This window comes from Brachybacterium sp. EE-P12, assembly GCF_003711805.1.
Taxonomy (GTDB): domain Bacteria; phylum Actinomycetota; class Actinomycetes; order Actinomycetales; family Dermabacteraceae; genus Brachybacterium.
Map to the genome: position 1 here is coordinate 57672 of NZ_QXCP01000012.1, position 57372 is coordinate 115043.

Genomic DNA, 57372 nt, shown 5'->3' on the forward strand with positions numbered 1-57372 from the left:
CCCGCGCCCGCGAGACGATCACCCGCGCCCGCCGGCTGCTGCAGCAGCTCGGCGAGAGCAGCGGCATCCGGATCGAGACCGACGAGCTGCGCCTGCTGTGCGACCTCGCCGAGCAGCACGGCACCGCGGGCAAGCCCTCCGGCGCCGGCGGCGGCGACTGCGGCATCGTGCTCGCCCCCGTCGACACCGAGCTCGAGACGCTGCTGACGGCCTGGGAGGGGCGCGGCATCCGCCGGCTGGACATCTCGGTGCACCACCCCGAGGCTCCCGCCCCCGCCGACGCGGCGACCGCGCGCGCCGCGGGGGATGAGCGCGCCACGCAGGGCGAGAGCGCCGCAGAGGCGGAGCGATGAGCGCGCCGAGCGGCAGCGGGCAGCGCAAGGACGACCACCTGCGCCTCGCCCACGGCCAGCAGACCTCCGCCCCCGCCCCCAACGACTTCGACGACGTGCAGATCGTCCACCACGCCCTCGCCGGCATCGACCCTGAGCGGGTGCGGCCGGGCGTGGACGTGCTCGGGCATCGCTGGAGCGCGCCGCTGTACATCAACGGCATGACCGGCGGCACCGACCGGACCGCGCGCGTGAACCGCGCCCTGGCGATCGCCGCCCGCGAGACCGGCATCGCGATGGCCTCCGGCTCCGTGGCCATCGCCCTGGACGATCCCTCGACCGCGCCCGGCTTCCGGGTGATCCGCGATGAGAACCCCGACGGCTTCGTGATGGCCAATCTCGGCATCGGCCGCAGCGGCGAGGAGGCCCGACGCGCCGTCGACCTGCTCGAGGCGGACGCCCTGCAGATCCACCTCAACGCCGTGCAGGAGACGGTGATGCCGGAGGGGACCTGCGACTTCTCCCGCTGGCCCCAGGCCCTCGAGGAGGTCGTCGCCGCCTCCCCGGTGCCGGTGCTCGTCAAGGAGGTCGGCTTCGGGCTCAGCCGCCGCACCCTGCGCCTCCTGCACGACATGGGCGTGCAGATCGCCGACGTCAGCGGCGTCGGCGGCACCGACTTCGCCCGGATCGAGAACGCGCGCCGCCCCGGCGAGGACTTCTCCTTCCTCTCCGGCCACGGGCAGTCCGCGGTGTGCTGCCTGCTGGACGCCCCGCAGGACGCTCCGCTGCTGCTGGCCAGCGGCGGGGTGCGCTCCCCGCTGGACGTGGTGCGCTCGCTCGCGCTCGGGGCGCGGGCCGCCGGCGTCGCCGGCGCCTTCCTCAAGGCCGCCTACGAGGGCGACGCCGAGCACACGACGCAGGTCATACGCGGCTGGCTGACCCAGCTCACCGAGCTGATGGGCCTCTTCGGGGCCGAGACCCCGGAAGCGCTGGGCCGCACGGACCTGCTGCTGCGCGGCCGGGTCCGCGAGTTCTGCGAGCTCTCCGGGATCGACGCCGCCTCCTTCGCCCGCCGCGGCGACCTCCTCCCCGCCGCCGGCACCACCGCTGCCTCCGCCGGCCCATCCCCCACCCCCGTTCCCCCGGCGACGCCCGCCCCGCATCCCAGGACCACGCCATGAGCTCACGCCCCGCCCCGTACTCCACGCCGGTGCCCACCCGCTGGGTGGGCCCGATCCGCCTCTCCGGCAACGCCGCCACCGGCGAGATCGAGGTGCCGCTGGCCACCTACGAGAGCCCGCTGTGGCCCTCCGTCGGCCGCGGCGCCAAGGTCTCCCGTCTGATCGAGGGCGGCATCACCGCCACCCTGGTCGACGCGCGGATGGCGCGCTCGAGCCTGTTCGTCGCCCCCGACGCCGCCGCCGCGCACGCCGCCGACCGGGTCCTGCACGAGCGCCGCGACGAGCTCGCCGCGACCGTGGAGTCGACCAGCCGCTTCGCCCGCCTGGTCGACCTGCACACCGAGATCGTCGGGAACCTGCTGTTCACCCGCTTCGCCCTGGCCACGGGCGACGCCTCCGGCCACAACATGGTCACCAAGGCGGCCGAGGCCCTCATGGAGACCATCCTCTCCTGGGACCTGGGGCTCGAGTATGGCTCCGTCTCCGGCAACTACTGCACCGACAAGAAGCCCAGCGCCGTCAACGGCGACCTGGGCCGCGGGCGCCGGGTCGTGGCGGACCTCCTCATCCCCCACGAGGTGCTGGAGAAGACCCTGCGCACCACCGCGACGCGCATGGTGGACCTGGTGGTGCGCAAGAACCTGGTGGGCGGCACGGTCGCCGGCTCCCTGCGCTCGGCCAACGCCCACTACGCGAACATGCTGCTGGCGATCTACCTGGCCACCGGGCAGGACGCGGCGAACATCGTCGAGGGGTCGCAGGGCATCACCTTCGCCGAGGAGCGCGAGGAGGGGCTGTACTTCTCCTGCACCCTGCCGCATCTGATCGTCGGCACCGTGGGCAACGGCAAGGACCTCCCCCAGGTGGAGGAGGCGCTCGAGCGACTCGGCTGCCGAGAGGAGCGCGGCGAGGGCGAGAACGCGAACCGACTGGCGGCCATCGTGGCCGCGACCGTCCTGTGCGGGGAGCTGTCCCTGCTGGCGGCCCAGACCAATCCCGGTGAGCTGATGGCGGCGCACGTCGCCATGGAGCGTCGGGCAGCAAGGGGTGAGGCATGATGTCGATCGGAATCCACGACCTGTCCCTGGCGACGACGCACCGCGTCCTCGACCTCGACACGCTCGCCGAGGCGAACGGCGTCGACCCGGCGAAGTACCACATCGGCCTCGGCCAGGACCGCATGAGCATCCCCGCCGCCGACGAGGACATCGTCACCATGGGCGCGCAGGCCGCTCTGCCCCTGCTCGAGCGCCACGGCGCCGAGGGGATCCGCACGATCCTGTTCGCGACCGAGTCGGGCGTGGACCAGTCGAAGTCCGCCGGGCTGTTCCTCCACGAGCTGCTCGAGCTGCCCCGCACGATGCGAGTGGTCGAGTTCAAGCAGGCCTGCTACAGCGCGACCGCGGCGCTGCAGTCCGCGCTCGGGATCGTGGCGCGCAACCCGCGCGAGCGGGTGCTGGTGATCGCCAGCGACGTGGCCCGCTACGAGCTCGACTCCTCCGGGGAGCCGACCCAGGGCGCCGGAGCCGCCGCGATGCTGGTCAGCGCCGACCCCGCGCTGCTCGCGATCGAGCCGATCTCCGGGGTGGTCTCCCGGGACGTCGACGACTTCTGGCGCCCGAACGACTCCACCACCGCCGTGGTCGACGGCCGGCTGTCCGTGACGGCGTACATGGACGCGATGACCTCCGCGTGGGACGACTTCGCCGCCGCGGGCGGCGTGGGCGCGGAGGAGATCGACCGCTTCTGCTTCCATCAGCCGTTCACGAAGCTGGCCCGCAAGGCGCTGGCCCGCCTCTCCCAGCACACCGGGGTCGAGCTCCCGGACACGCTGCAGGAGGCGTCCTTCGCCTACAACCGCGAGCTCGGCAACTCCTACACCGCCTCGCTGTACGCGGGTCTCGCCGCGCTGCTGGACCACGACGACGACCTGGCCGGTCGTCGCATCGGCCTGTTCAGCTACGGCTCCGGCGCGGTGGGCGAGTTCTTCACCGGCATCGTCCAGCCCGGCTACCGGCAGCTGCGCCGCGCGGAGTCGATCCGCGACCAGCTCGCCGGGCGGGTGCCGCTCACGCTGGAGGAGTACCGCGCCCTGCACAGCGCGGCGCACCCCAGCGACGTCGACTGGGAGACGCCGCGGGTCACCGAGGGCCCGTTCCGCTTCGCCGGCATCCGGGACCGTGCCCGCCGCTACGAGGCCACGCAGACCGCGCCCGCGGGGCCGACGCAGGAGTGAGGCGGCGGGGTCCGGGCGGACGCCTGCAGCCTCGCACGCTGCTCCGATGTCGAGAGGCTGCGACCGCTCAGCCGAAGGGCGCGGTGTAGGTCGTGATCGACCGCGGGGCGAGCGCGACCGTGCCGCGCAGCAGCCCGTCGGCGGCGCGCACGAGCGGGAGGCGCCGGCCCTGCGCGAGGGCCTCGCCCTCGGCGGTGCGGTAGGGGGTCAGCAGCAGGCTCCTGGACTCGTGGGGGATCGCGAGCTCGACGACCTGCTCCTGCGCGGACTCGTTGAGCGCGACGACGACGAGGCTGTCGGTCTCCTCGTCGACGAAGGCCGAGGCGTGGACCTCGATGCGGCTCGCCGGGGTCCAGGCGAGAGCCTCCGCCTGCGTCATGCCCGACGGGACCAGCAGGTCGAGCACGTTCGGGTCCTCGCCCCCGTCGGAGCCGCCGCCGAAGTTCCACTCCGACGCCTCGGCGCGCACCTCCCGCACACGCAGTGAGTCCTCCTCCATCGAGCCGTCGGAGCCGGTCACCACCACCTGGATCGCCCATCCGGGGCGCATCTGCCCCAGGAACGACGTCGGCACGCGCAGCGTGAGCACGTCGCCGTCGATGCTCTGACGGTCCTCGAGGGGGACGAAGAGCGCCTCGCGCATGTCGGCGGGGACCTTCTGGGCGACGTCCTGCTCGGCGACGTCGGTCCGGCCGGTCGCGAAGACCGCCCGGTCCCAGGCGAAGCCGTCGGCGACCAGCGCCCGGCGGCCGGGCAGCAGTTCCGTGAAGCCGCCCTCGGCGCGCGTGTCGACGTAGATGTCGATGTTCTGCAGGTCGTAGCCGACCGGGGAGTCGCCCCACGGGTCCACGAGGTCCGCGCCGAGGCGGATCGAGAACAGGACGTCCTCGCCGCCGTCGACCGCCTCGACGGACAGGAGGTCGAAGCTGCCCGGGGTGAAGACTGCGCTGCCGGGGTACGTGTAGCTGCCGGGGCCGTGGTCGTCGCCCGCGTCGTCCTCGATCCGGAACAGTCGCTCGCCGGGCACGATGTCGGAGGCGATCTCCGGCTCGACGAAGGGGATGCGCGCCATCTCGCCCTCCGACTGATCGCTCGGTGCGACCTCGAGGCCGATGCGGCGAGCGCCGGGGCGGAGGAAGCGGCTGTAGTTGCCGAGCGCCCACAGCCGCTGCGTCTGCTGGATCGTCTCCTCGTCCCCGGGGGCGACGTAGTCGGTGTAGAGCAGGCCGTCGTGGTAGTCGTAGCGGCTCACCGCGATCCAGTACTGCCAGGCGGAGACGTTCGCGATGGTCAGGTCCGAGTGCACGGTGCGGGCGAGCACGAGGGCGGAGTCCATCCCGGCGTCGCGCCCGCCGACCATCTCGCACCACTCGGTCATGCTGAAGGTGACCTCGGGGAACTCCGCCATGCGGGCGGCGGCGAGCTCGCGCTGGGCGTCGGTGGACCAGTAGGAGTGGGTCGCGAGCTCGCCGAGGCCCTCGCGGATGCCCTCGTCCTCCAGCAGGTGGGAGAGGTAGTCCTGCTCGGAGTAGAGGGAGCGGTACTCGCCGGCCTCGGGGGCGGAGACGAGGGTGTCCAGGTCGCTGTCCGCGAAGGCCTGCACCGCGAGCGCGGTGAGCTCGCGGACCTGCTCCGGCTCGTAGTGGCAGCCCTCCTGCCCGGGGCCGTCCCAGGTCCACTGCGGCTCGTTGATCGGGCTGATGAAGCGGAAGTCGATCCCCTCGTGGTCGCGGAAGCGCCGGACCACGTCGAGCAGATACTGCACGAACTCCTCGTGATGCTCGGGCGGGAGGTTCGAGGTGCCGGGGTCGCCGTAGGTGCGGCCGTTGGCGGTGAGGCGGCGGGGCGGGGAGTTCACGAAGGCGACGAAGTCGTCGACGCCGTGCTCCTTCGCAGCACGGAGGAACCAACGGGCCGCGGCGTCGCGGTCCCAGTCGTAGCGGCCGGGCCCCGTCTCGAAGGTCTCGGCGGTGCGCCAGGGGTCGGTGATCGTCTCGTCGATGCCGCCGCCGATGTTGTACCGGTACTGGGACAGTCCGATGCCGTGGGTTCGCGAGAACAGCAGGCTCGCCACCTCGCGCCGCCGTGCGTCCTGCCAGGTGCCCAGGTTCTGCGACCACCAGGCGCCGGAGGCGCCGAAGCCGTCGATCCGCTGGTGGACGGCGCCCGGGTCGATCGTGATCCGGTAGGCGGGCGCGGCATCCGTCCGGCCCGACGGTGCGGCATCCGTCCGGCCCGACGGCGCGGCGCGGTCAGTCTCCGACAGCGCGGCGCCGCCCCGCCCGGCCGGGGCTGCGGCAGCCGGGGCGCCGGCCCCTGCCGCGAGGCCGACGGCGAGACCGGTGCCGAGCAGGGTTCGGCGGCTGAGGGGCGCGGACGGTCGGGGCGCTGCGGTCATCAGGTGCTCGTCTCCTCGGGCGGATCATCGTCGAACCCGCTTTTCGTGACCCTTAGCGTAAGTGGCGATGTTCGAGGCGTCCAGCGATCCGGGAAAGTCGCCCGACCCCCTTCCGCATCCCTGTGACTTTGTCCGCTAATTGGCGGGGTTTTTCAGACGCTCAGTGGCGGCCTCCACTCCCTCGCACGCGAGGGGGTGGTAGCGATGCCCTGCGTGTCCGTAAGGCCATCCCCATACGACTACCGGGGTTGGCGACCCTCACCCCTGTCGACCCACCCGGATCGATACGTGCTGTGAGTCCCTCGGGCGCAGTTCCGATGCCCACTGCGCCGCTGACACTTTCGTGTCAGTAGGTCGAGGCGGAACGTTCCAGCTGTGCGGCTGGGGCTCGGTCGACCACCACCCCTCGATGGCGTGTCCGTGCGGCGTCGGGCTTGGCTACAGGTACCGGCAGACCTGGTCGGAGCTGCACGTGTCGGGCTCAACGTGCTCGGCCTGGTCGCGTAGCCCGGCGAGGGTGTCGCGCAGGTCGTGGAGCTGTCTGAGTTTCAGGTCAATGTCGGTCAGGCGTGCGTCGAGCAGGTCGCGTACGTGATCGCAGGGAGCTTGGCCGTGGTCGCGGATGTCGAGGACCTGCCGGATCTGGGCGAGGGAGAGTCCGGCGGCTTGGCCGCGGTGGATGAAGTCGATCCGGGTGAGGCTCTCGGTCGTGTAGTCGCGGTAGCCGCCGGGCGTGCGCTCGGCCGGGGGCAAGAGCCCCTGGTCTTCATAGAACCGCAGAGTCTTCGTGGTCGTGCCGGCCGCTTCAGCGAGCTCCCCGATCCGCATCCTCACCCCTCGTGTGTCACAGGTCTCACCCTTGACCTTCCCCTGTACTGGAAGCTTTAGTATCGCCGCATCAGGAGGATTTCTCAACAGTCCGGGGAGGGTTCGGGATGCAGTCGAAGATTGATCTGGCCGTGATCGGGTCGGGTGGCGCGGCGTTCGCCGCAGCGATCCGCGCCACCACGCTGGGCAAGTCGGTGGTGATGGTCGAGCGCGGTACGTTCGGCGGCACCTGCGTGAACACCGGGTGCGTGCCGTCCAAGGCGCTGATAGCGGCCGCCGAGGCCCGCCACGTGGCCGCGGACGCGGGCTCCCGGTTCCCGGGGATCGCCGCCACCGCGGGCGCGGTCGACATGCCCGGGCTGGTGGGTGGCAAGCAGGACCTGGTCGAGGCGATGCGGTGGTAACGGCGCAGTGGCGGTTTTCATGGCTTGTTATGACTGTTTTTTTGTACAGTCTATGCCTCGGGCATCCAAGCAGCAAGCGCGTTACGCCGTGGGTCGATGTTTGATGTTATGGAGCAGCAACGATGTTACGCAGCAGGGCAGTCGCCCTAAAACAAAGTTAACCCCTAAGGAAGTATCGTGAAACTATCACTAATGGCAGCAATTTCGAAGAATGGAGTTATCGGAAATGGCCCAGATATTCCATGGAGTGCCAAAGGGGAACAATTACTCTTCAAAGCGATTACCTATAATCAGTGGCTTTTGGTAGGCCGAAAGACTTTCGAGTCAATGGGGGCTTTACCCAACCGAAAATATGCCGTTGTAACTCGTTCAAGCTTCACTTCCAGTGATGAGAATGTATTGGTATTTCCATCTATCGATGAAGCGCTAAATCATCTGAAGACGATAACGGATCATGTGATTGTGTCTGGTGGTGGTGAAATATACAAAAGCCTGATCGATAAAGTTGATACTTTACATATTTCAACAATCGACATTGAGCCAGAAGGTGATGTCTATTTTCCAGAAATCCCCAGTAGTTTTAGGCCAGTTTTTAGCCAAGACTTCGTGTCTAACATAAATTATAGTTACCAAATCTGGCAAAAGGGTTAACAAGTGGCAGCAACTGACCGCCAAAAGTGTCACTTGTTTTGCCAAAAAGCCGGCAAAACAAGCGCCAATTTTGTCGGCAGCTGTGCCAGACGTTAGACATCATGAGGGTAGCGGTGACCATCGAAATTTCGAACCAACTATCAGAGGTGCTAAGCGTCATTGAGCGCCATCTGGAATCAACGTTGCTGGCCGTGCATTTGTACGGCTCCGCAGTGGATGGCGGCCTGAAGCCATACAGCGATATTGATTTGTTGGTTACTGTGGCCGTAAAGCTTGATGAAACGACGCGGCGAGCATTGCTCAATGACCTTATGGAGGCTTCGGCTTTCCCTGGCGAGAGCGAGACGCTCCGCGCTATAGAAGTCACCCTTGTCGTGCATGACGACATCATCCCGTGGCGTTATCCGGCTAAGCGCGAGCTGCAATTTGGAGAATGGCAGCGCAATGACATTCTTGCGGGTATCTTCGAGCCAGCCATGATCGACATTGATCTAGCTATCCTGCTTACAAAAGCAAGAGAACATAGCGTTGCCTTGGTAGGTCCGGCAGCGGAGGAATTCTTTGACCCGGTTCCTGAACAGGATCTATTCGAGGCGCTGAGGGAAACCTTGAAGCTATGGAACTCGCAGCCCGACTGGGCCGGCGATGAGCGAAATGTAGTGCTTACGTTGTCCCGCATTTGGTACAGCGCAATAACCGGCAAAATCGCGCCGAAGGATGTCGCTGCCGACTGGGCAATAAAACGCCTACCTGCCCAGTATCAGCCCGTCTTACTTGAAGCTAAGCAAGCTTATCTGGGACAAAAAGAAGATCACTTGGCCTCACGCGCAGATCACTTGGAAGAATTTATTCGCTTTGTGAAAGGCGAGATCATCAAGTCAGTTGGTAAATGATGTCTAACAATTCGTTCAAGCCGACCGCGCTACGCGCGGCGGCTTAACTCCGGCGTTAGATGCACTAAGCACATAATTGCTCACAGCCAAACTATCAGGTCAAGTCTGCTTTTATTATTTTTAAGCGTGCATAATAAGCCCTACACAAATTGGGAGATACATCATGAAAGGCTGGCTTTTTCTTGTTATCGCAATAGTTGGCGAAGTAATCGCAACATCCGCATTAAAATCTAGCGAGGGCTTTACTAAGCTTGCCCCTTCCGCCGTTGTCATAATCGGTTATGGCATCGCATTTTATTTTCTTTCTCTGGTTCTGAAATCCATCCCTGTCGGTGTTGCTTATGCAGTCTGGTCGGGACTCGGCGTCGTCATAATTACAGCCATTGCCTGGTTGCTTCATGGGCAAAAGCTTGATGCGTGGGGCTTTGTAGGTATGGGGCTCATAATTGCTGCCTTTTTGCTCGCCCGATCCCCATCGTGGAAGTCGCTGCGGAGGCCGACGCCATGGTGACGGTGTTCGGCATTCTGAATCTCACCGAGGACTCCTTCTTCGATGAGAGCCGGCGGCTAGACCCCGCCGGCGCTGTCACCGCGGCGATCGAAATGCTGCGAGTCGGATCAGACGTCGTGGATGTCGGACCGGCCGCCAGCCATCCGGACGCGAGGCCTGTATCGCCGGCCGATGAGATCAGACGTATTGCGCCGCTCTTAGACGCCCTGTCCGATCAGATGCACCGTGTTTCAATCGACAGCTTCCAACCGGAAACCCAGCGCTATGCGCTCAAGCGCGGCGTGGGCTACCTGAACGATATCCAAGGATTTCCTGACCCTGCGCTCTATCCCGATATTGCTGAGGCGGACTGCAGGCTGGTGGTTATGCACTCAGCGCAGCGGGATGGCATCGCCACCCGCACCGGTCACCTTCGACCCGAAGACGCGCTCGACGAGATTGTGCGGTTCTTCGAGGCGCGGGTTTCCGCCTTGCGACGGAGCGGGGTCGCTGCCGACCGGCTCATCCTCGATCCGGGGATGGGATTTTTCTTGAGCCCCGCACCGGAAACATCGCTGCACGTGCTGTCGAACCTTCAAAAGCTGAAGTCGGCGTTGGGGCTTCCGCTATTGGTCTCGGTGTCGCGGAAATCCTTCTTGGGCGCCACCGTTGGCCTTCCTGTAAAGGATCTGGGTCCAGCGAGCCTTGCGGCGGAACTTCACGCGATCGGCAATGGCGCTGACTACGTCCGCACCCACGCGCCTGGAGATCTGCGAAGCGCAATCACCTTCTCGGAAACCCTCGCGAAATTTCGCAGTCGCGACGCCAGAGACCGAGGGTTAGATCATGCCTAGCATTCACCTTCCGGCCGCCCGCTAGCGGACCCTGGTCAGGTTCCGCGAAGGTGGGCGCAGACATGCTGGGCTCGTCAGGATCAAACTGCACTATGAGGCGGCGGTTCATACCGCGCCAGGGGAGCGAATGGACAGCGAGGAGCCTCCGAACGTTCGGGTCGCCTGCTCGGGTGATATCGACGAGGTTGTGCGGCTGATGCACGACGCTGCGGCGTGGATGTCCGCCAAGGGAACGCCCGCCTGGGACGTCGCGCGGATCGACCGGACATTCGCGGAGACCTTCGTCCTGAGATCCGAGCTCCTAGTCGCGAGTTGCAGCGACGGCATCGTCGGCTGTTGCACCTTGTCGGCCGAGGATCCCGAGTTCTGGCCCGACGCCCTCAAGGGGGAGGCCGCATATCTGCACAAGCTCGCGGTGCGACGGACACATGCGGGCCGGGGTGTCAGCTCCGCGCTGATCGAGGCTTGCCGCCATGCCGCGCGAACGCAGGGGTGCGCCAAGCTGCGGCTCGACTGCCACCCGAACCTGCGTGGCCTATACGAGCGGCTCGGATTCACCCACGTCGACACTTTCAATCCCGGCTGGGATCCAACCTTCATCGCAGAACGCCTAGAACTCGAAATCTAACGTCCGTTCGGGCATCGAGGTCCATGTCGGGGTGGGACGGGCCCGTGGCTTCAAGATCACTTGCAGTCCGACCGCGATGTCTTGGTTGCGCGAGAGGTTGTCGATATCCTCCACTTCCATCATCAACCCTGGATAATGCCGCCGCCGTCATCGCCGCCGACGCCCGTGCCGGGCTTTTCGGGCCTGTCAGGCTTGCTCGGCCTTCAGCCTGCCTGGGCGAGATCTCCGGCGGACGGATTAACGGCGGAGCTTCGCCGCCTTTCGTGCGTGTGAAGGCCGAAGATAGTTCTCTCAAAAACATCCGTTTATGAGAGATACCAAAGCCGACAGTCTGCTGTGGCTTACGCCGTTATGTGGCGGGGTTCTGTCGATGCTCCGTGGCGGCCCATAAGTGTCATCCCCGGTTGACATTCATCAGCATGTCAACGTACGTTGACGCCTAGGTGTTGCAGGGCAGGACGTTGATGACGGTGCCGCGGCTCGTGCAAAGGATGTGCGATGTCGAGGGAGCGTCAGTAGGATGAGGAGCATGGCGTGCCCCGAATCAGACACTCAGGGGGCTTACGGTCACACCGTCAGCCCCCAGACCTCTTGAGTCCTTAACCCGCTGCCTGCGCCTGTGCGCTGAGCGGGCTCTAGGTCAAATCCCTGGGCGCTGGCCGTGGTGACGAGACGTTCCCTCTTTTCGTTCTCGTTCCTCGGAGTCCTCCATGCCCTTCGCCCTCTACCTGCTTGCCCTGGCAGTCTTCGCCATGGGCACATCTGAGTTCATGCTCGCTGGCCTCGTGCCAGACATCGCCGCCAGCGTCGGTGTCTCTGTCGGCACAGCTGGGTTACTCACCTCTGCCTTTGCGGTCGGGATGATCCTCGGTGCGCCCGCGATGGCAGCTCTCACCCGTCGGTGGCCCGCCCGGACCACTTTGCTCGGATGCGTGGTGATCTTCGCCGCCTGCCACATCGTTGCCGCCACTGCCGAGACCTTCTCCGTGCTGTTCGCAACCCGTGTGGTGGCTGCGGTCGCCAACGCGGGGTTCCTGGCCGTTGCCCTCAGCACCGCGACCCGCCTCGTGGACCCCAGCCGGAAGGGGCGCGCTCTTGCCATCCTCCTCTCGGGCACCACGATCGCCATGGTCGCGGGTGTTCCCGCAGGGGCTCTACTTGGTACGGCGCTGGGATGGCGGGCCACGTTCTGGGCGATTGCTTTCTTGTGCGTTCCTGCTGCAATCGGCATTCTCGCCGGGATCCGTCCACAGCCGAGAGACACGCAGGACAGCGCCAACGCTGGCCCGTCTCTCGCCTTCGAGTTGGCGCAGCTTGGCGTGCCCCGTCTATTCACAGGGATGCTGCTCGCTGCGCTAGTCAATGGCGGGACGTTCGCCGCGTTCACATTCCTCGCCCCGGTCGTGACCGGGACAGCGGGTCTGGGCCAGGTGTGGATATCGGTGGCTCTTGTGCTGTTCGGAATCGGGTCCTTCATGGGAGTCAGCATTGCCGGGCGACTTTCTGACCAGCACCCGCGAATGGTCCTCGTTGTGGCCGCGCCGCTCCTGTTGGTCGGGTGGCTGTTGCTCGCGGTGCTCGCTGGGTACTCCGTGACGTTGCTCGTCCTGGTGTTCCTGCTGGGAATGCTGGCATTCGCTGTGGGAAGCACCTTGATCGCTCGAGTGCTCTACGCAGCGTCGGAAGCGCCCACTATGGGTGGTTCCTACGCGACCGCCGCTCTCAACATCGGGGCCGCTGCTGGTCCGGCACTCGGAGCGATAACGCTCGAGAGCTCGAGCAACCTCGGGCCCGTGTGGGCAGCGACCGCGCTAACCGCTCTCGCACTCCTCGTCATGCTGCCCACGCTGCGCATAATCGCCCCGCAGGTACGGGATGTGGGGGCCGCTAAGTGACGCACGCCAATGCTCCGCTGAGCTTGGAAGGTCGACGCCGACTCGTGAATCGGTGCCTGACCCGTCCGATCACGCACGTTGCTGCCGAGATGGGCGTATCACGCGCGTGCGCTTCGAAGTGGGTTAACCGGTGGAGACGGCATGGCGAAGCCGGGCTCCAAGACCGTGCCTCGACGCCCCACCACAGCCGTACCGCGACAGCAGCCTGTGTCATCCAAAGGATCGAGTTCTGGCGGCGAGAGCATAAGTGGTCTGCCCAGCGCATCACCTACGAGCTCGCCGAGCTGGACGTCAGGATCAACCGGCGTACCGTCAGCCGACACCTGAGCCGGCTCGGCCTTGGTCGACGCCGATTCATCGACCCTGGCGGCGATATCAATCGCAAGCCTGGGAAGATCACCGCTCGCTGGCCCGGCCATATGGTGCACCTCGACGTGAAGAAGGTCGGCCGAATCCCTGACGGCGGCGGCTGGCACATTCACGGACGCAACAGCGACCAGGCTAGGACTGCTGGTCGCGCGAAGTCAGCTGGGGCGAAGCGGGGTTACACGTACCTGCACTCCGCCATCGACGGATTCTCCCGACTCTCGTACACCGAGCCGCTGACCGACGAGAAGGGAACCACCGCGGCAGCGTTCCTCGCCCGAGCTAAGGCCTGGTTCGCCGCGCACGGGATCTCGCACATCCACCGCATCATCACCGACAACGGTGCGTGCTACCGCTCGGGCGACTTTGCTCGGATCGTAGGCAACCGCACGCGCCACCAGAAGACCAGGCCCTACACGCCGCGACACAACGGGAAGGTAGAGCGCTACCAAAGAATCCTGGCCGAAGAGCTGCTGTACGCCCGAGAGTTCGAGAGCGAAGAAGCCCGCGACACCGCGATCGGAATCTGGAATATCCACTACAACTACCACCGCCCCCACAGCGGAGCGGGCGGACATCCCCCAGCATCTCGGCTCCGTGCTGGCGTCACCAACGTCCTGCCCTCCTACACCTAGGCGCGAAGGAGAGCGGTTGAGATGGGTAAGCAGGAGATGAGCGCATTGGTGATCCAGGCGGGCGACGATGACCCGCTGCGGGCGCTGGCCGCGGTGGCCGAGCTGCATCGCGAGGTCAATCGCGCGGAGGCGGTTATTGTGCGGCGGGCGAGGATGAGTGGTGCGTCGTGGGCGCAGATCGCTCGTCTGCTGGGCGTGAGTCGGCAGGCGGTCCACAAGAAGTACGGCGGAACAAGGTTCAGCCGTGACTGACAGCGAGACTGCCGCACCGCCCAAGGCGGGACTGCGTGAGTTGTTTTCTTACCTGCGGGAGCACCGCGGCGTGCTGGTGATCGTGCTGGTCATCTCGTTGGTGGGTGCCGGGCTGAACCTAGCGCAGCCGGTGATGGTCAACCAGGTCATCACCGCCGTGGGAGAGGGACGAGCACTCACCGGTGCGGTCGCGGTGCTGGTCGGCCTCGTCGTGGGCGCGGGCCTGTCTGCCGTCGGGCGAACCGTGCTGATCGTGGCCCACCGGCTGGCCACCGTGGCCGATGCCGACCAGATCATCGTCCTCGACGCCGGCCGCGTCACCGCCACCGGCACCCACACCGAACTCCTGAACAGCAGTCACCTCTACCGCGACCTCGCACGTCATCAACTCCTCGCCGGCGCGACCGGCGCATCCCAATAACGATCGTTTCTGGGCGGGCTCGCCAGCCGGCGGGGAGAGGTGCCGGCGGGCCGGAAATCCTGTGACCTTCGCCGGTAAATGGCGGTGTTCTGTCGATGCTCCGTGGCGGCTTTAGTTGGTGGTACCGATGACAAGCGTGGTCTGGCCGTCCGTGGTCGAGAGTCCTGCCGCCGATGCGAGGGCGGCAGTGTCATCGTCAGCAGCTGAGGTGTCCTCGTCGACGTAGCCAGATCTCCAGGGGAATGGTCGTCAGTGGCGGTACCGCGGCGATGATCGAGAGAGCTGTGACCCGCCATGGCCACCGCAGGGTGATGGCGGTGATGAGCGCTATGGCGAGGTAGATGAGGAACATGCCGCCGTGCAGGGCGCCGAAGATGCTGACACCGACGTCGGTTGTGCCCGTCACGTACTTGAGGAACATCCCCGCGAGCAGACCAGCCCAGGTGAAGGCTTCGAGAAAGGCCGCGACGATGGAGACTCTTGCCACAAGCGGAAGTCCATAACGCTGCTGGGTGCTTGCGCTCATTGGTTCGCCTCGTTGCTCGGGAGTTCGTCTGCGTCCGCGACGGAGCGGGCGAGGTGCTCTGCCAGCGCGGCGCGCAGCTGGTGGGGTAGTGGGATCGCGCCGACGGATTCGCTGAGCCAAAGACCGTCGGCAGCGAGGTAGGCGACCATCTTCTGCAGTGCCCGAGGGTCGGTCGGGTCGATGCTGGCGGGGTCGGGGACCCAGCGAGTGATGACTCGTTTCCACGGCTTGCTGAGCTCGCTGTCGGTGCTCGCTTCGAGCATAAGCAGTAACTCCGCGCCGGTGGCGCCGCGGGCGCTGACTCGGGCATAGGCGGCGAGTCGCTCATCCTGCGATGCCTCATCCGGGTCCTTGCCCAGTGCGTGGATCATCTCCTCGTCCCAGTGCTGGGCTTGATGTTCGTGCAGCGCGAGCATCATGGCGTCCTTCGAGGGGAAGTGGTAGAGCAGCCCGCCTTTGGTGAGTCCGGAGGCGGCGGCGACGGATTCGTACGTGATCGCCGTGACGCCGTCGGTCTCGACAACGCTGAGGGCGGCCTTGAGGATCGTGTCCCGTTTACTGGTCCGCATGGGCGGTCCTTTCTCGGTCAGTGCTCGGAGTGCAGCTGTGACTGGGTGCCAGGCAGGTACCGGCGCAGAAGCACTCCGGTGATGACTGCGCCCACCGCGAGAACGACTGCGACGACCAGCATCACAACGAGGTAGGCGGAGTCGAAAGCCGTCGCCGCCGCCTGGAGGATCTCTGCGTCACCCTGCGCAGCAGCCTGTGCCTCAGCGATGCTGTTGCCAGCCGCGTCCGGGGCGCCGTCGGGTAGAACGACGCGTGCGCCGTAGATAGCCGTGAGCAGGCTCCCGAGCACGGACACTGCAATGAGGCTGCCGAACTCGTAGGAGACTTCTTCGATCGAGGCGGCCATGCCTGCTCGGCGCACCGGCACGTTCCCGATAATCGCGGTGGAGGCGACCGCCAAGGCGGCTCCGATACCAGCTCCGGTCAACAGCAGTCCGAGGATCAGCACGCCGAAGGACGACTGGAATCCGATGACCGTCACCACGACGCCGCCGGTGGCGAAGGCGAGACCGCCGGTGATGAGCGCGAGCAGTCCGGTGCGGTGCAGGAACGCGCCCCCCAGGAGCGCTGTCGGCAACGTGCCCACGGCGATCGCGGCGACCAAGAGCCCAGCTTCCAGCGGGCTGAATCCGGCGACCTGCTGGAATCGCTGCGTGGTGACGAGCTGGATGCCCCCGATCGCGAACATCGCGAACGACGCGGCCAGCACTCCGGCAGTGAACGCCGGGTTGCCGAAGATGGAGAACTCCAACAGAGGTTGCTCCATACCTCGCTGACGGCGCACGAACAGCCAGAACCCGATGGCAGCAACGAGCAGCGCAACAATGATGGTCGTTGCCGAGGGCGGCGCGTGGCCGATCTCTTTGATGGCCATCACCGTTCCGACAAGCCCGATCATCACCAAGATCGAGGAGATGGCATCCCATCGCTTCGAGGGATCCGGGTCGTTGGCCGGGCGGATCAGCCAGGTAGCGACCAGCGCCAGCACCACAACGGGCACGTTGATCAAGAACACCGAGCCCCACCAGAAGAACTCAAGGAGTGTGCCGCCAATAATCGGGCCGAGGGCGAACCCGATGACCGACATACTTCCCCAGACCGCGATGGCGATATTGCGCTCACGCTCGACCGTGAAAGTGGTGCGGATCAGCGCCAGGGTGGCCGGCATCATCGCTGCCGCACCGACAGCGAGCACAGCACGCGCAGCGATCAGGACCTCGGGTGACGGAGCGAACGCTGCCAGCAGGGAAGCCAGTCCGAAGATCACCAGACCGACAACAAACATCCGCGTGTGGCCGATGCGATCCCCCAGGGTTCCGCTGCCCAGCAACAGCCCCGCCATCACCAGGGGGTAGGCATTGATGATCCAGAGGTTCTGTGTGTTCGAAGCCTGCAGTTCCTCAGTCAGCGTCGGCAGGGCCGTGTAGAGAATCGAGTTATCCAAGGTGATCAGCAGCAGACCTGCTCCAACCGTCACCAGCAGCGACCAGCGTCGCCTCTTCGTCATCGCGGACATGCGCGTCTTCCCCTCGTCGTGAACGACATAACTGTACCGGATGGATGGTGTAGTTAAGTCGACGGAGGGAGAGACTCACGGCGCGCGCTATGCATGGCGTGCGGGCGGCGAAGCTTGGAAGGTTTTAGAGCGAAGGCGCGGCACTTCGATGCAGGCAAAACCGGACGAGCTGGTGCCTCAGTTGGGTACAGGTTTATGAGACTTTCAGCGGGTGGTCGGCCTCAGGTTCGCTTCCTGCGTGAACGCGCTCTCGGGATTGTCTTGCGAAGTCGTCTCGACGGAAAGTGCCTCAAGGCGGTGACTTCCAGGACTTTCTGCACCATGCTGGGGGTATGAGGCTTCTGGGATATACGCGGGTGAGCACGGCGACGCAGGACGCGCAGCTGCAAGTCGATGCGCTGGTGGAGGGCGGGGTGCAGAAGCGGGACGTGTTCTCCGATGTGACCTCGGGTAGCCGGACCGCGATCGAGCGACCGGGGATGAAACGTCTGCTGGACTACGCCGAGGACGGCGACACGGTGGTGGTGTGGCGCATCGACCGGCTGGGCCGGTCCCTGCTCGACGTCCTGAATACGGTCACGCTGCTGCGCGGCCAGGGCGTGAAGATCAGATCGGTCTCGGACGGGATCGACCCGGAGACGACATCGGGCCGGATGATGCTGGGCATGCTCGCGACCTTGGCCGAGTATGAGCGCGAGCTGATCACCGAACGCGTCAATGCGGGGATCGCCGCGGCGAAGCAGAACGGCACCCGCTTCGGCCGACCCCCGGTCGACCCGGCCGTGATCGCGGAGAAGCTCGAAATCGCGGGCGATGCCCGCGCGAAGGGCCGCACCGCCGAGGACGCCGCCCGACTCGTCGGCTGGTCCCGGGCGACGCTCTATCGCCATCGGCAGGCGGCCCGTGCCCGCGAGGCCGTCGCCGAGCAGGTGTGAGGTGGACGGGCCGGCGCGGTGGCGCATCCTGCGGCTGCACGTCGAGGACGGTATCCCGCTGAGCGCCCTGGCCCGGGAGACCGGGATCAGCCTGCGCACCCTGGAGCGCTGGCACGCCCGCTACCGTGCCGACGGGTACGCGGGCCTGGAGACAGGCCAGCGCTCGGACGCCGGCGCCCACCATCTGCCCAGGGAGCTCGTGCGGTTGATCGAGGGCCTGGCGCTCAGCAAGCCCCGGCCCGCGATCGCCACGATCCACCGCAAGGTCACCGACATCTGCGGTACCCGAGGGTGGCCGGTGCCTTCCTACGGGGTGGTCCGCTCGATCGCGGGTGCCCTCGATCCGGGCATGGTCACCCTAGCCCTGGAGGGCGCGGCGTCCTACCGGGACAAGCACGAACTGGTGCTGCGCCGGCACGCCGAACAACCGAATGCGATGTGGCAAAGTGACCACACGCTGCTCGACATTCTCGTGGTGGGCACCGACGGCAAACCAGTCCGCCCCTGGCTGACGACGATCCTCGATGACTGCTCCCGCGCGATCTGCGGCTACACCGTCTTCCTGGGTGCGCCGTCCGCGATGAACACCGCCCTGGCGCTGCGGCAGGCTATCTGGCACAAGAGCGACCCCGCGTGGCCGATGTGCGGGCTGCCGGACGTGCTCTATGTCGACCACGGCAGTGACTTCATCAGCCGCCACCTCGCCGGCACCGCTGTTGACCTGCACATCCGGCTGATCCACTCCACCGTCGCCCGTCCCCAGGGCCGGGGCAAGATCGAGCGGTTCTTCGGCACCGTCAACACCGAGCTTCTCGCTGACCTGCCCGGCCACATCACCGAGGGCCATCCCGCGCCGACGCCGAAGCTGTCCCTGGCCGAGCTCGACAGCGCGGTGGAGGGGTTCGTGGCCACCTACAACGACCGGACCCACAGCGAGCTCGGTGCCTCGCCGCGCACCGCGTGGATCGCCGAGGGCTGGCTGCCGCGCATGCCCGAGAGCCTGGAAGACCTCGACGGGCTGCTGCTCACGGTCGCCCAGTCCCGGGTGGTGCGCCGTGATGGCATCCGCTTCCAGGGGCTGCGCTACGTCTCCCCGACGCTGGCCGGCTACGTCGGACGGCCGGTGGTGATCCGCTACGACCCGCGCGATATCACTGAGATCCGCGTGTTCGACCACGACGAGTTCCTGTGCAAGGCCGTCAACCAGGACCATCACGACGAGAAGATCAGTCTCAAGGAGATCCAGGCTGCCCGCAACGCGCGCCGTCGCGCCCTGCGCCAAGGCATCAATGAACGCATTGCCGTCGTAGCCGCGCACACCACTGAGACGCCATCGACAGCCGAGCCGCCAGCCCCAGCACCGAAGCGGAAGCTGAAAGTCTACAAGGAGGACTTGAGGTGAGCCAGCGCTTCATCGTGACCAAAGAGCACCGCCGCTTCACCGAGTTCGCCGACGCTGTCCGCCGCGGCCACACCATCGGTCTGTGCTTCGGACCGGCCGGGGTGGGCAAGACACTCTCCGCGCGCCGCTACGCCCACTGGGAGAAGGCCTATGACCTGCTGACCTATTGGGGTCCGCGCGCCGACAGCGACGCCAAGATCTACGCCGCCCTCGCTCGGAGTCGTACCGTGCTCTACACCCCCAGCGTGCTCACCACCCCACGGGTGCTGAAGGATGAACTCGACCAGGCGATCACCCGCACCAATATCTGCATCGAGCAGCATCTGGAGGCAGTCGGTCAGATCACCCCGCAGACGTGGGGCCGACGGCACGGCAGGAACCACGTGCAGCTGGTCATCGTCGATGAGTCCGAACGGCTCCGCCCCACCGCGCTGGAGCTGCTGCGCGATCGCTACGACCGCGACAACATCGCCTTGATCCTGATCGGCATGCCCGGCCTGGAGAAGCAGTTCAGCCACTACCCGCAGTTCTACAGTCGTGTCGGCTTCGCCCACCAATACCGGCCCCTGGGCACGGACGAGCTGCTGTTCGTCCTCCAGCGCCACTGGCGCTCCCTGGGCAAGACCCTCGACCCCGAGGACTTCACCGACGCGCAAGCCATCGCTTCCATCACCCGCATCACCCGCGGGAACTTCCGACTGCTGGAGCGGCTCTTCCCGCAGATCGAGCGCGTCCTGAAGATCAACGAGCTCGACACCATCACCAACGACGTCATCGAAGCCGCCGCCAGCACCCTCGTCATCGGCACCACCTGAACAAAGACCGCCACTGAGCATCGACAGAACACCGCCATTTAACAGCGAAAGTCACACGCATCCCGGACGGCTCGACTACGGTCACGGCAGCGCACTTTTCTCGAAGGGTGCGATAAGGGTGATCAGAACGTGCCCTCCGGCCGCGCCGCGCGCGCGCCGGCCCCAGCTCGACTCGATGAGGAGTCCTCCGTGACCACTGCCCCCGCACCCCGTCCCCGCCGCCGCAGCGTGCTCGGCGCCGCCCTCGCCGCCTCTCCCCTCGCGCTGCTCGCGACCGGCACCGCCCCCGCGCTCGCCGCCGGCGACGCCGACAGCGGCGACTCCGGCAGCGGGGACGCCGACCCGCTGCCCACCTTCACCCCCGGCGAGCCCTGGCTCGACACCGACGGGAAGGTCATCCAGGCCCACGGCGGGCAGGTGGTCCCCAGCTCCGATGCGCAGGGGCCGCTCTACTACTGGTACGGCGAGGACCGCAGCAACGGCTACGGCTCCTCCCCCGGTGTGCACGTCTACTCCTCACGCGACCTCTACTCCTGGCAGGACGAGGGCCTCGCCCTGCGCGCTCTGGCCACCGCCGAGGAGATCGACACGGATCCGTACTTCACCGCGCTCTACGGCGAGTACACGGAGGAGCAGAAGGCGGCCGTGATCCGCGACCTGCTCACCGTCCCGGACCCCGCCTCCGACGCCCCCGCGGCGATCCTCGAGCGCCCCAAGGTGCTGCACAACAAGGCCAAGGGCACCTGGGTGATGTGGGTGCATGCCGACGGGCCCTCGGCCACCTCCGACGCCCAGTACGCGAAGGCGAACGCCGGGGTGGCCGTCTCCGACTCCCCCACCGGGCCGTTCCGCTGGATCGACAGCTACCGCCTGCACCACGCCCCCGAGGGCCAGCCGAACTGGCAGCCCGACAACCCCGGCATGGCCCGCGACATGACCCTCTTCCTCGACGACGACGGCACCGCCTACATCATCTACTCGAGCGAGGAGAACTACTCCCTGTTCATCTCCCGGCTCGACGAAGACTTCACCCAGCTCGCGACCCCCGCCGACCAGGCCGTCCAGGGCGTGGACTTCACCCGCCCCTACATCGGGGCGCACCGCGAGGCGCCCGCCCTGTTCAAGCGGGAGGGCACCTACTACCTGATCACCTCCGGCGCGACGGGCTGGGACCCCAATCCCGCCCAGTACGCGACCGCCGCCGAGATCCTCGGCGAGTGGACCGACCACGGCAATCCCGTCAGCGGGGACGGTGCCGCGGACACCTTCCGCTCCCAGTCCACGAACGTCATCCCCGTCGATCCCGAGCGCGGCACCTACATCTACATGGGCGACCGCTGGACCCCCTCGGACCTCGCGAACGCGCCCTACGTGTGGCTGCCGCTGCGGTTCGGCGAGGGGACGGAGATGTCGCTGGTGTGGGAGGACTCCTGGCGCTGGGAGGATCAGCCCGCCCAGCCCGTGTACACCGTCGAGGTCGCCCTTCCCGAGGCGGTGGGGCTCGAGGAGACCTCGGCCCTGCCCCGCACCGCGACCCTCCGCCTCGGCGACGGCAGCACTTCGCAGCGCGAGGTGACCTGGGAGGCGGAGCTGGACCGGCCCGGGCTGGTGCCGGTCCTGGGGGCCCTCTCCGGTGAGGAGGGGCTGACGCTGCGCCGGCAGGTGCTCGTGGTCCCGCGGCACATGGTCCACCTGGTCAGCGCCGGCGGCGCCGAGACCGACGACTATCTCGCGCTGCGCGAGCATGCGCGGGGCATGCGCCTGCAGGGCTCCGTCGCGGACCAGCCCTACGGCGCCGACCCGACGACCGGCGTGCGCTGGGGCTACGAGGGTCGGTCGAAGGCGGCCGGGAGCGAGACCGGCTCGATGGACCGCTCGCTGCGCTACGCGACCGACCACGACGACCTCACCTACCGCTTCTCCGACCTGGTCGCCGGCACGTACACCGTGCACGTCGGCTACTACGACCCCTGGCCCTGGGCGAACCGCGCCGCGGAGGTGAGAGTGAACGGCAGCGTCGTCGAGCAGGAGCGGCTGTTCACCGGCGAGGTCGAGGCGGCGGCCTACGGCGGCGTCGACGTGGGGCGGGAGGGGGAGATCGCGCTGACGCTGCACCCGACCCGTTCGCCGGACATCCAGGTCAGCTGGGTCGCGCTCGTGCGGGAGTGAGCGGCGACGCCGGGCGGTCCCTTCAGCGCCCCGCGTGGGGGACCGCCCAGCCGGTCCGGGGCCGCTCAGGTCCCGTGCTCGGCGCCGGGGCCGAGGGGCTCGACGGACTCGGGAGCCCCACTCGTTCGAGGAACGCCTCAAGGGCGAGCACGGCCATGCCGAGGCTCACGCCCTCGCCGTCGGCCTCCGTGAACTCGATGCCGACGGTGCCGGCCGGGCCGGGCAGGCACTCCTGCGCGATCCGGTCCCGCACGCGCTGCTGCAGCTCCGAACCCGCGTAGCGGGTGATCCAGCCGAGCACCGAGACGTGCTCGGGATTCAGCAGGTTCACGAGGTTCCCGATGCCCGCGGCGAGATGGTCGCCCGTGCGCATCAGGGCCTCGCGCGCGGCATCGTCCCCTGCGGCCTCCGCCCGCATCAGCCGCTCGATGAAGTCGCGGTGATGGGGGACGGCGAGCAGCTCGTGCTCGGAGGAGATCTCCGCGAGGGTGGCCCGGATCCCCTCGACGCCCACATAGGCCTCGATGCAGCCCGAGCGGCCGCAGCGGCACGCCCGCCCACCCCAGATGAGCGTGGTGTGGCCCCACTCCCCGGCCGAGTTCCCGCGGCCGCGCAGCAGCTGCCCGTCGACGATGATCCCGGCCCCGACGCCGGTGCCGAGGTTCACCGCGACGAACTGGCGGAAGCGGCGGCCCGCGCCGAACCACAGCTCGCCCGTGGCGAGCGCCATCAGGGGGTTGTCGATCCGGACGGGCACGGGCACCGCCGCCTCGAGCGCCGCCATGAGCGGCACCTCGTGCCACCCCCAGTTGGGGGCGAAGACATCCACCCCGCGCACCGGATCGACCTGGCCCGGCAGGGAGATCCCCGCCCCGAGCAGCGACCGCTCGAGGCCGGGATGTCGCTGCCGCAGGCGCTCGAGGCAGTCCCCGATGTGCGCGGCGACGGACTCGATGGTGTGCGCGACCTGCGGGATCTCGAGGCGCTCCTGGTCCAGGCGGTCCAAGGAGGTGTCGAACAGGTCGACCCGCACGTAGGTCTCGGCGACGTCGACCGCGAGCAGGGCGCCGCGCTGCGGGTTCGCCTGGAAGGTCGCGGTGGGCCGCCCGCCCTGCGAGGAGATCTGCCCGGCCTCGCGCAGCACGCCCTCGTCGACGAGCTCGCCGACGAGGGTGGTGACGGTGGCCGGGCTGAGCCCGGTCTCGGCGCTCACCTGGGCGCGCGTGACCGTGCCGTGCACGTAGACGGTCCGCAGCACCATGAAGCGGCTCTCGCTGCGGATGTCCTTCGACGACTTCGCGGCCACCGGCCCTCCCGTCCTGGGACATCCCGCCTCTCCACGGCGGGACGCCCTCGTCAGCTCGCGCTCAGCGGTCGGTCCTGGCCCGCTGCGCGCCCTTGAACATACCGCCTCCGGGGGCGGTCGCCTCGACGAGCAGCAGCGGGCCCGAGCCCTCGTCCCGCGTCCACGAGGCGGGCACCCATGCGCGGTGGGCGTCGCCGCCCGCGACCGCGGACCGTCCGAGGACGTGGCGCGAGACCCGTCGGCCCCCGCTGATCACCGTGATCTCGACGTCCTCGCCGTCGAGCTCGAGCAGCTCGCCGCCCTCGCCCGCGAGCGGGTCGAGCCGCAGCAGCACCGGCGTGCCGGCCCCGATGCGGAGCGGCCCCACGGGCGGCGAGGCGACGGGCCGCAGCCCGGTCGGACCGGGTGACCGGGATCCGACGGTCCGGGCGTCGGCCGACTGCGAGGACGGGGCCTCCCCGGCCCCGTCGGCGAGCTCCTGGACGCGCGCGGCGAGCTGCGCCTCGCTGGTGGTGCGCAGCGAGCGCAGCACCGGCACCGCCGTGGTGAGCAGCTCGATGCGAGCGAGCAGGCCGCCCGGGACGTGCGGTGCACGCACGCGCACCTCGACGCTGCCCTCCCCCTCGGGCAGGAGCACGACGGGAGCCTCGCGGACGACCAGCTGCTCGGGACCGTCCTGCACGGCGACCCGCACCGGCACGGCCAGGTCCTGCAGGCGCAGCGCGGCACGCTCCCCGCCGCCGGGCAGGGTCAGGGTGCGGGCGTAGAGCGTCCAGGAGCCGGGGTTCGCGCTGGACCAGCCGCCGAGGCCCCGCAGCGGCGGGCTCGCGAGCACGCCGTCGGCGCGCCGGTCGGGCAGCTCCCGCACCTCCCACAGGTCGGTGACGTCGTCGATGCCGCGCACCTCGAGCACGGTGCCGGCCCCCCGCCCCGCCCCGAGACGGAGAGCGGGACGGCGCGCGTCGTCGAAGTTGGCCCGGCCCCAGATCTCGGCGTCCACGCGCAGGCGGTGGGAGGCGCCCGGGGCGAGCGGCAGGCCGAGCGGCGCGCCGTGGGCGACGTGCGCTCCGTGGTCGACGCCGTCGAGCGTGAGGCGCACGAGATCGGCGGCGCCGAGCAGCAGCACCTCCTGCGCCGCGGCGGACAGCTCGAGCTCGGCGCGCAGCCGGCCGTCGGCGAGCCCGAGCGCCTCGGCGCCGCGCAGGCCCGGGGCCGGATCGTGCTCCGTGCCCGCCGCATCGATCCCGCCCTCGGGCGTCGCGCCCAGGGCGATCATCCTGCCCGTGGCGGGGCGGCGAGCGGGCTCGGGGTCGGCGCGGCTGCCGCCCCTCTCATGCACGACCACACGCACCGGGTCGAGGGCGTGGCGGGAGCTGCTCTCCCCCGGGCCGGTGCGGCGCAGCTGCTCGGACCCGCCGTCGGCGACGGGCAGGGTGAGCGCGACGGCCGCCTCGGGCCCGCCCTCGAAGGTGAGGACGAGGACCCCGTCGGTCCGCTCGACGCCGACGAGCTCTGCGGTCGCGACGTCGAGGACGCCCTGCGCCCCCCAGGGGTGCAGCGGCACCTCGAGCGCCCAGAAGGGGCAGGTCCCGGCCGGGACGACCGCGTCGAGGTCTGCCGAGGTGAGATGCACCGGGGTGTCGAGGCCCGTGAGCTCGGCCGGGCCGAGCAGGGTCCCGCCGCCGTCCAGGGCGAGCGCCCCTCCGGTGGCGATGCCGGCGATCCGGTCCGTCGGCAGCGGCCGCGGGTGCGCCGTGGCGAGCCGCTCGCCCCAGGCGGCGAGGGTCGCGCCGAGCGCGATCGCCTCGTCGTACTCGGGCCTGCGCCGTCCGTCCGGGCTGACGTAGCCGTCGAAGTCGTAGTCGTGGGTCATGAGGTTCCCGGGGTCGCCCCAGTTCCCCGCCGAGGGCAGCACCAGATGGTCGAAGCCGGAGGTCTGCAGGTACGGGGCGACCAGGCGGGCCCCGGCGAGGATCTCGCGGCGCAGCGTCCGGTGCAGCCGGTTCGTCTCGGTGACCATGAGCGGCAGGTCGCGCTCGGCGAGGGCCCGGGCGTAGTGGCGGGTCTCCTCGTCGAAGGAGGGTGCGGCGTCGTCGGGGTACAGGTTCACCGTGGGCACCACGGCCGGGGCGTCGCCGGAGGCGCCGGCGAGCTCGCCCTGCCCGGCGCAGGCGATGATCGGCACCTCGATGCCGTGCGCGCGGGTGCGCTCGGCCAGATGCGTCATGTACTCCTCGGGGTCCGGGCAGTCGAAGAAGTCCAGCTCGTTCTCGATCTGCACCAGCGCGACCGGCCCTCCGCGCGTCAGCTGCGACTCGGCGAGGATCGGCATGACGGCATCGAACCAGCGATCCACGGCGGCGAGATAGTCCGCATCGGCGGTGCGCAGCGCGGCCGGGGCGCCGGGGGCGTCGCCGTGCAGCCACCACGGCAGGCCGCCGCCGTCGGTCTCCGAGCAGATGTACGGTCCCGGCCGCGCCATGACCAGCAGGTCGCGCTGGGCGGCGAGGTCGAGGAAGCGCTGCAGGTCCCGCTCCGGGGAGGTGAGGTCGATCTGGCCGGGGAGCGGCTCGTGGAAGCCCCAGTGCACGTACAGGTCGATCATCCGGTAGCCGGAGTCCCGCACGAGGTCGAGGCGGTGCGCCCACTGCGCGGGCGGGATCCGGAAGGGGAACACCGAGGAGCACAGCAGCACCGACGGGGTGCCGTCCAGCAGCAGGCTGCCGGCGGAGAGCTCGAGCGAGGAGGCCATCACTTCACCCCCGCGCTGCCGGCGGACAGGTTCATCTCGTACATGTACCTCTGGCCGAAGTAGTAGATGATGATCATCGGCAGGGACAAGAAGATCGAGCCGACCATGATGAGGTTCCACGGGGGTGTCTGCAGCTCCTGGCTGGTGGAGGTCAGATACTGCACGCCGAGCGCGAGCGGCATCTTGTCCTCGGAGTTGATGTAGATGAGCGGGCCCATGAAGTCGCCCCACATCGCGGTGAGCGTGAAGATCGCGATCGCGATGAGGATCGGGGTCATCATCGGCAGGATCAGCCGGGCGTAGATCCCGAAGAACCCGAGCCCGTCGATCGAGGCGGCCTCGTCCATCTCGTAGGGGATGCGGGTGACGAACTGCCGCACCAGGAAGATGTTGAAGGCGTTGGAGAAGAACTGCGGCACGATGAGCGGCAGGAAGGTGTCGATCCAGCCCAGCTGCGAGAAGATCCAGAACTGCGGGATCATCGTGATCTGGGCGGGGATCATCATCGTCGCGATGACCACGAAGAACAGCGGCCGCTTGCCCGGGGCGCGCAGGCGCGCGAAGGCGTAGCCGACCAGAGAGCTCGAGAGCACCTGGCCGATCGCCGAGGAGACCGCGATGATCACCGAGTTCACGAGGAACGACCCCACCGGCAGGCTGGTGCGGAAGATGTCCACGAAGTTCGAGAACTCGAAGTCGCGCGGGAGGATGGACAGCTGTCCGGTGGAGACGGTCGTGTCCGAGGACAGCGCGATCGAGACCACGAACACCAGCGGGATCGTGAAGATCGCCGAGAGGATCACCAGCAGGCCGTAGGTGAGCGGCCCGCTGCGGAAGGCGCTGAGGGTGCGGGGCCGGGGCGGCCGAGTCCGCCCGGCGACCGGTGCCGGCGCGGTGGGGGCGGGGGTCATGGCGCTCACTGGCGCACCTCCGATTCGTAGAACACCCAGCGTCCGGAGGTCGCGAAGGCGAGGGCGGTGAAGGCCATGATCACCACGAACAGGATCCAGGCGATCGCCGAGCCGTATCCCATGTGGTAGAAGCGGAAGGCCTCGTCGAAGAGCATCGGCACGGCCATCTGGCTGGCGTTGTCCGGCCCGCCGCCGGTGAGGATGAAGACCTGCGCGAACACCTGGAAGGAGCCGATGATGCCCATGATCAGGTTGAAGAAGATCACCGGGGTGAGCTGTGGGAAGGTCACCGACCAGAACTGGCGGAAGCCGGAGGCCCCGTCGATCTCGGCGGCCTCGTAGAGCTCCTTGGGGATCCCGTTCATCCCGGCCAGCAGCAGGATCGTGCCGCCGCCGGCCTGCCACAGCGACATGAGGATCAGCGCGGGCTTGACCCAGGAGGCGTCCATCAGCCAGTTCGGGCCGTCGATCCCGATCAGCGCGAGCGCCTGGTTCAGGGGTCCGGCCTCGGGGGCGAAGACCATCTGGAAGATGAGCGCGACCGCCACGATCGGGATGAGGTGCGGGAGGTACACCAGGGTGCGGAACAGCTTGCGGAAGCGCACCTTCTTGTTGAGCAGGTTCGCGATGAACAGCGAGACCACCATGCCCAGCGGCACCGAGATCAGCGAGTAGTACGCGGTGTTGCCCATGACCTTCATGAAGATCGGGTCGTCGGTGAGCAGGGTGATGTAGTTGTCCAGCCCCACCCAGACCGGGGCCGTGAACGAGTCCCATTCGGTGAACGAGAGGTAGATCGAGAACAGCATCGGCCCGAGCAGGAAGACGACGAACCCGATCACCCACGGGGAGATGAACAGGTAGAAGGTCAGCGCCTCCTTGCGACGGTGCGCGGTCAGCTTCTGCCGCGTCGCCTGGCGCCGACGGGGCGCGGGCTCCCCGACGGCGGGCGGCTCGAGAGCGGTGGAGGTCATCGCGTTCACTCCGAGGGCTTGATGATCCGCTCGAGGCGGCCCTGGAGGTCGTCGGCGGTGGTCTGGGCGTCGGCATCGCCGAGCCAGAAGGCGGCCATCGCGTCGTCGATCGCCTTCTGCATCTCGTTCCACTCGGGGATGAACTTCGGTGTGAAGATCATGTCCGCCGAGTCGGGGAAGGCCTGCAGGTTCACGTCCGCCTCGAGCCAGTCGGGGTCGAGGAAGGCGTCGCTGCCCTGCAGCTCGAGGTTCGCCGGGACGTCCTGGCCCTTGTCGGCGATGGGGGTCTGTCCCTCGAGCGAGGTGAGGAACTGGATGATCTCGAAGGATCCCTTGGGGTTCTTCGCCGCGGTGGGGATCACCAGCGCCGAGCCGAAGGCGCTGACAGCGCTCTGGGCGCCGTGGAAGAACGGGGCGATGTCCCAGTTCAGACCCTCGATCGCGGCATTGCCGCCGACGGCCCAGAAGCCGGTGGAATTCATCGCCACGAGCCCCTGCTGGAAGGCGCCGTCGGCCCCCATCTCGGGGCCCATGTTCGAGTAGTCCACCTCGGTGGGGGCGACCTCGTGGGTGAAGTAGAGGTCGTGGGCGAACTGCAGCGCCTCGACGGCCTCGGGCGAGTTGACGCCGGGCGCGCCGGTCTCGGGGTCCAGCACGTTGCCGCCGTTCTGGGCGACGAGGGAGAACCACTGCGGCCACCAGCCCACGCCGCCGTAGCCGAACTGCCCCTTGTCAGGGTCGGTGAGCGCCTTCGCGGCCTCGAGGAAGTCGTCCCAGTCCCAGTCGGCGCTCGGGTAGTCGACGCCGGCCTCGTCGAAGAGGTCCTTGTTGTAGTAGAGGACCATCGCGCCGGAGCGGTCCGGGACCCCGTAGGTGGCGCCGTCCCAGGTGTAGTTCGCGCCGACGGGGCCGAAGGTCTCCTCGAGGTCGAGGCCCGCCTCGGCCAGCAGCTCGTCGATCGGGACCAGCTGCTTCTTGGAGGCGTAGACGTTGACGTTCTCCGCAACCTGCATGATGTCGGGCCCGGTCTTCGACGAGATCATCGTCTGGACCTTCTGCTCGTAGTTCTCGGAGGGGATGAGCTGCAGGGTGATGTCGTAGTCGGGGAACTTCTCCTTGGCCAGGTCGATCCGGGCCTGGTAGGCGTTCTTGTCCTCCTCGCCGCCCCATACGGTCATCACGAAGGAGGTGTGGTCCTCGTCGGATTCCGGGACGCCGCCGGCGCTGCTGGAGCCGCCTCCGCAGGCGGCGAGGCCCGCGGCGGCGCCGACGGCGCCCATCCCGGCCAGGAGGCCGCGTCGGGAGGGAGCCGGTCGTCGGGAGGAGCGGGGGGCGGGGATGCGGCTCATCGTCGTGCCTTTCGTGATGGTCACGCACTGCGCTCCCCGGGTCCTCAGCGGCTCCGGCGAGAGGTGCGCACCGGCGCGCACCCGACGTGACGAGACTTACGTTAACCCTTGCGATAAGGCTTGTCGAGGCCTCTCGGTCACGAACTCGTCTCGAGGGGTCGCGCCGGACCACCGCGCAGGCTAGCGTTTTCCCATCCTGGTCGGCACATCCCATCCTCACGACCGGGCGATGACGCTCACCTGGGAGGCCCCCATGTCCACCACGCAGCCGGAGTCCCTCCGCCGTCCGTCCTTCACCAGACGCCGTACGCTCGCCCTGCTCGCCGCCGCGGGCGCGATCCCCGCCCTCGCCTCCTGCGGCCCGAACACCGCCGACACGGGGAGCGGCGGGGAGGGCGGGACCGGGGACGTGCGCATCTACTGGTGGGGCGGCGACCTGCGGCTCGGGCTCACGAAGGAGGCGCTCGAGATCTTCGCCGAGAAGAACACGGACTTCGAGGTGCACCCCGAGTACAGCGAGTGGACCGGCTACTGGGACAAGCTCGCCACGCAGACCTCGGGCGGGGACTCCCCCGACCTGCTGCAGATGGACGAGGCGTACATCGACTCCTACGGGACCCGCAGCGCCCTGCTGGACCTCGAGTCGCTCGGCGACACCCTGGACCTCTCGCAGATGGACGCGAAGGTGCTGGACACGGGCCGCCTCGCCGACGGGACGCTCGTCGGGGCGCCGCTGGGCATCGGCATCTTCTCCGTCGGCGTGAACGAGGACCTGCTGGCCGAGTCCGGCGTCGAGCTCCCGGCGGACACGGAGTGGACCTGGGAGCAGTTCGGCGAGGCCGCCGCCGCGCTCAGCGAATGGGGCAGGGATCAGGACGTCGTCGGCGTCGACATGTTCGGCCAGGGCGCGGCGGAGCTGCACGCCTGGGCGCGGCAGTCCGGCGAGCAGGTGTTCCCTCGCGAGGGAGAGACGCTCGTGAGCCTCGAGACGATCCGCTCCTGGCTCGAGTTCTCCCAGTCCCTCATCGAGTCGGGCGCCGCGCCGGGCGCCGACGCCCAGATCGAGGACTTCGGGGCGGGCGTGGAGGGCGGCCGGTTCGGCACCGGCCGCGCCGTGCTCCACTTCCAGTTCCACACCCAGGTGCAGACCTTCGCGAGCGCCTCGGGCGCGACGATGAACCTGCTGCGCCTGCCCGCGCGCACCGCAGGCGATCACCAGATGGTGAACAAGGCGTCGATGTACTGGTCGATCGCCGCCGGCAGCGCGGTCGCCGAGAGCGCGGGGGTGCTGATGGACTTCCTGCTCAAGGACCTCGATGCGGCGAAGGCGCTCAAGATCGAGCGCGGCGTGACCGCGTTCCCCGAGGTGCAGGACGCGATCGAGGGCGAGCTGGACGACATCGAGCGGATCTGCCTGGACTTCGCCCGCGACATGCAGGCCGAGGTCTCCCCCGCTCCTCGGGTCACGCCCGCGGAGGGTGTGGGCTTCGGGGACGAGCTCACCCGCATCAGCCAGGACTTCTACTTCGGGAACACCGATGCGGCCGATGCCGCGCAGCAGATCCTCACGGCCCTGGAGGGCATGCAGCCGAGCTCCTGAACGCTCACATCCGAGGGAATCCAGGCAACCCACGGCAACTCGCACCCCTCCCGTCAGGAGTGAGGTTGCCTGTCGCCACGTCCGCCGGGGCACCGACGCCCCGGACGCAGGACCCGAGGCACTGCCGCCCGGGATCCAGGACCCGAGGCACCGACGCCTCGGGGAGAGCCGAGAGGAAGACCATGCAGATCTCCCGACGCTCCGTGCTCGCGGCCTCCGCGGCCGCGGCCACCGGCATCGGCGCCGCCGCCTGCGGGGCCGGCGGCGAGATGGACCCCGAGGAGCCCGTCGACCTCGAGGCCGACGAGTCCACGCTCTCCGGGGCGATCAGCCTGCTGACCCCGGACTTCGTAGGTGACGCCCGGGCACCCCTGGACGAGGAGATCATCGCCCCGTTCACCGAGCGCACCGGGGTGTCCGTCTCCGTGGACCAGGTCGACTGGAACAAGCTCAACGAGAAGATCTCCACCGGCATCGCCGGCGGGATCATCGCCGACCTCATCATGACCGGGGTGGGCTGGACCCAGCCCTTCGCGGAGAAGGGGATCTTCGCGGAGATCCCCGCCGACTTCATCGAGTCCCTCGGATTCGACGAGTCGGTGCTGGTCTCCACCCGGTTCGAGGGGAAGTACTACTCCCTCCCCCAGGCCCTGGACCTGCGCTTCCTCGGCTACCACCCCGAGGCGTTCGCCGCCAAGGGCATCGAGGAGCCTCCCGCGACGATGGACGAGCTCGCCGAGATCGCGCTCGAGCTCACCGGCGACGGCATGGTGGGGCTGGACTACCTCTCCGGCAGCGCGGGCAGCGCGCGGCAGGCCTTCGTGTTCCTCCTCTACGCCTTCGGCGGCCGGATGTTCAGCGAGGACGGCATGACCCCGATGCTCCACGAGGAGCCGGGCCGGCTGGCGCTGCAGTGGATGCTCGACCGCATGGCAGAGGGATCGATCAACTACGACCTGCGCGCCGCCGAAGGTCAGCCCTCCCCGTTCCAGCAGAAGAAGGCCGCGATGTCGCTCGTCGCCACCGGCAACTGGGTGACCTGGTCGCAGATGTCCCCCGAGCTGTGCGAGGACGGCGCGGTCGGCCTCTTCCTCATGCCGCCCGGCGCCGGCGGCGACCCGGTGATGTTCCAGGGCGGCACGTTCATCTCGATCTCGAGCCTGTCGAAGAACAAGGACGCCGCAGGAGCCTTCATGAAGCACATGCTCGATCCCGAGTACCTCGGCATCGGCAACTCCGCGATGGGCAAGGTGCCGCCCACCCCCGACATCCCGCCCGACGAGGAGATCGAGTCCAACGCGCTCACCCAGTTCGGGCTCGAGAACCTCCCCTACGCGGGCGCGACCGAGGGCGGCAGCGCCGCCTACATGGAGGTCCGCACGAATCTCGACGGCATCGTCGAGTCGTGCCTGACCGGCAAGTCGAGCGTCCCCGCGACGCTCGAGGACATGAAGGCGCTGTGCGACGGCGCGATCAGCAGGATCTGAGCCGATGAGCACTTCGACGCACCCCACCCCGCCCCCGGCCGACGCCCCTGCCGCACACCGGGCCCCCGTCCCCCGCCGCAGCACCGTGCGCGCCGCGGAGAAGCGCTGGGGGCTGCTGCTGGCCGCCCCCGCGACACTCCACACCCTGCTCTGGATCGGCGTGCCCATCGTGGTCGCGATCGTCCTGAGCTTCACCGCCTACGACATCATCCATCCGCCGGAGTTCGCGGGCCTGGAGAACTACGCGACGATCTTCACCGACGGCCTGTTCTGGCGCTCCGTGTGGCACAACGTGCTCATCGCCGCGATCGGCATCCCTATCTCGATGCTGCTGGCGCTGGTGTTCGCGACGCTGCTGAACCGGGCGCTCCCCGGGCGCGGCGTGTTCCGGGTGATGGTGTTCCTGCCGCACATCACCGCGACCGTGGCGGTGGCGATGATCTGGCTGTGGATCTACAACCCCTCCGAGAACGGGCTGATGAACATCATCCTCGGCGTGATCGGGATCGGGCCGCTGCCGTTCCTCACCGATCCTGACCTGGCGCTCGGCGCGGTCATCCTGGTGACGATCTGGCAGGGGATCGGGTTGAAGATGCTCATCTACCTGGCGGCCCTGCAGGGCGTGGACGGGCAGCTGTACGAGGCGGCGGACATCGACGGCGCGAACTTCGTCCAGAAGTTCCACCGCATCACGGTGCCGATGCTGCGCCCGGCGACGTTCTTCATCCTCATCACCTCGCTCATCGCGAACTTCCAGACCTTCGATCTCATCTACATCCTCACCGAGGGCGGGCCTGCGAACTCCACCTCGGTGGTCACCTACCGGATCTACCAGACCGCGTTCCAGGAGTTCCGTGTGGGTCTCGCCAACGCGCAGTCGGTGATCCTGCTGCTGATCCTGATCGTGCTCGCATTCCTCTCCCGCCGGATCGTCGGAGGCACCGATGGCGACTGACACCCTCACCCCCGCACTGCCCCGGACCGATCCGTCGGCCTCCGGCCGCACCACCAGCATGCGGCGGCAGAAGCGGCTCGGAGCGACCGCGATCCTCGTCTTCCTGATCCTGTCCTCGCTGCTGATGGCCGCACCGTTCCTGTGGATGGCCCTGTCCTCGATACGCGACCCCACGGAGCTGGCGCAGGTGCCGATGCCGCTGATCCCGCAGGACCTGCGGCTGGAGAACTACACCGACGCGCTCGCGCGCGCCCCCTTCGCGACCTACGCCCGCAACAGCCTGATCCTCGCCACCGCCGCGGCGGTCCTCAACGTCGCCTTCGGCTCGGCCTGCGGCTACGCGCTGGCGAAGCTGCGCTTCCGTCTGGCCCCGGCGGTGTTCGGCTGGATGGTCGCCTGCATCATGATCCCGTTCTACGCGACCGTGATCCCGGTGTTCCTCATGGTGCGCCACATGCCGCTGTTCGGCGGGAACTCGATCCTCGGCGCGGGCGGCACGGGCTGGATCGACACATGGTGGGCGCTGATCGTCCCCGGCGCGATCTCCCCGTTCATGGTGTTCCTCTTCCGCCAGTTCTACGTCACCACCCCCTCCGAGCTGATCGAGGCGGCGCGCCTGGACGGGGTGAGCGAGTTCGGGATCTACGCCCGGATCATGACCCCGCTGATCAAGCCGGGCCTGCTCACGGTGGCGCTGCTGAGCTTCGAGGCAGGGTGGAACAACTTCCTGTGGCCGCTGCTCGTGACCACCTCGGACAACCTGCGCGTGATCCAGGTGGGCATCGCCTCGTTCCGTCAGGAGGCCTCGACGGACTGGCACCTGCTGATGGCCGGGACGACGATGGCCGCGGTGCCGATGATCATCCTGTTCCTCGTCTTCCAGCGGTACTTCGTGGACGGCTTCGCGGCTTCGGGGATCAAGTGAGTCCGGCCGCCGCCCGCCGGGCCTCGCCGGGCCGCCCGGGCTCCCCGGCGCCGATGGTCGGGCGCCCCTCCGCCCGAGCGGCGCGCGGGGCCGGCCGACGGGATCCGCTCGAAGCGCGTGGCCTGGTGCGCTTCCTGATCAAGCCCGCCGCTTTCCTCAGCACGAACTGGGCGGCGCTGCTCGGAGCGCTCACTGTCGTCGGCATCGTGCCCGCCCTCGCGGGGGCGACCCGCGTGACCGGCGATCTCGCCCGCCACGAGGACGAGGCGTTCAGGGCCACGCTCCGCCATGTGCGGCGCACCCTGCGCCGCGACGCCCCGGCCTCGTTCCTGCTGCTGGGCGTCACGGCGGCGATCGGCGCCAACGCGCTGGTGCTGCCGCACCTGGACGCCTCGCTGCGGGTGTTCGCCGTCGGCGCGCTGACGCCGGTGGTGTGGGTGCTGGTCGCGGCGCTGAGCGCCTACGTCGCCGCCGCCTCCCGCGACCAGACCTCGGACCGCCGGGATCTGGTGCTGGGCGCGCTCGTGCTGATGCGACGCCGGCCTGTCGCCGCGTTCCTCGCGCCGCCGCTGATCGTGCTGCTCTCCCCGCTGTGGCTGCTCGCCCCGCTGACGATCGCCGTCGGGTTCAGCGTGCCCCCGTGGTGCGTCGGCCGGCTGTGGCGCGGCGCGCCGGCCTGAGCTCCTCGTCGGTCACGACGCGGCGGGATCGGCGGCGCGCACCTCCTCGAGCGCGGCGCGGCCCTCGGCGGGGATGTCCTGCCAGGTGAAGCACTCGATCGAGACGTGGGCCGCGCAGCCGCCGTCCCGCAGGGCGGTGAGGAACTCGCCCAGCGGCCAGTCGCCCTGACCGGGCGGGCGCCGATCGGTGTCGGCGACGTGGATGTGTCCCACGCGGCCGGCGAGGCGGTGCACGGTCTCGAAGCTCTCGCGCTCGAGCATGACGTGGAACAGGTCGGCGACCACCCGCATCCCGGACAGCTCGTGCGCGTCGAGGAAGTCGGCGGCCTGCTCGAGGGTGTTCACGAGGTCGGTCTCCCCCTGGTGGAGGGGCTCGAGCAGCACCTCGAGACCGTGCTCCGCCGCGAGGTCACGGGCGGTGCGCACGGAGTCCGCGAAGCGGCGCTCGGCGGCGGCGCGGTCGACGCCCTCGGGGATCCGCCGGGAGGCGCCGCTGCCGAGCACCACGGTCGCTCCCGGCCGCGCCCACGGGGCGATCGCCGCAACGGCGCCGCGCAGGTAGTCGGCGGTCTTCTCGAGCGGCACAGCAGGATCCGACACCCTCACCGCGCCGGGGAACAGGATCGCGAAGGACGGCGCCCGCGGCACGGGGGCGAGCCCGGTGGCCGGGGCCCAGGTGCCGCCCGCGCCCTCGAGGAGCAGAGAGCCGACGACGGTCTGCTCGAGGAAGTCCGCACTCGCGGCGGCCACCTCCTCGGCGCGGGCGTGGGCGGCGATGATCCCGTGCTGGGGCGGGCACGGGGTGCGGGTCGGGGCAGGGGCGTCTGTCATGGGAGGCCTCGGGGGCTCAGAGCTCGCGCAGGATCTGCGCCATGGCCTCGCAGGACTCGGCCGCCTGCGGGAGGCCGAGCTTGTTGAGGTGGCCGTGGGTGACGCCGCGGCGCACCTCGTAGTGCACGTCGACGCCGGCGGCGACGAGCTGCTCGCCGTAGCGGCGGGCGCCGAGGCGCAGGTCGTCGTACTCGTCGGCCTCGAGATAGGTGCGGGGCAGCACGGCCAGCTGCTCCGCGGTGCCCAGGCCCGGGAACTCATGGGCGGTGGCCTGCTCGAGGGGACGGCCGAGGTACGCCTCGGCCATGCGCCGCATGGTCGCCGACGGGAAGCGGAACATGCCCGGCACCTCGGCGAGCGCCGCGGCTTCCTCGGCGGTGGGCTCGGGGTTCAGCGGGTGGGTGACGGGGTACATCAGCAGGCTCGCCGCCGGGGCCTCCTCCGCTTCGGCCAGACGCAGGGAGACGGCGGCGGCGAGGTTCCCGCCGGCGCTCGCCCCGCCGAGCGCGACCCGGGCCGGGTCGATGCCGAGCAGCCGTGCCATAGAGCGGGTCCAGCGCACGGCGGCCATGACGTCGTCCCCGGGGATGGGGGCGTGGACGGTGAAGGTCTCGCCGGGGAGCCGGCGGGCGCGGGCGCCGCCGGCCTCGGCGGGCTCGTCGCACAGGCGGTAGTCGACGGAGACGACCACGGCGTCCGCGCGGGCGGCGACGCGGCGGGCGGTCTCGTGCGCCTCGGGCATGTCGAGATCGCCGTGCTGGAAGGAGCCGCCGTGGCACCAGACCAGGGCGGGGCGAGGCCGACGGCTGCGGGCTGCCGGGCTGTAGACGCGCAGGGGGACGATGCCGTGGGGTCCGCGGGCCTCCCGCTCCTCGATGCGCAGGTCGAGGCTCTCGGCCGGGCCGTAGGGCGCCTCCCAGGCCTCGCGAGCGGCGGGCGGGACGTCGTCCCAGGTCTCCGCGCCGCGCAGCCGTGCGAGGCGGCGCAGCATCTCGCCGTGCGGGTCGGGATCGGTCACCGGTGCGGCGGGGTCGGTGGTCGTCGAGGTCGCGGGGGCGGGGGTCATCGGCGGGTCTCCTGGGGGTGCGGGGCGGGCCGGCGCATCAGCGAGGGCGGGAGGCGAGCACGACCTCGCAGTCGAAGTGCTGCGAGGAGCGCATGTCGCCGCGGAACCAGAGCAGGTGCTCGGTGGCGGGGTCGCCGGGGGCGATGATCGGGCGGAGGTTGTCGCCCGCGGAGTCCTCGGTGAGCGGCTCCCACCGCCAGGTGGCGCCGGCGTCCTCGGTGCGGCCGCGGAACAGCTCCCGATGGGCGAGGGCGCGGCCGTCGCGCGGGTCGATCGGCGTGGAGAGCACGAGCGCGTCGGCGTCGTAGGGGTCGAGTGCCGCGAGGCCCGTGTAGTCCTGCTCATGGGGCAGCAGGCCGGGACCCGCGTCGGCGAGGGGGTGGACGGCCCAGGTGCCGTCGGCGCCGCGGCGCGCGTAGACGAGCCGCAGGTCGGGGACGGGCACGTCGTTCCCGTCGGCGTCGCGCACCGCGTCGGGGCCGCTGATCTGCGCGCCCTCGGGCCAGCCGGGGTGGTCCGCACGGGCGGTCATCACCGCGCCGACCACGCCGTCGACCACCCGGATGTCGGTGGTCCAGGCGTGGGTCAGGCGCGCCCCGCCCACCTCGGAGCCGGCCTCGAGGACGGTGGTGAGCAGGTCCTGGTTCGGGGCGGGCTCGGCGAACAGCTCGCCCTCCAGGGCGCGGCCGGCCGAGTCGTGGAGGCGCCCGGCGGCGAGGATCCCGTGATGGATCGAGTTGTCGAAGTCGCGGGGGTGGTGGTCGGTGACCAGCACGTGCAGGCCCTCGGGGCTCTCTGCGTAGCGGGCGTAGCCGTTGACGTAGCCGACCTTCTCCCGGCCGAACAGCCTGCCCGCGAAGGTCCAGCTCTCGCCGTGGTCGTCGGAGACCAGGGCGCAGGGGTCGTCGTTGATCGCGCGCACGAAGCAGTGCAGACGCCCGTCGATCTCATGGAGGTTGGAGTAGGTGACGTGCCGGCCACCGGTCAGCTCGGACCAGTCGAAGACCCGCTCCTCGCCCCAGCGGGTGGGGTCGTGCGGCTCGCTGACCCGCCAGTAGGTGCTGTCGTCGGTCTTGTGCCGGGCGTACACGGCGAGCCATCGCCCGTCGGGGCGGCGCCAGAGGGCGGGCACGTCGTGGTCGTCGGACTCGAAGCCCTCGTGCAGGGTCACGACCTGCACGGCCCCGCTCCCGAGGTCGACGACGTTGAGGTCGAGGTCGCCGCCGCGGCGGTCGCCGTCCTTCCCGCCGACCGACGCGATCGAGCCGACGACGAGCAGCCCGCGCTCGGGATCGACGAGAGCGCGCTCGTCCTGGAACCAGCACCAGGCGCCGTTGTCGTTCAGGACCTGGGGGACGGGCTCGGTGGACGTCATACGGGTGCTCCTTCGGGGCGTCATGCGAGATGGAAGTACTGCGGCAGAACCTGCTTCTCGCCGCCGCCGGGGGCGAAGTACTCGCTCATCGCCGCCTCCCAGCGTGGGCTGACGGCGGCGCGCGCGATAGCGTCCTGCGCGGCGTCGACGTCATCGGACTCGAAGTACCCGACGACCATCCCGTCCTCGGGCCTCAGGAACAGAGAGTAGTTGCGCCAGCCCGCCTCGGAAAGGGCTTCCCGCATCTCGGTCCAGACCTCCTGGTGCGCGGCGACGTACTCGGCGAGCTTCTCCGGTCGCACGTGCAGCAGGAAGCAGCAGCGGTGGGGGCTGCGGGCGGGGGTGGTGGCGAGCAGGTGGGCGAGGTCCGGGGTGGTCATCGGGTCTCCTTCGGTGCTGCGGGCAGGGTGTCGGGGCCGAGGTAAGGGATCTGCTCGGGGAGGTGGTCCCCGATCAGGGCGAGGTTCGCGATCGCGGAGAGGCCGTACTGCGCGCAGCCGTTGGTGCCCACGAACGCGGCCTCGTCGACCGGCTCCATCACCTCCGGGCCGTCGATGCGGGTCAGGGACCAGTCCGCGCGGGCGACCATCGAGTCCGAGTTCACCTGGTCGCCCTCGCCCAGCAGGAAGGCGCGCCAGGCCCGGGCCGCGAGCTCGGCCTCGCCGGACCGTGCCGCGTGCTGGGCGAGCAGTCGGCTGTAGGCGGGGATCAGGGAGATCCCGGTGAGCGGGGCCCCGAAGCGCTCGGCCTGCTCCTCCCCCGTGGCGAGGTAGTAGCGGCAGTACTCGTCCCAGGCCCGGGCGAAGCCGGCATCGTCGACGAGCTCCAGCAGCTCGGGGACGATCTCGGCCAGCCCGAACACGGCCGCGAGGTGCGAGACCTGGATCCGGTCGCGGGTGGTGTCGAAGCGTCGCTCCTCGAGGTCCCACAGCGCCTCGCCGGTGAAGAAGCCCTGCGGGAGGCGACCGATGCCGGCGAGGGCGCTGCGGATCTTCTGCTGCGCATCGGCGTCGCCGTGGCGCTCCCAGGCGGTCAGCCAGGCACCGAGCAGGGCGCCGAGATCGGTGCCGAGTCCGATGGCGAGGGCTCTGCGGTCCGGGGAGTACACGTCGGTGCGGACCTTGCGGGTCGCGTCCACGCGCAGCAGCGCCTCCTCGGAGGCCGCGACCTCGTCGAGCAGCTCTCCCACCCGCTCGTCGGCCGTGAGGAAGTAGTGATGGCGGCGGTAGACGGCGCTCGAGACCCGCAGCTGCTTCGCGCTGCATCCGAAGTGCTGGACGTTGTGGCGGGTGCCGAGGCCGGCGAAGGGGCCGAGATGGTACTGGTCGACCTCGCCGGTGTGACGGGACATCGCCTCGGCGAGGCGGAACACGGAGGCGTCGCCGCTGCGCAGGAAGTCCGTCCACAGCCAGAGGTCCGGGGACAGCTCGGAGTTGTCCCAGGCGTATCCGCCCACGTCATAGCGCCAGGTGTGGCGGTCCGGGTCGTAGGTGTGCATGACATCGCCGTAGTCCCAGAACCCGTACCAGCGCCGCTGCTCGACCTCGCGGAGGTAGTGCTCGCGCAGGAACTGCAGCCGGTCCTCGAGATGGGTGCGCTGCGGCGTGGAGCGGTCCACCGGCGACCAGATCCCGAACACTCCCGCGGCGTGCATCCGCTGGGGTGCCACCACCGGCTGCGGCGGCAGCGCGCAGGCCGCGGCGAGGGCCGACAGCTCGTCGGCGGACGGTGTCTCAGGGAAGGCGTCGATCACCAGCTCGTGAGTGCGGGCGATGCCGCGCGCCTGCCCGAATCCGGGCTCGTAGTCCTCGTAGGTGATCTCGAGGGCGTCGAGCTGGTCCGCGTGGCTCTCCTGCCCGAGCCCGTCATGATAGAAGCGCAGGTCCATCGGCTCTGCGCTCGGTGCGTACATCCACACGGTCAGCGAGGCGGTCCCGCTGCGCGCGCCCTCCACATCGAGCTGCGTGGGCACGAGCTTCCAGAAGTCCCGCAGCCCGGCGCCGATCCCGCCCTGGATGTCGCCGACGTAGGCGTATCCGCGGCTGCGGGTGCCGCCGGGCGCGGCGACCCAGGGGTGCTCCGCGTCGGTGCGCTTGGCGACGGTGCAGCCGTCCGGGGAGAGCTGGCGCAGGGTCCACGCATCCCAGCAGGGCACGAAGCGGAGCCTGCCCGAGACGGCCTGCGCCCACGTCTCGAGCGGCGGAGTGGGGCGGCCCTCGATCTGGGCGCGGCGCACCTCCTCCCCCGGGTCGCGGCGCAGGCCGGTCACGCCCTGCACCGCTTCGGCCAGGAAGCCGCCGGAGCTGCCGGCGAGCCGGACGTGCCGGTCGTACGGCGCGGCGCGCAGAGGCACGTCCAGCCGCAGGCCGAGCGAGGTGAGGAAGAGCCGCTCGGGGTCCGCGTCCCAGACGAGCGAGTGCACGGCGCGGATCCGCCGAGACCCTGCTGTGACGTACAGGCGCAGCACGAACGGCAGCACGCTCTCGCCGTCGATCTCGTGGTGGCCTGCGAGGCGGAGCACCGCCTGCACGGCCCCCGCGCGTTCGACGCGGACCTCGGTGGTCCGGACGGTGTGCTCCCGACGCGGGGACTGCGGGTGGGGCGTCTGCGACGAGGTCGCGACGATGCGGCCGTCCACGCCGACCTCGCGCCCGTCGACGACGAGCCGGCGGATCGCCGCCTCGCCCGGGCCCACCACGACCTGCAGCAGGTCGCTGGCGGCAGTGATGGTCCCGTCCTCCCCGTGCGCGATCCGCACTCCAGGCGGTGCCTGCGACGACGGCTCCCGCTGCACGAGCCTGGCCTCGCCCGCGGGGGCCGTGCCGGCGTGCCCGGTCCATTTCACGGACCCGTCGGGCCATCGTGCCGTGACCCAGCTGTCGAGCGCGTGGACGTCCTGCTCGGACGCGAGCTCCAGCTCGGGCAGCTCGCGCATCGCCCCCTGCGGCCAGGGGACGCCCCACTGCACGGGGACCGCGGCCGTGCCCTCTCGTGGCTCGAGCAGGTGGATCGCGGTCTCGGGGAGGGTGGTCATGGGGTCCTCTCGGCGGGGCGGGAGCTCGGTGGCGAGCGGTGCGGTGTGGAGCGCGGCGCGGGGCGCGATGCCCTGCTCAGGAGATGCGGGGGCCGCGGACCGGCTGGTCATCCGGCGCCGGGGTCGTGTAACGCAGCGCGGGCGCAGGAGGCGTCTCCATGCCCTCCCCGAGGAAGTAGCTGGTGTGCGGGGGCTGGTTGTAGGCGACGTGCTGCCAGGCGATGGCGAGGCGGTACTGCGGATCGGACATCAGCGTGCGCAGCCGGTGCTCGGTGACGTCCGTCGTCGTGTAGATGCGCAAGGCCTCTGAGTCCTCGGTGCGGAACACGAGCTCCTCGCGCCAGTCGCCGAACAGGTCGGCCTGCAGCGCGGGGTTGCCCTTGGTGTCGTTGTTGCTGAGGGTGCCCTCGGCACGGAAGATCTCGATCTGCTCCTCGTTCTCGTAGTCCCATTTCGAGATCGTCGGGACGCCCTCGCGGGGACCGTCGTCGAACTCGTGGTCGACGATCTCGCTGAGCAGGTCGCCGTCCCAGAGGGCCACGAAGTTCGCGGCAGGGATCTCGGTGGAGATCAGCTCCCCGTCCGCGGAGCGGAGGTTGCCGACCGGGGAGTCCCATGCGGCGTCGTCGCCGACGTTCCAGCCCTCGGCGCCGTCGTGGCGGGGGTCGATGTCCGCCATGGCGCCCCGGCCGGTGTCCTCGGTGGCGGGGACGGACCAGAGGATCTCCCCGGTCGCCGCGTCGCGGAAGGTCGAGCCGCGGTTGCCGCTGGCGCCCATGTCCTCGTGGACCGCGAAGACCTCGAGGCCGGGGCGGGAGGGGTCGAAGTCGGAGACGTGCAGCGCGTCGCCGTGGCCCAGGCCCGTCGTGTAGAGCCCGGTGCCGTCGTCGTCGATGGTCGCCGAGCCGTAGACGATCTCGTCCTTCCCGTCGGAGTCGACGTCGGCGACGACGAGCTGGTGGTTGCCCTGCCCGGCGTAGCCCTCGTTCCCGGGTTCGTCGGAGTCGAAGAGCCAGCGGGTGCTGAGCTCCTCGCCGTCGAAGTCGACCGCCCAGAGGGTCGCACGCGTGTAGTAGCCGCGCGCGAAGACGGCGCTGGAGTGCTCGCCGTCGAGATAGGCGGTCGCGGAGAGGAAGCGGTCCACGCGGTTTCCGTAGCCGTCGCCCCAGTCCTCGACGTTCCCGCGCGGCACCGCGTAGTCGACGGTGTCGAGCGCCGTGCCGCTCTCGCCGTCGAACACGGTGAGGAACTCCGGTCCCTCGAGGACGTAGCCCTCTTCGTCGCGGTGGTCGGCCTCGCCGTCGCCGATCACGGTGCCGGCGGCGTCGACGGTGCCGTCGGCCGTCTTCACGATCAGCTCGGCCCTGCCGTCGGAGTCGAAGTCGTACAGCTGGGGCTGCGAGTAGTGCGCCCCGGCGCGGATGTTGGGGCCCATGTCGATCCGCCACAGCTTCGTGCCGTCGAGCTCGTAGGCATCGAAGTAGACGTTCCCGGTGGCCCCGGCCTGGGAGTTGTCCTTGGAGTTCGTCGGGTCCCACTTCAGCACGAGCTCGAGCTCGCCGTCGCCGTCGAGATCTGCTGTCATCACGTCGTTCGCGCGGTACTCGTACTCGACGCCGTCGGGTGCGGTGCCGCCGGCGGGCTTGTCCAGCGGGACGTCGAGGTGCTGCTCGTCCCAGGGGGTGAAGGGCTCGCTCGCCCAGAGCGGCTTGCGGCCGCGGATCGTGCCGGAGTCCGCCGAGCCGACGAGCTCGCCGACCGTCGCCAGACGGTACTCACTCTCGGCCGTCCCCTCCGGGTCGACGAAGTTGGTCGACTCGGTGATCGGCTCCTCGGTGATCTGCTCGCCGTCGCGGAAGACCAGGAAGCGGGTGTCCATCGATTCGTCCCCGAGGAGGCGCCACGAGAGGAACACGCCGTCGTCGGTGACCACGCCGAGGGCGCCGCGGTCGAGGCGTTCGGCATCGCGCTGCAGCGGTGCAGAGGCATGCTGCTCGGCCGCGGCGGGGGCGGCCGTCTCGATCATGGCGATGCCGGCAGTGCCCAACGCGAGCGGCAGGGCGAGCAGGAGCGCCGCGGGCCGGCGCACGGCCTCGGCCCAGGACGAGCACGGGTGGCCGCAGGGGGCTGCCGAGGTGGGACGGGGGTGGAGGTGCATCGTTGCTCCGATCATCGGTGATCTGTCGTGGTCAGCGGAGGGATGAGGAGGACGTCGCCCGGAAGGCTCTGCCGTGGGGCTGGTGAGAGGTGCCGATGCTCACCGCCCCGTTCCGTCGGCGGCGATGGTCACGCCGTTCAGCTGGCCGCCGCTGCCGCTGATGTCCAGCACCAGCTGTCCGCCGACGATCTCGGCGGGCTCGATCACCTGGCGGACTCCGTCGTCGACGGCGACGGTGCTGCGCTGCTCGCCCTGGACGGCGATGTCCGTCCGCGCGGAGCCGGCCGCGTCTCCCACGGTGAGCACGACGGTGCAGGCGCCGTCGGGGAGATCGACCAGGAAGCTGTAGGCGCCTCCGTGCCCGAGCAGCAGGTCGCGCTGGAGAGCGTCGCCGGCATCCGCGCCGCGGTCCTCCGCGGTCACGGAACCGGCGTCGGCGAGGCCGAACCCCTGCTCCGGCGTGTACTCGGTCTCCGGTGTGACCTGCATGAACCCCTCTGCGACCGGGGAATCCGCCGTGCCCATGTCGAAGCGGGCGATCGCCTGGCTCGTCGAGACCGCGAGCACCTGGCCCTGCGGGCCCTCGCCATGCTCGTTCTGGGCGCTGACCCGCACCTCGTAGTCGGCGGCCTCCTCGAGGAAGTGCACCGCCGCCTCGGTGCCCGCCGTTGCGCCGACGAAGGTCGGTTCCTCGCCGGCACGCCCGAGATGGACGCGGTAGGTGTCCGCGTCCTCGGAGGCGGGCCAGCTGACCTCCAGGGTCGAGGCCGAGGCCCGGACCAGCTCGAGACCGTCCACCGCGCGTGGAGCGCCGCTGGATCTGTGGACCATGACGTGATCGGAGATCCGCAGGCCGAGCTCCGCTGTACCGCGCCCCACCAGCCTCGCCATCTGGATCGCCCCGTACTCCTGGAAGTGGGTGTCGTCCTCGACCCCGTTCGGCCGATTCGGGTAGACGCCGGCCTCGGCATGGAGGAACACCTCTCTGGCGCCTTCGGGGCCGATCTCGTCGAGGAATTCTCGGCTGCTCGCGGAGAGGTCGACCAGCGGCGCATCGAGCTCGTCGGCGATCGATCTCGCTGCCTCGACATACTCCGGGAAGCTGACCCGGAAGCGCCCGGTGTCGGCGTCGAAGTCGCGTCGGCTCACCGGGGTGACCACGATCGCCTCGCCGCCGCGCTGCCTGGTGCCTTCGATGTAGGTGCGCAGGTATTCGCGGAAGTCCTCGGGCGGCGTGTACCTGTCGGGAACCGTGTACGTCGCGTCGTTGTGGCCGAACTGCACGTAGACGTAGTCGCCCGGGCGCACCAGACGGAGCACCTCGTCCAGTCGCCCCTGGTTGAGGAAGCTGCGTGAGGAGCGCCCCCCGATGGAGCGGTTGTCGACGAGGACCCTGTCGCTGAGGAAGCGGTCGAAGAACTGCCCCCAGCCGGCCTGGGGCATCCAGTACGGGTCGTAGGTCTGCATCGTGGAGTCGCCCAGCAGGTACAGGGTGGGGCGTCTTCCGCGCCGGCGGGCGGGGAGGGCCTCGATCTCCACGGCGTTGAGGTGCGCGGCCGTGCCCGTCACGGTGAGGCCCAGCCGGCCGGACACGAGGGCGAGGTCGAACTCGAGCTCGAGCACCTCTCCCGCTTCGGCCTCGGTCGGAGGGATCTTCTCGATCTCCTCGGCGGTGACGGCGATGTCGGTGGGCCCGGCCGGGTCTCCCGAGATCAGGGTGATCCGGTAGTCCCCCGGCTCGAGGTCCACCAGGAAGGTCGCGCTGCTCTCGGTCGAGACGAAGTCGCCGCGCAGCGGGTCGTCCCCGCCGCGGTCCGCTTCGGTCAGCGTCGCGGTGTCGTCGAATCCGTACCCGAGCTCGGGCGTGTAGGCGGTCTCCGCCGTCACCTGCGTGGCTCCTCGGGCGACCTCCCCCGGACCGAAGTCGAAGCGCCAGGTGCGCTTGCCTCCTGCCTCGGCATCGACGTCGGCCGCTGCGGCGCGGCGCGGCAGGCCGAGCATGGCAGCTCCGAGGGCGGCGGCGCTCATCCCCGTCAGGAGCGCACGCCGGGGGAGCGCAGGCGGGTACGGGGTCTCAGGCGAGGGGATCTGTGAACTCATCGTCGTGGCTCCAGGTGGGTGGGGAGGGCGTCCCGCGTCGGCGCGGGAACCGGGAAGGGGGCGGAAGAGAGCGGGGGTGATGGGAGGTTCGGGCCTGTGCGCTCAGCCCTTGACGGATCCGATCATCACGCCCTTGGCGAAGTGCTTCTGGAGGAAGGGGTAGACGCACATGATGGGGAGGGTCGCGATGACGATCACCGCGAATTTGAGGCCCTCCTTGGGCGGGACGTAGTTGGGGTCCAGATTTCCGAGGGTGGTGGAGGGATCGCTCGAGATCGTCACCTGTCGCACGAACATCTGCAGCGTCCACTTCGAGCTGTCGGAGATGTACAGCAGCGGCGACATGAAGTCGTTCCACAGCGCGACAGCGTAGAAGAGCGAGAAGGTCGCGATGACGGGCTTCGAGAGCGGGAGCATGATCCGCCAGAAGGTCGTGAACTCGTTCGCCCCGTCGATCTCCGCGGCCTCCCTCAGCTCGTGCGGCAGCTGCTGGAAGAAGGTGCGGATCACGATCAGGTTGAAGGGGTTGATCGCCATCGGCAGGATCAGCGCCCAGTAGGAGTCGAGCAGCCCCAGCTCCTTGACCACGAGGAACAGCGGGATCATGCCGCCGGAGAACAGCATCGCGAAGAGGACCAGACGCATGATCAGTCCGCGCCCGACGAGGTTCGGGTCGGAGAGCGGATAGGCCATCAGCATCGTCAGCGTGATCTGCACGAGCGTGCCGACGACGGTGACGCCGATGGTGACCAGCAGCGAGCGCAGGAAGGTGTCGGTCGAGAAGATGTACCGGTAGGTCTCCAGGGTCGGATCATCAGGCCACAGGAAGAAGGGCCGGGAGGCGATCTCGGACTCGGTCGCGAACGAGGCGGCGAGCACGTAGAGGAAGGGCAGGATCGTCAACGCGGCGAAGCCGAGGAGCACGGCGATGTTCAGGCCGTCGAGCGCCCTGTCCCGCGGGGAGTCGTACTTGATGGACATCTGTGGCTCCTAGAACAGGGAGGACTCGGTGAACTTCTTCGCGAGCCAGTTCGCTCCGAGGATCAGGACGAGCCCGACCAGCCCTTTGAACAGGCCGATCGCGGTCGAGTAGCTGTATGCACCGTTGGTGATCCCCATGAAGTACACGTAGGTGTCGAACACGTCAGCGACGTCGCGGTTCAGCGAGTTCGTGAGCATGTAGATCTGCTCGAACCCGGTGTCGAGGAAGTTGCCGATGTTCAGGATGAGCATGATGATCACGGTCGGGATGATCGCGGGGATCGTGACGTGGCGCAGCTGCTGGAACCGTCCGGCGCCGTCGATCATCGCGGCCTCGTAGAGCTGCTTGTCCACGCCCGCGAGCGCGGCGAGATAGATGATCGTCCCCCAGCCGGTGCCCTTCCACAGGGTCTGGACCATGATCACCGGACGGAACCAGTCGGGATCCGCGAGGAAGTTGACCCGCCCGCCGAAGATCTCGTTGAACAGCACGGTGATCGGTCCGATGTCCAGCGCGAACAGCAGATAGGTCAGTCCGGAGACGATCGCCCAGGAGAGGAAGTGCGGGATGTAGATCGCCGTCTGGATGAACTTCTTCAGCATCTGCTTGCGCAGCTCGTTGAGCATCAGCGCGACGATGATCGGCGCGGGGAACGCGATGACGATGTTGAGGAATGCCAGGATCAGCGTGTTGCTCAGCAGCCTCCCGAAGTCGGGACCGCTGAAGAGCCGCTCGAAGTGCTTCATGCCCACCCACGGGCTGTCCTGCATCCCGAGGAAGGGCAGGTAGTCCTGGAAGGCGATGGTGATGCCGTACATCGGGGCGTACTTGAAGACCGCGAAGTACACGATGCCCGGCACGAGCATCAGGTAGAGGATCGGGGATCGGCGCAGTCGTTTCAGCAGGCTGCGCCGCCGTCGAGAGCTGCTCGCCCTCGGGACCGGAGGCTCTTCCACCTCCAGCGGGACGGGGGCGGCCGCCCCCGGGCTGTTCGTCATGACCATGGTCGATCAGTCCTCGTGGTGAGGGTGGGGGCGCCTCTGCGAGCCGCCTCCCACCGGTCGGCTCTCAGTTCAAGCCCTGCTGGTACAGCTCGTTCATCTCGTCGATGACCTGCTGACCGCCGCTGGCGGTCCAGCGCTCGAGCTCGGCGGTGAGCCCTGCTTCGTCGATCTGTCCGGCGAGGTACTTCAGCCGCGCATCGACCACGATCTGGTCGAGGATCGCGCCGTTCTGCAGGTAGGACTCGGACATGTACGCGGCGCCCGGGTTGAACACGGCGGTCTCCATGTCGGTCTCGTGGAAGGCGAGGCGCTTCTCGTCGAGCGCCGTCTCGGGCTCGCCCTCCGGCTTCGCGGGGTATCCCAGGTAGCCGTTGGACTGGCTGCCGATCTGCGCGAAGGCGGAGACGTCGCTCTGGACGAGGGAGGCCTCCTCGGACTCGATCGCGACGGACTGGTCGCCGTCGACCTCGTAGTTCACGCCTTCGATGCCGTTGTTCAGCAGGCGTTGCCCCTCGGCGGAGGAGAGCTTGTCCAGTGCGCCGAGGACCGTGGCGAGCTGGGCGTCGGACGGCACGGACGCCTTCGGGATCGAGAGGTAGCCGGAGTAGCCGGGTGTGGGCAGCGACCATTTGCTGCCGTCGGGGCGGCTCAGGTTGCCGACCATGGTGACCTTGTCCCCGTAGTCCTCGGCATCGGCGTCCTTGAACAGCCCCAGCAGCTGCAGGCCCCGAGAGGAGACGTCTGCGATGAGCCCGCCCTGGCCGGTGAAGAAGGGCTCGTTCCAGGTGGCGGAGTCCATGGTCGCGAAGTCGGCGTTGACGTGGCCGGACTCGATCATCGCGCGCATGCTCCGGTTCGCCTCGAGGAACTCGGGGGCGAGGAAGGCCGGTGCGAGCGTGCCGCCCTCGTCCTTCCACACGTTCGCGGTGCCGTGCCAGGTCTCCCAGAGGTCGTAGGGTCCGTTGTTCCCGTAGCCGCTCCAGGCCGGGATGATCAGCCCGGTGGTGGCCGAGCCGTCGCCGGCCGGGTCCTCCTCGGTGAACGCCCTGGCGATCTCCATGAGGTCGTCGGTGGCCCGGGGCTCGTCGAGACCGAGCGCGTCGAGCCAGTCCTTGCGGATGCTGATCGCGGCACGCATCGCATCGCGCAGGCGGAAGATCCCGTAGGTGCGACCGTTGATGCTCGCTCCGTGCGCGACCTCGTCGTTCTGCGGGGTGAGGTTCTCGTACTCGGGGAGGATCTCGGTGAGGTCCCAGTACCCGCCCGCCTGGGCCGTCTGGGCGAACTCGGCGGTCTTGCCGGTCTGGACCATGACGTGGGGGATGCTGTCGCTGGCCATGGTCACGGTGACGCGGTCGTCGTAGCTGGAGTTCGGCACCCAGGTGATCTCCAGCGGCATGCCGATGAACTCCTCGATCGCCGTCTGGAGCTCGCCCTCGGGATCCGGGGCGGTGTCGGAGAGCAGCGGCGCCATGATGCGCAGGGAGGTGATCTCCTCCGAGGAGCCGGAGCCTCCTCCGGAGGAGCCGCCGCAGGCGGCGAGGCCGAGGGTGGCGGTGCCGGCGGCTGCGCCGCCGAGGAGGGCACGTCGGGAGAACATCCTTGTTCCTTTCGCAGGGTGCGCCGCTCGGGGCGCACTGGGGGCGCGGGGACGGCGTCGTGCCGGCCCTTCGGGGTGGAGAGGCGCCGCCGAGGGGCGGCAGCGGTGGTCAGGGACGAGGGACCGGCGCAGGGTGCGCCGGCGCCCGTGGAACCGCCCGACGGAAGCCCGCGTCTGCGGCTCCCTTCGGCCGGGTCGTGGCCTCGGGGCGCTCGCGCGCCTCGGAGGCGAGGAGCTCCTCGTTGCGGTCGAGCGTGCGGCCGACGAGGTGCTGGGACACCAGGAGCGCGACTCCCGCTCCGAGGAAGGGGATCAGTCCGGGCAGGGAGAGCAGGATCGCTCCCCACAGGACCAGCACCGCTCCGAGCAGCGCCGTGGTGTGCGCCTGCGCCAGGGCGAGGAGCGCGGCCCTGGCCAGCACCGCACGGGCGGGGACCCGGTGCCGGAGGTCCACGAGCGGGATGTGGACCATCGCTGCGAGGAGCGCGATCGAGGCGAGACCCGCCGGCAGTCGCGCCGCGAGAGGTGCGTCCGCCGCGGTGAGCGCGCCGGCTGCGAGGACGAGCAGCAGCGCCGGCGGGCCGAGGGTGATCTGGCTGCGCCAGAAGGTGGAGCGCCAGACCCGAGCGGCGTTCCGGAGAGTGATCCGCTCCCCTCTCTCGGCCCAACGGGCTGCGTCCGCAGCAGCCATCGTCGCCGGCGCCCAGCCCAGGATCACGCCGCCGGCGAGGGTGCCGATCACCCACAGCGCCTGGAGGTGGAGAGCTCGCAGGAGGAGCTCGGCGGCGGCGCCGAGGGCGGTCGTGAGGCGGTCCATCTCAGATCGCCTCCACGAGGAGGTCGGAGTACTCGGCGATCAGCGGCGCCATCTGGCGCAGGCCGATCGCTCCCCCGGCGCGGACCGGGCCGCCGATCGCGCCGTCGTCGGTCCAGTCGAGGCACTCGATGCCCTCGATGTCGAAGTGCAGTCGGCCGGAGCGCCAGGTCAGCTCGGCCCGGTAGCTGCGGTCCGCGTCGAGGACGCCGGGCAGCGGATCCGCTCCCTGGGAGACCAGGTGGAAGCCATGGCTCTTGCGCACGTTGCAGGTGTGGAGGCTCCGCTCGGCCGGCCACATGCGGCGGTAGTAGGACAGGTGGTAGGCATCGATCGCTCCGGAGTGGTACTGCTCGTACTCCCCGGTGCGCGCGGGCAGGGCGGGATCATGGAGCGAGCGTCCGTCGCGCGAGCGGGCGGCCCAGAAGATCATCGCGAGACCGGGCTCGCGCAGGGGTCGGAAGCTCCAGCTGATCCGCACGTCCCCCTCGTGCTCGACTGGTAGCCATGCCACGAAGTTCGCCGCCTGGCCTGCGGCGGGGTCGGCTGCGCTCTCGAGGCGCAGCGCGCCGCGCGGGAACGAGGCCGCCATGGGGCCCTCGACGATCCAGTCGGCGATGTCCTCGGGCGCGGACAGCGCCCGGCGATACAGCTCGATGCTCATCGGTGGGCCTCCTCGTCCACTCGTGCGGACGCCCCGCCCCTGGGACGCTCCGGCGATGCAGATCACATCTTGAACCGTTCCAAACTCGACGTCAACCGCTTTCCTGGATCTCGTGGACCCGCCTGCGACGAACGACCGGGACCGTCTGCCGAGTGACCGTTCACTCGATCGCCGTCCGCCGCTCGGATCCACTCCTGCCCTGCGAGCTGGCCGGCACCATGACCTGCAGTCCATGCGTGGAGGCATCGAACTGCGCCCGCCGGGACGGCATTCGAGGCCTGTCACTCGGCGGCTCCCGAGCGAGAGGCGGATGAACGGTCACCCGTTGTGAGATCGTGACCGGACACCTGCTTCGAGGAGGCCCGTATGGCCGGCGCCCGCCGCCCCACGATCCGCGATGTGGCGCGCCTCGCCGGCGTCTCCCACCAGACCGTCTCCCGCCACCTCAAGCACGATCCGACGGTCTCGCCGATGCTCGCGGCCCATATCGACCAGGCCGTCGCCCAGCTCGACTACCGACCCAACCTCGTCGCCCGCGCCATGCGGAACAGGTCGACCGGTCGACTCGCCCTGGTGCTCCCCGCGGGGGACGCCCGCAGCCCGTCGGAGGTCCTGGCCGGGGCGAGCGAGGCCGCGCAGCGAGCCGGCTTCGCCCTCGAGGTGGTCACGCTCCCGCCGGGCGAGCTGAGCAGCGGCCGGGTCGCAGAGCTCGCGGACTCGGGGCTCTACGAGGCGGTGCTGTCGCTGACCGACCTTCCGGGCGGAGGTCGGGAACGCCTCGGGACGGTGCCGATCGTCTCGGCACCCGTGTACGACCGGAAGCTCCGCGGCGTCGGACCCCTCTCCGAGGCGTCGCGCATGCTCGAGCTGGTCCAGGGGCTCGCCGCCCGGGGGCATCGGGAGCTGCTGCATCTGACCGGCGACCGCCACCACCCCTCCTCGCAGCGTCGCCGTGAGGCCTTCCGTCGCGCCGTCGAGGAGCTGGGGCTGCGCTCCGCAGGCGTCGTGGACTGCCGCTGGGATCCGGAGGCGGCCCGCCGCACGATCCTCGACCTCCCGGAGTGCACGGGCGTCACGGCCGTCCTCGCTTCGGACGACGTGGTGGCCGCCGCGGTGGTCCGCGCCGCCGCCGAGCGCGACTGGCGGGTGCCGGGGGACCTCAGCGTGACCGGCTGGGACGATCTCCCGCTGGGCGCATGGATGTCCCCGTCGCTCACCACGGTCGCCATCGACAACCATCGACTCGGCGCGGAGCTCCTCGAGGAGCTGCTGCGCGTGATGCGCGGAGAGGATCCCGCGATGGACAGACCGTCGATCACCGAGGTCGTCTGGCGCGAGTCCACGGGCCGGCCTCGCACTCGCTGAGCCCACGCCAGGTCCGGGTGCAGCGGAGCCCGCCCCTGGGCGGGCCCGTCGCGCGGCACCGTCCGCAGCGGGGCGCCGGAATCGCCTTTCCCGCCACGGCGGCGCGTGCTACGCTCCGCTTGAGTCGTTTCAACTCGTGTTCGGGGTCGGGCAGCCCGACCCTCGCACGGGCCCGTCGCCGAGGACGGACCGCACCGCTGAGAAGGAGCCCCATGACCACCCCCACCACGCTCCCCGCCGAGGTCGCCCGCGATCTCGAGGAGTTCTCGATCGAGGTCCCCAGCTGGGCCTACGGCAACTCCGGGACCCGCTTCAAGGTGTTCGGCACTCCCGGCACGCCGCGCGACCCCTTCGAGAAGATCGCGGACGCCGCGCAGACCCACGCCTTCACCGGCTCGGCCCCCCGCGTCTCGCTCCACTACCCCTGGGACCGGGTCGAGGACTACTCGGCGCTGCGCGACGCCGCCGCCGAGCAGGGCGTGCAGATCGGCATGATCAACTCCAACACCTTCCAGGACGACGAGTACAAGTTCGGCTCGCTCACCCACGGGGACAAGACCGTGCGGCGCCGCGCGATCGACCACCACCTCGAGTGCCTGGACGTGATGCGGGAGACGGGCTCCCACGAGCTGAAGATCTGGCTCGCCGACGGCACCAACTACGCCGGCCAGGACTCGATCCGCCGCCGCCAGGATCATCTGGCGGAGTCGCTGCAGGAGATCTACCTGGGCCTTCGCGAGGGCGAGCGGCTGGTGCTGGAGTACAAGTTCTTCGAGCCGGCGTTCTACCACACCGATGTGCCGGACTGGGGCACGAGCCTGCTGCACTGTCTGGCCCTCGGCGAGCAGGCGCAGGTGGTGCTCGACACCGGTCACCATGCTCCCGGCACGAACATCGAGTTCATCGTCGCGCAGCTGCTGCGCCAGAACCGGCTGGGCGCCTTCGACTTCAACTCCCGCAACTACGCCGACGACGACCTGATCGTCGGCGCCGCGGACCCCTTCCAGCTGTTCCGGATCCTGTTCGAGATCGTGCAGCAGGACGCGCACCGTCCCGCCTCGGGCGTGAACTTCATGCTCGACGAGTGCCACAACCTCGAGTCGAAGATCCAGGGCCAGATCCGCTCGGTGCTGAACGTGCAGGAGACCCTCGCCAAGGCGCTGCTGGTGGACCGCGAGGCACTGGCCGACGCCCAGGAGCGGCACGACGTGCTCGAGGCGCACGGGATCCTCATGGACGCCTTCTGGACCGACGTGCGACCGGCGCTCGCGGCCTTCCGCGAGGAGCGCGGTCTGCCGGCGGATCCCTTCGGGGCCTTCCGCGCGAGCGGCTACGAGGAGAAGGTCGCCGCCGAGCGCGTCGGCGGGAACCAGATGGGATGGGGAGCCTGAGCATGAGCAGCACGCACACCACCGATCCGTCGGCCGCACCGACGAACCCGACCGTCGCGGCGCTGCTGGCGCGCTCGAACACGCTGGGCGCGGACCCGCGCAACACCAACTACGCCGGCGGCAACACCTCCGCGAAGGGCGCCGAGACCGATCCGGTCACCGGTGAGGAGACCGAGCTGCTGTGGGTCAAGGGCTCCGGCGGCGATCTGGGCACCCTGGAGGAGAAGGGCCTGGCCGTGCTGCGCCTGGACCGCGTGCGCGCCCTCGAGGAGGTCTACCCGGGCGTGGACCGCGAGGACGAGATGGTCGCGGCCTTCGACTACTGCCTGCACGGCAAGGGCGGCGCAGCGCCGAGCATCGACACCGCGATGCACGCCCTGGTCGACGCGGCGCACGTGGACCACCTGCACCCCGATGCCGGGATCGCGCTCGCGACTGCGGCCGACGGGGAGCGCCTGACCCGCGAGTGCTTCGGCGACGCCGTGGTGTGGGTGCCGTGGCGCCGCCCCGGCTTCCAGCTGGGCCTGGACATCGCGGCGATCAAGCGAGAGAACCCGGCCGCGATCGGCTGCATCCTCGGCGGGCACGGCATCACCGCGTGGGGCGAGACCTCGCAGGAGGCCGAGGCGAACTCGCTGCGGATCATCGCCGAGGCGACCGAGTTCATCGGGCGCACCGGCCGGCCCGACCCCTTCGGCGCGCATGACGCCTCCCGCGAGGCGCTGCCGGAGGCCGAGCGGCGCGCGAAGGCCTCGGCCCTGTTCCCCGTGGTGCGCGGTCTCGCCTCGACCGATGCGCCGATGATCGGCCACTGGACGGACACCGAGGCCGTCCACGAGTTCCTCGCGAGCGAGAAGCTCGCCCCGCTCGCCGAGCTCGGCACCTCCTGCCCGGACCACTTCCTGCGCACCAAGGTCAAGCCGCTCGTGCTGGACCTGCCCGCGGACGCCTCGATCGAGGAGTCGGTGGCGCGGCTGAAGCAGCTGCACGAGTCCTACCGCGCGGACTACACCGCCTACTACGAGCGTCATGCCGAGGCCGACTCCCCCGCCATGCGCGGCGCGGATCCGGCGATCGTGCTGGTCCCGGGCGTGGGCATGTTCTCCTTCGGCGCGGATGCGCAGACCGCCCGCGTGGCCGGCGAGTTCTACGTCAACGCGATCAACGTGATGCGCGGCGCGGAGGCGGTCTCGACCTACTCCCCCATCGAGGAGTCGGAGAAGTTCCGCATCGAGTACTGGGCGCTCGAGGAGGCGAAGCTGCAGCGCAAGCCGAAGCCCAAGCCGCTCGCGACCCGGGTGGCGCTGGTGACCGGCGGCGGCTCCGGGATCGGGAAGGCGACCGCGACGCGGCTCGTCGCCGAGGGCGCCTGCGTGGTGATCGCGGATCTGAACCTGGAGAACGCGCAGGCCGTCGCCGAGGAGCTCGGCGGGCCGGATCATGCCGTCGCGCTGCGGGCCGACGTCTCCGATGAACAGGCCGTGGTCGAGGCGGTGGCCGAGGCGGTGCTCGCCTTCGGCGGTCTCGACCTCATCGTCAACAACGCCGGGCTCTCGCTGTCCAAGCCGCTGCTGGAGACCACCGCGAAGGACTGGGACCTGCAGCACGACGTGATGGCGCGCGGCAGCTTCCTCGTCTCCCGCGAGACGGCCCGGGTGATGATCGACCAGGCCATGGGCGGGGACATCATCTACATCTCCTCGAAGAACTCCGTGTTCGCCGGCCCCAACAACATCGCCTACTCGGCGACGAAGGCCGATCAGGCGCACCAGGTGCGGCTGCTCGCGGCGGAGCTCGGCGAGCACCAGATCCGCGTCAACGGCATCAACCCCGACGGGGTGGTGCGCGGCTCCGGCATCTTCGCCGGCGGCTGGGGCGCGAGCCGCGCGAAGGTGTACGGGGTCGAGGAGGAGGAGCTCGGCGCGTTCTACGCCCAGCGCACGCTGCTGAAGCGCGAGGTGCTGCCGGAGAACGTCGCCAGCGCCGTGTTCGCGCTGACCGCCGGGGACCTCTCCCACACCACGGGCCTCCACGTGCCGGTGGACGCGGGGGTCGCCGCGGCGTTCCTGCGATGAGCACCGCCCTGGAGAGCACGCCCGCCGGGGACGCGGAGAGACCGTTCGCCGTCGCCGCGGTCGACCTCGGCGCGACCTCGGGCCGGGTGATGCTCGGGGTCGTGGCCGAGGGGCGGATCGAGCTGGTCCCCGCGCACCGCTTCGAGAACCTCCTGGTCGAGCGCGAAGGTCACCTGAGCTGGGACATCGATGCGCTGTGGGCCGAGATCCGGCAGGGTCTGGCCGACGCCCACGATCTCGCCCTCGTGCGCGGGCTGCCGGGGCTCGCCTCGATCGGCGTGGACTCCTGGGCGGTGGACTACGGGTTCGTCGGCCCCGAGGAGGCGGACGGCGGCGAGCGGATCGGCGAGGTGATCGCCTATCGCGACTCCCGCACCGACGGGGTCGCGGACCGTATCGCCGAGCACGTCGGCCGGGCGCGGCAGTTCGCGCTGACGGGCATCGCCCAGCAGCCCTTCAACACCCTGTACCAGCTCGCCGCGGACGACCGTGTGGCAGATCTGCCGCCGGGCAGCACCCTGCTGATGGTCCCGGATCTCATCGGCCACCTGCTCACCGGGGCGCGGCGCAGCGAGCGCACCAACGCCTCGAGCACCGGGATGCTGGGCCTGGACGGGGACTGGGACACCGAGCTGCTCGCGGCCGCGGGGATCGACCGCGGACTGCTCGCGCCGCTGATCACCCCCGGCGAGCGCCTGGGCACGGTGCGTCCCGCGCTCGCCCGCGAGCTCGGGATCGGCGAGGTGCCGGTGGTGGCGATCGGCTCGCACGACACGGCCTCGGCCGTGCTCGCCGTCCCGGCGGCGTCGGGGACGAGCCCGCTCGCGTACATCTCCTCGGGCACCTGGTCGCTGATCGGCCTGGAGCTGCCCGGAGCGGTCGCGAGCGAGGAGGCGCGCCGGGCGGGCTTCACCAACGAGGGCGGCGTGGACGGCACGGTGCGGTTCCTCAAGAACGTCTCGGGGATGTGGCTGGTCAGCGAGTCGATCCGGCAGTGGGAGGAGGACGGCGCGCAGGTGGTCCTCGAGGACCTGCTGGACGCCGCCGCACAGTCGCCGGCGAATCGGTTCCGCATCGACCCGACCGACGAGCAGTTCCTCGCCCCGGGCCGGATGGCGGACCGCGTGTGCGCCGCCGCCCGGCGGCTCGACGGGGACGACCCGTTTCCTCGCACCCCGGCCGCGGTGGTCCGCTGCATCCTCGAATCCCTCGCGGAGACCTACCGCGAGGAGCTGCGCACCGCCTGCCGCCTGGCGCAGGTCCCGCTGCCCGAGCGCCTGCACGTGGTGGGCGGCGGCTCCCGCAACGCCCTGCTCAACCAGCTCACGGCCGACGCGCTCGGGATCGAGGTGATCGCCGGCCCGATGGAGGCGACGGCGCTCGGGAACGTGGCCCTGCAGTCGCGGGCCCTGGGAGCGGTGCCGCAGGAACCGGACGCGATCCGGGCCCTCGTGCGCGAGAGCGTGGAGCTCGAGCGGTTCCGGCCCTCCGGCCGGCTGGGGCTGCGGCTGGCAGGGCGCTCAGCAGAACTCGGGTAGAGCGCCCGGTAGAACGCCTCAGGGACGTCCTGCCGCCTG

The 57372-nt window shown here is 69.5% G+C and carries 47 protein-coding genes and 2 pseudogenes (1 of these 49 cut by a window edge); 27 read left to right on the top strand and 22 right to left on the bottom strand.

What is annotated here, in order from left to right; translation table 11 throughout:
• The 4 genes in view from D1648_RS16220 to D1648_RS16235 are tightly spaced (each overlapping or abutting the next) and all read left to right on the top strand, a layout consistent with a single transcriptional unit that may run on beyond the window.
• Positions 1-353, top strand: the 3' portion of a protein-coding gene (locus D1648_RS16220; protein ID WP_122943647.1) for a phosphomevalonate kinase. Its footprint begins 817 nt before the window's first position; 353 of the gene's 1170 nt are visible here — the last part of the coding sequence; its start codon lies beyond the left edge, outside the window; its stop codon occupies positions 351-353.
• Complete coding sequence (fni, locus tag D1648_RS16225) at positions 350-1513, top strand: type 2 isopentenyl-diphosphate Delta-isomerase (protein ID WP_122943648.1); 1164 nt, start codon at positions 350-352, stop codon at positions 1511-1513. Before D1648_RS16220 ends, fni begins: the two co-directional genes overlap by 4 nt.
• Positions 1510-2571 (top strand): hydroxymethylglutaryl-CoA reductase, encoded by a 1062-nt coding sequence (locus tag D1648_RS16230; RefSeq protein ID WP_122943649.1) that lies wholly within the window; start codon positions 1510-1512, stop codon positions 2569-2571. The genes fni and D1648_RS16230 overlap by 4 nt, the downstream gene beginning before the upstream one ends.
• Entirely contained in the window at positions 2568-3749 is a 1182-nt protein-coding gene (locus D1648_RS16235; protein WP_122943650.1) for a hydroxymethylglutaryl-CoA synthase, read from the top strand. The genes D1648_RS16230 and D1648_RS16235 overlap by 4 nt, the downstream gene beginning before the upstream one ends.
• A gap of 67 nt (positions 3750-3816) precedes the next feature.
• On the opposite strand, the gene D1648_RS16240 is transcribed toward D1648_RS16235, so the two are convergent.
• Together D1648_RS16240 and D1648_RS16245 are read right to left on the bottom strand one after the other, a co-directional pair.
• Positions 3817-6147 carry a glycoside hydrolase gene (locus D1648_RS16240; protein WP_122943651.1) on the bottom strand — a complete coding sequence of 777 codons (2331 nt, stop codon included), beginning with the start codon at positions 6145-6147 and terminating at the stop codon, positions 3817-3819.
• Between the two features lie 438 nt (positions 6148-6585).
• Entirely contained in the window at positions 6586-6975 is a 390-nt protein-coding gene (locus D1648_RS16245; protein WP_019157843.1) for a heavy metal-responsive transcriptional regulator, read from the bottom strand.
• Positions 6976-7082: 107 nt separating this feature from the next.
• On the opposite strand from D1648_RS16245, the pseudogene D1648_RS16250 reads away from it, so the two are divergent.
• From D1648_RS16250 to D1648_RS18545, 10 genes and pseudogenes are all read left to right on the top strand, one after another.
• Positions 7083-7373 (top strand): annotated as a pseudogene (locus tag D1648_RS16250) (FAD-dependent oxidoreductase); the annotation flags it as partial.
• 183 nt (positions 7374-7556) lie between these two features.
• Complete coding sequence (gene dfrA15, locus D1648_RS16255; protein WP_001355915.1) at positions 7557-8030, top strand: trimethoprim-resistant dihydrofolate reductase DfrA15; 474 nt, start codon at positions 7557-7559, stop codon at positions 8028-8030.
• A 101-nt stretch (positions 8031-8131) separates the two neighbouring features.
• A pseudogene (locus D1648_RS16260) lies at positions 8132-8970 on the top strand (AadA family aminoglycoside 3''-O-nucleotidyltransferase).
• A 116-nt stretch (positions 8971-9086) separates the two neighbouring features.
• Positions 9087-9434, top strand: a complete 348-nt coding sequence (locus D1648_RS16265) for a quaternary ammonium compound efflux SMR transporter QacE delta 1 (RefSeq protein WP_000679427.1) — start codon at positions 9087-9089, stop codon at positions 9432-9434.
• Positions 9428-10267 carry a sulfonamide-resistant dihydropteroate synthase Sul1 gene (sul1, locus tag D1648_RS16270; RefSeq protein ID WP_000259031.1) on the top strand — a complete coding sequence of 280 codons (840 nt, stop codon included), beginning with the start codon at positions 9428-9430 and terminating at the stop codon, positions 10265-10267. The genes D1648_RS16265 and sul1 overlap by 7 nt, the downstream gene beginning before the upstream one ends.
• A 127-nt stretch (positions 10268-10394) precedes the next feature.
• Positions 10395-10895 (top strand): GNAT family N-acetyltransferase, encoded by a 501-nt coding sequence (locus tag D1648_RS16280; RefSeq protein ID WP_000376623.1) that lies wholly within the window; start codon positions 10395-10397, stop codon positions 10893-10895.
• A gap of 710 nt (positions 10896-11605) precedes the next feature.
• Positions 11606-12790, top strand: coding sequence for a Cmx/CmrA family chloramphenicol efflux MFS transporter (locus D1648_RS16285; RefSeq protein WP_122943652.1), 1185 nt, complete (start codon positions 11606-11608; stop codon positions 12788-12790).
• Positions 12787-13791, top strand: a complete 1005-nt coding sequence (locus D1648_RS16290; RefSeq protein ID WP_122943653.1) for an IS481 family transposase — start codon at positions 12787-12789, stop codon at positions 13789-13791. The genes D1648_RS16285 and D1648_RS16290 overlap by 4 nt, the downstream gene beginning before the upstream one ends.
• A 21-nt stretch (positions 13792-13812) precedes the next feature.
• The gene (locus D1648_RS16295; RefSeq protein WP_122943654.1) at positions 13813-14043 is read left to right on the top strand and encodes a helix-turn-helix domain-containing protein; all 231 of its coding nucleotides are present in this window, start codon (positions 13813-13815) and stop codon (positions 14041-14043) included.
• Positions 14036-14464 carry a hypothetical protein gene (locus D1648_RS18545; protein ID WP_206424830.1) on the top strand — a complete coding sequence of 143 codons (429 nt, stop codon included), beginning with the start codon at positions 14036-14038 and terminating at the stop codon, positions 14462-14464. The genes D1648_RS16295 and D1648_RS18545 overlap by 8 nt, the downstream gene beginning before the upstream one ends.
• 196 nt (positions 14465-14660) lie before the next feature.
• Here the strand turns inward: D1648_RS18545 and D1648_RS16305 are convergent, their stop codons facing one another.
• The 3 genes from D1648_RS16305 to D1648_RS16315 are packed head-to-tail and all read right to left on the bottom strand — an operon-like array spanning position 14661 to position 17076.
• Positions 14661-14990 carry a DUF3817 domain-containing protein gene (locus D1648_RS16305; protein ID WP_042329407.1) on the bottom strand — a complete coding sequence of 110 codons (330 nt, stop codon included), beginning with the start codon at positions 14988-14990 and terminating at the stop codon, positions 14661-14663.
• Positions 14987-15559 carry a TetR/AcrR family transcriptional regulator gene (locus D1648_RS16310; protein WP_122943655.1) on the bottom strand — a complete coding sequence of 191 codons (573 nt, stop codon included), beginning with the start codon at positions 15557-15559 and terminating at the stop codon, positions 14987-14989. Before D1648_RS16310 ends, D1648_RS16305 begins: the two co-directional genes overlap by 4 nt.
• A gap of 17 nt (positions 15560-15576) precedes the next feature.
• Complete coding sequence (locus tag D1648_RS16315) at positions 15577-17076, bottom strand: MFS transporter (RefSeq protein WP_122943656.1); 1500 nt, start codon at positions 17074-17076, stop codon at positions 15577-15579.
• 332 nt (positions 17077-17408) lie between these two features.
• On the opposite strand from D1648_RS16315, the gene D1648_RS16320 reads away from it, so the two are divergent.
• From D1648_RS16320 to D1648_RS16335, 4 genes are all read left to right on the top strand, one after another.
• Positions 17409-18011 carry a recombinase family protein gene (locus D1648_RS16320; RefSeq protein ID WP_017836496.1) on the top strand — a complete coding sequence of 201 codons (603 nt, stop codon included), beginning with the start codon at positions 17409-17411 and terminating at the stop codon, positions 18009-18011.
• A 1-nt stretch (position 18012) separates the two neighbouring features.
• Positions 18013-19413: a Mu transposase C-terminal domain-containing protein gene (locus D1648_RS16325; protein WP_017836497.1), complete on the top strand. Its 1401-nt coding sequence runs from the start codon at positions 18013-18015 to the stop codon at positions 19411-19413.
• On the top strand, positions 19410-20228 hold the full coding sequence (locus D1648_RS16330) for an AAA family ATPase (RefSeq protein ID WP_017836498.1): 819 nt from the start codon (positions 19410-19412) through the stop codon (positions 20226-20228). The genes D1648_RS16325 and D1648_RS16330 overlap by 4 nt, the downstream gene beginning before the upstream one ends.
• A gap of 189 nt (positions 20229-20417) precedes the next feature.
• Positions 20418-22397: a glycoside hydrolase family 43 protein gene (locus D1648_RS16335; protein ID WP_122943657.1), complete on the top strand. Its 1980-nt coding sequence runs from the start codon at positions 20418-20420 to the stop codon at positions 22395-22397.
• Between the two features lie 22 nt (positions 22398-22419).
• Here the strand turns inward: D1648_RS16335 and D1648_RS16340 are convergent, their stop codons facing one another.
• The 5 genes from D1648_RS16340 to D1648_RS16360 all read right to left on the bottom strand — a co-directional run bounded on the left by D1648_RS16340 (position 22420) and on the right by D1648_RS16360 (position 29713).
• Positions 22420-23703 (bottom strand): ROK family transcriptional regulator, encoded by a 1284-nt coding sequence (locus tag D1648_RS16340; protein ID WP_122943658.1) that lies wholly within the window; start codon positions 23701-23703, stop codon positions 22420-22422.
• A 61-nt stretch (positions 23704-23764) separates the two neighbouring features.
• On the bottom strand, positions 23765-26455 hold the full coding sequence (locus D1648_RS16345; RefSeq protein ID WP_122943659.1) for a beta-galactosidase: 2691 nt from the start codon (positions 26453-26455) through the stop codon (positions 23765-23767).
• A complete protein-coding gene (locus D1648_RS16350) occupies positions 26455-27366 on the bottom strand; it encodes a carbohydrate ABC transporter permease (RefSeq protein WP_122943895.1) in 912 nt (303 codons plus the stop codon). Before D1648_RS16350 ends, D1648_RS16345 begins: the two co-directional genes overlap by 1 nt.
• A gap of 5 nt (positions 27367-27371) precedes the next feature.
• Positions 27372-28340 (bottom strand): carbohydrate ABC transporter permease, encoded by a 969-nt coding sequence (locus D1648_RS16355; RefSeq protein ID WP_122943896.1) that lies wholly within the window; start codon positions 28338-28340, stop codon positions 27372-27374.
• 5 nt (positions 28341-28345) lie between these two features.
• A complete protein-coding gene (locus tag D1648_RS16360; RefSeq protein WP_241155552.1) occupies positions 28346-29713 on the bottom strand; it encodes a sugar ABC transporter substrate-binding protein in 1368 nt (455 codons plus the stop codon).
• A 229-nt stretch (positions 29714-29942) separates the two neighbouring features.
• Here D1648_RS16360 and D1648_RS16365 point away from each other — a divergent pair, with 229 nt between their 5' ends.
• From D1648_RS16365 to D1648_RS16385, 5 genes are all read left to right on the top strand, one after another.
• On the top strand, positions 29943-31289 hold the full coding sequence (locus D1648_RS16365; protein WP_122943898.1) for an ABC transporter substrate-binding protein: 1347 nt from the start codon (positions 29943-29945) through the stop codon (positions 31287-31289).
• 182 nt (positions 31290-31471) lie between these two features.
• Entirely contained in the window at positions 31472-32776 is a 1305-nt protein-coding gene (locus D1648_RS16370) for an extracellular solute-binding protein (protein WP_122943660.1), read from the top strand.
• Between the two features lie 4 nt (positions 32777-32780).
• Positions 32781-33731 (top strand): carbohydrate ABC transporter permease, encoded by a 951-nt coding sequence (locus D1648_RS16375; protein WP_122943661.1) that lies wholly within the window; start codon positions 32781-32783, stop codon positions 33729-33731.
• Positions 33721-34656 carry a carbohydrate ABC transporter permease gene (locus D1648_RS16380; RefSeq protein ID WP_122943662.1) on the top strand — a complete coding sequence of 312 codons (936 nt, stop codon included), beginning with the start codon at positions 33721-33723 and terminating at the stop codon, positions 34654-34656. Before D1648_RS16375 ends, D1648_RS16380 begins: the two co-directional genes overlap by 11 nt.
• A gap of 125 nt (positions 34657-34781) precedes the next feature.
• The gene (locus D1648_RS16385) at positions 34782-35336 is read left to right on the top strand and encodes a hypothetical protein (protein ID WP_122943663.1); all 555 of its coding nucleotides are present in this window, start codon (positions 34782-34784) and stop codon (positions 35334-35336) included.
• 12 nt (positions 35337-35348) lie between these two features.
• Here D1648_RS16385 and D1648_RS16390 read toward each other — a convergent pair whose 3' ends face one another.
• The 12 genes from D1648_RS16390 to D1648_RS16445 form a co-directional block, all read right to left on the bottom strand.
• Entirely contained in the window at positions 35349-36167 is an 819-nt protein-coding gene (locus tag D1648_RS16390; RefSeq protein ID WP_122943664.1) for a sugar phosphate isomerase/epimerase, read from the bottom strand.
• Positions 36168-36183: 16 nt separating this feature from the next.
• Positions 36184-37233, bottom strand: coding sequence for an alpha/beta hydrolase (locus D1648_RS16395; protein WP_122943665.1), 1050 nt, complete (start codon positions 37231-37233; stop codon positions 36184-36186).
• Positions 37234-37270: 37 nt separating this feature from the next.
• Positions 37271-38608, bottom strand: a complete 1338-nt coding sequence (locus tag D1648_RS16400) for a BNR-4 repeat-containing protein (RefSeq protein ID WP_122943666.1) — start codon at positions 38606-38608, stop codon at positions 37271-37273.
• 20 nt (positions 38609-38628) lie between these two features.
• A complete protein-coding gene (locus tag D1648_RS16405) occupies positions 38629-38988 on the bottom strand; it encodes an L-rhamnose mutarotase (protein ID WP_122943667.1) in 360 nt (119 codons plus the stop codon).
• Complete coding sequence (locus D1648_RS16410; protein ID WP_122943899.1) at positions 38985-41642, bottom strand: Tat pathway signal sequence domain protein; 2658 nt, start codon at positions 41640-41642, stop codon at positions 38985-38987. Before D1648_RS16410 ends, D1648_RS16405 begins: the two co-directional genes overlap by 4 nt.
• A 76-nt stretch (positions 41643-41718) precedes the next feature.
• Positions 41719-43800, bottom strand: coding sequence for a rhamnogalacturonan lyase (locus tag D1648_RS16415; RefSeq protein ID WP_164518779.1), 2082 nt, complete (start codon positions 43798-43800; stop codon positions 41719-41721).
• Positions 43801-43899: 99 nt separating this feature from the next.
• Positions 43900-45828 (bottom strand): GDSL-type esterase/lipase family protein, encoded by a 1929-nt coding sequence (locus D1648_RS16420; protein WP_206424831.1) that lies wholly within the window; start codon positions 45826-45828, stop codon positions 43900-43902.
• A 174-nt stretch (positions 45829-46002) separates the two neighbouring features.
• Positions 46003-46881 (bottom strand): carbohydrate ABC transporter permease, encoded by an 879-nt coding sequence (locus tag D1648_RS16425; protein WP_122943669.1) that lies wholly within the window; start codon positions 46879-46881, stop codon positions 46003-46005.
• A 9-nt stretch (positions 46882-46890) separates the two neighbouring features.
• A complete protein-coding gene (locus tag D1648_RS16430; protein WP_241155553.1) occupies positions 46891-47748 on the bottom strand; it encodes a sugar ABC transporter permease in 858 nt (285 codons plus the stop codon).
• Between the two features lie 202 nt (positions 47749-47950).
• Entirely contained in the window at positions 47951-49486 is a 1536-nt protein-coding gene (locus D1648_RS16435) for an extracellular solute-binding protein (RefSeq protein WP_122943670.1), read from the bottom strand.
• A gap of 109 nt (positions 49487-49595) precedes the next feature.
• Positions 49596-50303, bottom strand: coding sequence for a DUF624 domain-containing protein (locus tag D1648_RS16440; RefSeq protein WP_122943671.1), 708 nt, complete (start codon positions 50301-50303; stop codon positions 49596-49598).
• A 1-nt stretch (position 50304) separates the two neighbouring features.
• Complete coding sequence (locus D1648_RS16445; RefSeq protein ID WP_122943672.1) at positions 50305-50964, bottom strand: DUF1961 family protein; 660 nt, start codon at positions 50962-50964, stop codon at positions 50305-50307.
• A 366-nt stretch (positions 50965-51330) separates the two neighbouring features.
• On the opposite strand from D1648_RS16445, the gene D1648_RS16450 reads away from it, so the two are divergent.
• From D1648_RS16450 to D1648_RS16465, 4 genes are all read left to right on the top strand, one after another.
• Positions 51331-52329, top strand: coding sequence for a LacI family DNA-binding transcriptional regulator (locus D1648_RS16450; protein WP_122943673.1), 999 nt, complete (start codon positions 51331-51333; stop codon positions 52327-52329).
• A gap of 212 nt (positions 52330-52541) precedes the next feature.
• A complete protein-coding gene (gene rhaI / locus D1648_RS16455) occupies positions 52542-53720 on the top strand; it encodes an L-rhamnose isomerase (protein WP_122943674.1) in 1179 nt (392 codons plus the stop codon).
• Between the two features lie 2 nt (positions 53721-53722).
• Entirely contained in the window at positions 53723-55795 is a 2073-nt protein-coding gene (locus D1648_RS16460) for a bifunctional aldolase/short-chain dehydrogenase (protein ID WP_122943675.1), read from the top strand.
• Positions 55792-57333, top strand: a complete 1542-nt coding sequence (locus D1648_RS16465; RefSeq protein ID WP_122943676.1) for a rhamnulokinase family protein — start codon at positions 55792-55794, stop codon at positions 57331-57333. Before D1648_RS16460 ends, D1648_RS16465 begins: the two co-directional genes overlap by 4 nt.
• Positions 57334-57372 lie beyond the last annotated feature (39 nt).

What these genes read in the sequence shown, in the direction of transcription:
- fni (WP_122943648.1), top strand. Translation starts at nt 350, where the DNA reads ATGAGCGCGCCGAGCGGCAGCGGGCAGCGCAAGGACGACCACCTGCGC.
- D1648_RS16230 (WP_122943649.1), top strand. Translation starts at nt 1,510, where the DNA reads ATGAGCTCACGCCCCGCCCCGTACTCCACGCCGGTGCCCACCCGCTGG.
- D1648_RS16235 (WP_122943650.1), top strand. Translation starts at nt 2,568, where the DNA reads ATGATGTCGATCGGAATCCACGACCTGTCCCTGGCGACGACGCACCGC.
- D1648_RS16240 (WP_122943651.1), bottom strand. Translation starts at nt 6,147, where the DNA reads ATGACCGCAGCGCCCCGACCGTCCGCGCCCCTCAGCCGCCGAACCCTG.
- D1648_RS16245 (WP_019157843.1), bottom strand. Translation starts at nt 6,975, where the DNA reads ATGCGGATCGGGGAGCTCGCTGAAGCGGCCGGCACGACCACGAAGACT.
- D1648_RS16265 (WP_000679427.1), top strand. Translation starts at nt 9,087, where the DNA reads ATGAAAGGCTGGCTTTTTCTTGTTATCGCAATAGTTGGCGAAGTAATC.
- sul1 (WP_000259031.1), top strand. Translation starts at nt 9,428, where the DNA reads ATGGTGACGGTGTTCGGCATTCTGAATCTCACCGAGGACTCCTTCTTC.
- D1648_RS16280 (WP_000376623.1), top strand. Translation starts at nt 10,395, where the DNA reads ATGGACAGCGAGGAGCCTCCGAACGTTCGGGTCGCCTGCTCGGGTGAT.
- D1648_RS16285 (WP_122943652.1), top strand. Translation starts at nt 11,606, where the DNA reads ATGCCCTTCGCCCTCTACCTGCTTGCCCTGGCAGTCTTCGCCATGGGC.
- D1648_RS16295 (WP_122943654.1), top strand. Translation starts at nt 13,813, where the DNA reads ATGGGTAAGCAGGAGATGAGCGCATTGGTGATCCAGGCGGGCGACGAT.
- D1648_RS16305 (WP_042329407.1), bottom strand. Translation starts at nt 14,990, where the DNA reads ATGAGCGCAAGCACCCAGCAGCGTTATGGACTTCCGCTTGTGGCAAGA.
- D1648_RS16310 (WP_122943655.1), bottom strand. Translation starts at nt 15,559, where the DNA reads ATGCGGACCAGTAAACGGGACACGATCCTCAAGGCCGCCCTCAGCGTT.
- D1648_RS16315 (WP_122943656.1), bottom strand. Translation starts at nt 17,076, where the DNA reads ATGTCCGCGATGACGAAGAGGCGACGCTGGTCGCTGCTGGTGACGGTT.
- D1648_RS16320 (WP_017836496.1), top strand. Translation starts at nt 17,409, where the DNA reads ATGAGGCTTCTGGGATATACGCGGGTGAGCACGGCGACGCAGGACGCG.
- D1648_RS16345 (WP_122943659.1), bottom strand. Translation starts at nt 26,455, where the DNA reads ATGGCCTCCTCGCTCGAGCTCTCCGCCGGCAGCCTGCTGCTGGACGGC.
- D1648_RS16350 (WP_122943895.1), bottom strand. Translation starts at nt 27,366, where the DNA reads ATGACCCCCGCCCCCACCGCGCCGGCACCGGTCGCCGGGCGGACTCGG.
- D1648_RS16355 (WP_122943896.1), bottom strand. Translation starts at nt 28,340, where the DNA reads ATGACCTCCACCGCTCTCGAGCCGCCCGCCGTCGGGGAGCCCGCGCCC.
- D1648_RS16365 (WP_122943898.1), top strand. Translation starts at nt 29,943, where the DNA reads ATGTCCACCACGCAGCCGGAGTCCCTCCGCCGTCCGTCCTTCACCAGA.
- D1648_RS16370 (WP_122943660.1), top strand. Translation starts at nt 31,472, where the DNA reads ATGCAGATCTCCCGACGCTCCGTGCTCGCGGCCTCCGCGGCCGCGGCC.
- D1648_RS16375 (WP_122943661.1), top strand. Translation starts at nt 32,781, where the DNA reads ATGAGCACTTCGACGCACCCCACCCCGCCCCCGGCCGACGCCCCTGCC.
- D1648_RS16380 (WP_122943662.1), top strand. Translation starts at nt 33,721, where the DNA reads ATGGCGACTGACACCCTCACCCCCGCACTGCCCCGGACCGATCCGTCG.
- D1648_RS16390 (WP_122943664.1), bottom strand. Translation starts at nt 36,167, where the DNA reads ATGACAGACGCCCCTGCCCCGACCCGCACCCCGTGCCCGCCCCAGCAC.
- D1648_RS16395 (WP_122943665.1), bottom strand. Translation starts at nt 37,233, where the DNA reads ATGACCCCCGCCCCCGCGACCTCGACGACCACCGACCCCGCCGCACCG.
- D1648_RS16400 (WP_122943666.1), bottom strand. Translation starts at nt 38,608, where the DNA reads ATGACGTCCACCGAGCCCGTCCCCCAGGTCCTGAACGACAACGGCGCC.
- D1648_RS16405 (WP_122943667.1), bottom strand. Translation starts at nt 38,988, where the DNA reads ATGACCACCCCGGACCTCGCCCACCTGCTCGCCACCACCCCCGCCCGC.
- D1648_RS16410 (WP_122943899.1), bottom strand. Translation starts at nt 41,642, where the DNA reads ATGACCACCCTCCCCGAGACCGCGATCCACCTGCTCGAGCCACGAGAG.
- D1648_RS16415 (WP_164518779.1), bottom strand. Translation starts at nt 43,800, where the DNA reads ATGCACCTCCACCCCCGTCCCACCTCGGCAGCCCCCTGCGGCCACCCG.
- D1648_RS16420 (WP_206424831.1), bottom strand. Translation starts at nt 45,828, where the DNA reads ATGAGCGCCGCCGCCCTCGGAGCTGCCATGCTCGGCCTGCCGCGCCGC.
- D1648_RS16425 (WP_122943669.1), bottom strand. Translation starts at nt 46,881, where the DNA reads ATGTCCATCAAGTACGACTCCCCGCGGGACAGGGCGCTCGACGGCCTG.
- D1648_RS16430 (WP_241155553.1), bottom strand. Translation starts at nt 47,748, where the DNA reads ATGCTCGTGCCGGGCATCGTGTACTTCGCGGTCTTCAAGTACGCCCCG.
- D1648_RS16435 (WP_122943670.1), bottom strand. Translation starts at nt 49,486, where the DNA reads ATGTTCTCCCGACGTGCCCTCCTCGGCGGCGCAGCCGCCGGCACCGCC.
- D1648_RS16440 (WP_122943671.1), bottom strand. Translation starts at nt 50,303, where the DNA reads ATGGACCGCCTCACGACCGCCCTCGGCGCCGCCGCCGAGCTCCTCCTG.
- D1648_RS16445 (WP_122943672.1), bottom strand. Translation starts at nt 50,964, where the DNA reads ATGAGCATCGAGCTGTATCGCCGGGCGCTGTCCGCGCCCGAGGACATC.
- D1648_RS16450 (WP_122943673.1), top strand. Translation starts at nt 51,331, where the DNA reads ATGGCCGGCGCCCGCCGCCCCACGATCCGCGATGTGGCGCGCCTCGCC.
- rhaI (WP_122943674.1), top strand. Translation starts at nt 52,542, where the DNA reads ATGACCACCCCCACCACGCTCCCCGCCGAGGTCGCCCGCGATCTCGAG.
- D1648_RS16460 (WP_122943675.1), top strand. Translation starts at nt 53,723, where the DNA reads ATGAGCAGCACGCACACCACCGATCCGTCGGCCGCACCGACGAACCCG.
- D1648_RS16465 (WP_122943676.1), top strand. Translation starts at nt 55,792, where the DNA reads ATGAGCACCGCCCTGGAGAGCACGCCCGCCGGGGACGCGGAGAGACCG.